The sequence below is a fragment of the Klebsiella sp. PK18 genome (genome assembly GCF_057784655.1).
Genome location: NZ_CM173493.1, coordinates 3859104 through 3916774, shown reverse-complemented (window position 1 = coordinate 3916774; position 57671 = coordinate 3859104). Strand labels below are relative to the sequence as shown.

Sequence of the window (57671 nt, the reverse complement as noted above, 5' to 3'; positions counted from 1 at the left end):
CGAGGATCACTTCGCAGTCAGAGCCGGTCTGGAACTGATAGCGATCGCCATACTCCGCGCGCAGCGCCTGATGGTTGTAGATCTCGCCGTTAACGGCCAGCGCATGGGTTTTTTCGGCGTTGTACAGCGGCTGGGCACCGGCGTTGACGTCGACAATAGACAGGCGCTCGTGCGCCAGAATCGCTTTGTCGCTGGCATACACGCCAGACCAGTCCGGACCGCGATGGCGCATCAGGCGGGAAAGCTCCAGCGCCTTTTTACGCAGTTCGCCTGCGTCAGTTTTAATATCCAGTACGCCAAAAATAGAACACATAGCCTTCTCCATTACCCTGTCGTGTTTGATGTTGTGCTGGCTTCGTCTCGTGGCGAAGCCTGAGTGCGTGCTTAAGAAAATGCCGTAAAGGGGGCGCTGGCGCAAGGGTTTTGCGGCCTGAAAAAGAAAAAACGCAACTGTGATTATTGAACAGTAAAAAAAGAGTATCTTTTGAGCGACTTTATTGAGGAATACGCATTTATAGGCCGTTTTTATTAGATGGATGACTTTTGGCAGGCGCTATAAATGAAAAACCACGTCCTGCGACGTGGTTGGCATCAGAAAATATCGATTTCCGCGACGGAAGGGTAAATCCACGACGGGCGAAACGGCATGCTGTCGATGTCATCGAGGGTGGAGACGCCGGAGAGCACCAGAATAGTCTCCAGCCCCGCCTGGAAGCCGGCCAGAATGTCAGTGCGCAGGTTATCGCCGACGATCACTGTCTGCTCGGAGTGAGCCTGCATTTTGTTCAGCGCTGAACGGATGATCCACGGGCTGGGTTTACCGACGTAAAACGGCTTACGGCCGGAGATCTTCTCGATCCCGGCGCACAGCGCGCCACAGGCCGGATAGTAGCCGCGACCGTGCGTATCCGGGTTGGTGGCAATGAAGCGGGCGCCGTTGGCAACGAAGAAGGCGGCCTTATGCATCATCTCCCAGTTGAATGAACGGGTTTCCCCGACGATGACAAAATCCGGGTTCACATCGGTGATGGTAAAGCCGGCTTTGTACAGTTCGTGGATCAGCGCCCCTTCACCCACCACATAGGCTTTCTTGCCTTCCTGGCGGCGCAGGAAATCGGCGGTGGCCATCGCCGAGGTGTAAAACGCGGTATCCGGCACGTCGATGCCGGCGGTGGCGAAACGGTTGGCCAAATCCTGGCCGGTTTGCGACGGGTAGTTGGTCAGCATTACCAGCGGCATGCCTTTATCGAGGATGCGTTTGATAAACTCGGCAGCGCCAGGAACGGCGACGTTATCGTGCATCAGCACGCCGTCAATATCACAAATTATGTTTTGAATGGTCATGGTGGGTCCAGAATCATTAACAAAGACGAAACTATACTCGTCATCGATGAGGTTTCACATCGCTGGTGGACCATACCCACCAGCGACAGGGTGATGCGGATCGTTTCGCGCTATCAATAAAGAGGCGATTAGCTCTCAAGCAAGCGCTGCAGCAGCGTGCCATTGAGCATAGCGCGTTTGACCAGCGCGAAGGCGCCAATCGCTGAGCGATGGTCGAGGGTAGAACGCACCACCGGCAGGTTCTTGCGAAACGCTTTCAGCGCCTGGGCGTTAATGCAGCCTTCGATGGCCGGAAGAAGGACCTTTTCAGCTTCCACTATTTCGCCGGCGACAACGATTTTTTGTGGGTTGAACAGGTTAATCGCGATGGCGATCGTTTTCCCGAGGTGACGCCCCACGTACTCAATCACCTCGCAGGCCAGGGCATCGCCCTTGTTGGCCGCTTTGCAGATAGTTTTGATCGTGCAGTCATCCGGCGTCAGACGGCTCTGGTAGCCCTGCTCAAGCAGGTGGCGAACCCGCTGTTCGATGGCGGCATTGGCCGCGACGGTCTCCAGACAGCCGAAGTTGCCGCAGTGGCAGCGCTCGCCCAGCGGATCGACCTGAATGTGGCCAATTTCGCCGACGTTGCCGTTCCGGCCAATAAAAATGCGCCCGTTAGAGATGATGCCCGCGCCGGTACCGCGGTGCACGCGCACCAGGATGGAGTCTTCGCAGTCCTGACTTGCACCGAAATAGTGCTCGGCCAGCGCCAGGCTGCGGATGTCGTGCCCGACATAGCAGGTGACGTTGAAGCGTTTTTCCAGCGCTCCGACCAGGCCCCAGTTTTCCACCGCAATATGCGGCATATAGCGGATCACGCCGCTTTCCGGGTCGACGAGGCCTGGCAGGATCACCGAGATGGCGATCAGCTCGCGAATTTTGCGCTGACAGTTTTCGATAAAGGTGGCGATGATATTCAGCAGGGCGTGTTCCAGCGTTTCCTGGGTGCGCTCGGGCAGGGGAAAATGTTCCTCTTCCAGGGTCTTGCTGCTTAAATCATACAGGGTCAGAGTGGCGTCATAGCGGCCAAGCCGCACGCCGATGGCGTTGAAGTTGCGGGTTTCAGCGATGATAGAGATAGCGCGGCGGCCTCCGGTGGAGGCCTGCTGATCGACTTCTTTGATCAGGCCGCGCTCAATAAGCTGACGCGTGATTTTGGTCACGCTGGCAGGGGCAAGCTGGCTTTGTTCGGCTATCTGAATGCGCGAGATAGGCCCATGCTGGTCAATCAGGCGGTACACGGCCGCGCTGTTCAGTTGTTTTACGAGGTCAACGTTACCAATTTGAGCTTGTCCGCCTGCTGTCATACTTTTACTTACTCAGTGACGACCTCGTTACCATTAACGATGGTCTTGGTGATTTTATAATCGCGTGTAAAGGCGGTCAGGTTAGCGACCATGCCCGGCGCAATGCTGCCGAGCTGCTTGTCCACACCGATAGCGCGCGCGGGATAGAGCGTCGCCATCCGCAATACTTCGTCCAGTGCCACGCCGCAATGCTCCACCAGATTACGCACCCCTTCAATCATGGTCAGGGAGGAGCCGCTGAGCGTGCCGTTTTCATCTACGCACAGTCCATTGCGGTAGTATATTGTTTTCCCGGCAAAAATGAACTGGTCAATATTCGCCCCCGCCGGCGCGGTGGCGTCGGTGACCAGGCACAGTTTGTCGCCTTTCAGGCGCTTGGCGTTACGTACGTTGGCATAATCGACATGCATCCCGTCGACAATAATACCGCAGTAGACGTCCGGCTCGTCAAAAATCGCCCCGGCCAGACCCGGTTCGCGTCCGGTAATATACGGCATCGCGTTATACAGGTGAGTGGCGAAGGTAATGCCGGCGCGGAAGCCGACTTTCGCCTCTTTCAGCGTGGCGTTGGAGTGGCCGGCGGAGACGACGATCCCGGCGGCAACCAGCTTGCGGATCACTTCCGGCTCAACGCGCTCAGGGGCGAGGGTCACCTTGGTGATCACATCGGCGTTATCGCAGAGGAAATCGACCAGCGCGGCGTCCGGTTTACGCACGTAGTCCGGGTTGTGGGTGCCTTTCTTGACGATATTCAGCCACGGCCCTTCAAGATGCAGACCCAGCGCCTGATTCGGGTGTTTTTGCAGGTATTCGCGCATGACGCGGATACCTTGCTTCATCAGATCGTCACTGGAGGTAATCAGCGTCGGCAGGAAGCTGGTGCAGCCTGAACGTTCGTTCGCCTTCTGCATGATCTCCAGCGTTTCAACGGTGACCGCCTCTGGGCTGTCGTTAAACTGCACGCCGCCGCAGCCATTGAGCTGAACGTCGATAAAACCGGGGGCAATTATTGCGCCGTTGACCGAGCGCTGCTCCATGTCAGACGGCAAATCCGCCAGCGGACAGAGACGTTCGATTAGGCCATCGGCGATAACAACCGCATGGTCATCGAGAATTTCATGACCGGTATAAACCCGGCCCTGGGTTAATGCATACATTACGACCCCCGGTATATACGCCCCATCAGGTCAGCGATCGTTCGTTTGCCGCCGGCATGATGATGCATACAAAGAAAAAGAGGGTCCCGCGCAAGTGGCGGGACACGACTACATTACAGACCTTTAATATTTTCAGCTTCTAATTCGTTGAAATATTTCAGGGTTTTCACTTTCAGCTCCATGGTGGACGGCTCGTCGCAGACAATCACCGCCTTCGGATGCAGCTGCAGGCAGGTAATGGTCCACATATGGTTGACGTTACCTTCTACCGCCGCCTGCAGCGCCAGCGCTTTCTGATGACCCAGCACCAGAATCATCACTTCTTCTGCATCCAGCAGGGTGCCTACGCCCACGGTCAACGCGTATTTCGGCACCAGATCCACATCACCATCGAAGAAGCGGGAGTTCGCCACACGGGTGTCATGGGTCAGGGTCTTAATACGGGTGCGGGACGCCAGAGAAGAGGCCGGTTCGTTGAACGCGATGTGACCATCGTTGCCTACACCGCCCATGAACAGGTGGATTTTACCGTAGGAACGAATTTTTTCTTCATAGCGACGGCATTCCGCATCGATGTCCGGCGCGTTACCATTCAGCAGGTTGATATTTTCTGCCGGAATATCAACGTGGTCAAAGAAATTACGGTGCATGAAGCTATGATAGCTTTCCGGATGCTCTTTTGGCAGGCCGACATATTCATCCATATTAAAGGTGACGACGTGTTTGAAGCTAACCTGGCCTGCTTTATGCATTTCAACCAGCGCTTTGTAGGCGGTCAGCGGAGTGCCACCGGTAGGCAGACCCAGCACGAACGGGCGGTCCGCGGTCGGTTTGAATGCATTAATACGGTTAACGATGTGGCGGGCAGCCCATTTACCGACCTGCTCAGCGGTTACCAGGGGGATCAGTCTCATTCTTCACCTCTATAGTTAAAGTAGATTCTGGCGGATTGGCGCCAGCACTCTGAGGAGAGTATTGCAGCAACTGCGCCGACCGGGGTCAATCCGTGTTGATTTTTTGAATGATAAAATAAGTTTTCGATGTTAGCCAGTGAAAGGGAGGGGGGAATACGATATTTGGTGATAATTATCACAAAAAATACCCGTTTAATTTGCGATACGAATTAATTTTTCACACACTTTGCCGGTAAGTGATAAAACCGACCTTGTTACACAATAAAAAAGTGGCTTTGAAAATGAGCCTCATCGGGGTCTCATAGGGGGAATAAGATGAATATTTTAGGTTTCTTTCAGCGACTGGGTAGGGCGTTGCAGCTCCCTATCGCAGTGCTGCCGGTCGCGGCATTGCTGCTGCGTTTCGGGCAACCAGACCTGTTGAATGTACCCTTCATCGCGCAAGCGGGTGGGGCGATCTTCGATAATCTGGCGCTGATCTTCGCAATTGGTGTGGCATCAAGCTGGTCCAAGGATAACGCGGGTTCTGCGGCGCTGGCCGGCGCAGTAGGGTATTTCGTGATGACCAAAGCGATGGTCACCATCAACCCGGAAATTAACATGGGCGTGCTGGCCGGTATCATTACCGGTCTGGTGGCAGGGGCGGTGTACAACCGCTGGGCCGGCATCAAGCTGCCGGACTTCCTGAGTTTCTTCGGCGGCAAACGCTTCGTGCCGATCGCCACCGGCTTCTTCTGTCTGATCCTCGCCGCGATCTTCGGCTACGTCTGGCCGCCGGTGCAACACGCTATCCACTCTGGTGGCGAATGGATCGTCTCCGCAGGGGCGCTCGGTTCCGGTATCTTTGGTTTCATCAACCGTCTGCTGATCCCAACCGGTCTGCATCAGGTGCTGAACACCATCGCCTGGTTCCAGATTGGTGAGTTCACTAACGCCGCTGGCGCTGTGTTCCACGGCGACATCAACCGCTTCTACGCCGGCGACGGCACCGCGGGGATGTTCATGTCCGGCTTCTTCCCGATCATGATGTTTGGTCTGCCGGGTGCGGCGCTGGCGATGTATCTGGCGGCGCCGAAAGCGCGTCGTCCGATGGTCGGCGGTATGCTGCTGTCCGTAGCCATCACCGCGTTCCTGACCGGGGTAACCGAGCCGCTGGAATTCCTGTTCATGTTCCTGGCTCCGCTGCTGTACCTCCTGCATGCGGTGCTGACCGGTATCAGCCTGTTCATCGCAACGGCGCTGGGTATCCATGCGGGCTTCTCCTTCTCCGCAGGTGCAATTGACTATGTGCTGATGTACAGCCTGCCAGCGGCCAGCAAAAACGTCTGGATGCTGCTGGTGATGGGCGTGGTGTTCTTCTTCGTCTACTTCCTGCTGTTCAGCGCGGTGATCCGCATGTTCAACCTGAAAACGCCGGGTCGTGAAGACAAAGCCGCTGACGTGGTAACGGAAGAAGCCAACAGCAATACTGAAGAGGGCCTGACCCAGCTGGCGACCAGCTATATCGCCGCGGTGGGCGGAACGGACAACCTGAAAGCCATTGACGCCTGTATCACCCGTCTGCGTCTGACTGTGGGCGATTCGGCGAAAGTGAACGACGCGGCCTGTAAACGTCTCGGCGCGTCCGGGGTGGTGAAACTGAATAAGCAAACCATCCAGGTTATCGTCGGTGCAAAAGCAGAATCTATCGGCGATGAGATGAAAAAAGTGGTTACCCGCGGCCCGGTAGCGGCAGCAGCAGCCGCACCGGCTGGCAATGTCGCCACCGCAGCGCCAGCGGCTAAACCGCAGGCGGTAGCGAATGCGAAGACCGTTGAGTCGCTGGTTTCGCCGATTACCGGTGACGTGGTGGCGCTCGAACAGGTGCCGGACGAAGCCTTCGCCAGCAAAGCCGTCGGCGACGGTATCGCGGTGAAACCGACCAGCAACATCGTTGTCGCGCCAGCGGCGGGTACTGTGGTGAAAATTTTCAACACTAACCACGCGTTCTGCCTCGAAACCAACAACGGCGCGGAAATCGTCGTCCACATGGGTATCGACACCGTGGCGCTGGAAGGCAAGGGCTTCAAACGTTTGGTTGAAGAGGGCACGGACGTGAAGGCCGGTGAGCCGATCCTGGAAATGGATCTGGACTTCCTCAACGCCAACGCGCGCTCAATGATCAGTCCGGTCGTCTGCAGCAACAGCGATGACTACAGCGCGCTGGTGATACTGGCGAGCGGTAAGGTCGTTGCCGGCCAGACGCCGCTGTATGAGATTAAAGGCAAGTAAGGCTCCTGAGTCGAGTTTATGCCTCAGCGGCGAAGGGAAACCTTCGCCGCTTTTTTTTCCAGCAATCGGCCCCATAATCCTCTTCTGATACCTATTTTACGTAACTAATAGTTGTCACTACGTCCTGCTTGTAAGATCATGTGCCGTTATACGTTGTTTACGCTTTGAGGAACCCGTGATGAGTGAGGCAGAAGCCCGCCCGACTAACTTTATCCGTCAGATCATTGATGAAGATCTGGCTACCGGTAAACATACCACCGTTCACACTCGCTTCCCGCCGGAGCCGAACGGTTATCTGCACATTGGCCATGCGAAATCCATCTGCCTGAACTTCGGCATCGCGCAGGATTATCAGGGTCAATGCAACCTGCGTTTCGATGACACCAACCCGGTGAAAGAAGATATCGAATACGTGGAGTCGATTAAAAACGACGTGCAGTGGTTAGGTTTCCACTGGTCCGGGGACGTTTGCTACTCGTCTGATTACTTTGATCAGCTGCATCAGTATGCGGTTGAGCTGATCAACAAAGGTCTGGCCTATGTTGATGAACTCTCTCCTGATGAAATTCGCGAATACCGCGGCACCCTGAAAGCGCCGGGTAAAAACAGCCCGTATCGCGACCGCAGCGTGGAAGAAAACCTGGCGCTGTTTGAAAAAATGCGCAGCGGCGGCTTCGAAGAGGGTAAAGCCTGCCTGCGCGCGAAGATCGATATGGCATCGCCGTTCATCGTGATGCGCGATCCGGTGCTGTACCGCATTAAGTTCGCTGAGCATCATCAGACCGGCAACAAGTGGTGCATCTACCCGATGTATGACTTCACCCACTGCATCAGCGATGCGCTGGAAGGCATCACCCACTCGCTGTGTACCCTGGAGTTCCAGGACAACCGCCGCCTGTACGACTGGGTGCTCGACAACATCAGCATTCCGGTTCACCCGCGTCAGTATGAATTCTCGCGCCTGAATCTCGAATACACCGTGATGTCCAAGCGTAAGCTGAACCAGCTGGTGACCGAGAAGCACGTGGAAGGCTGGGATGACCCGCGTATGCCGACCATCTCTGGTCTGCGTCGCCGTGGCTACACCGCTGAATCCATCCGCGAGTTCTGCAAGCGCATCGGCGTGACCAAGCAGGACAACACCATCGAGATGGCATCGCTGGAGTCCTGCATTCGTGAAGATCTCAACGAAAACGCCCCGCGCGCGATGGCGGTGATCGATCCGGTGAAACTGGTTATCGAGAACTATCCGCAGGGCGAAAGCGAAATGGTGGCGATGCCGAACCATCCGAACAAGCCGGAAATGGGCAGTCGTGAAGTGCCGTTCAGCGCCGAAATCTGGATCGATCGCGCTGACTTCCGTGAAGAAGCCAACAAACAGTACAAGCGTCTGGTGCTGGGTAAAGAAGTGCGTCTGCGCAATGCCTACGTGATCAAAGCAGAACGCGTGGAGAAAGATGCCGAAGGCAATATCACCACTATTTTCTGCACCTACGATGCCGATACCCTGAGTAAAGATCCGGCCGACGGTCGCAAGGTCAAAGGCGTGATCCACTGGGTGAGTGCGGCGCATGCGCTGCCGGTGGAGATCCGTCTCTACGATCGCCTGTTCAGCGTACCAAACCCGGGGGCGGAGGAAGATTTCCTCGCGGTAATCAACCCGGATTCGCTGGTGATTAAGCAGGGATATGCGGAGCCGAGCCTGGCGCAGGCCGAAGCAGGCAAAGCTTACCAGTTTGAGCGTGAAGGTTACTTCTGCCTCGACAGTCGCTATGCAAACGCCTCCAGTCTGGTGTTCAACCGCACTGTCGGGCTGCGTGATACCTGGGCGAAAGTCGGCGAATAAATTTCCCTCCCGTAAAAGCGTCGCACCTTGCGGCGCTTTTTTTTGTTTCAGAATCAGCCAATTAAACTTTTCATTTTCGCGATGCGAATTAATCCTGTTACTGCGCGGTAATAAATAGCGCTTCTGATGTTTCCTGTTATATACAAAAAACCAATGTAATCGCTTTCAGTTCTTCTATTTTTCCCTGATTTTGCAATGACTTCCATGACAAAATTATCAGGGATAAGGCTGTAACAAAAAGACATAAATTATGTGCGCTTTGTCATAATCTTAAGCTTTGCCTCACGAAAAACATTGATAATTCGCGTCACGAAAAATAGTCTATCTACAGTGGTTTCGCGGCCTTTTTCACCGCCCCACATTTTGCAGTTTTATTTATTTTTTTAGCGAATGACCGTTGGTCTTCGCCTTTTAAAACGTCAAAGAGGATATGCACATGCGTACGTTTAGTGGCAAACGTAGTACGCTGGCGCTGGCTATTGCCGCCGTCACCGCGATGTCGGGCTGGGTTGTGGTTCCGCAGGCCAGCGCAGCAGGCTTTATCGATGATTCAACCTTAACCGGCGGTATCTATTACTGGCAGCGTGAGCGTGACCGTAAAGATGTCACCGACGGCGACAAATATAAAACCAACCTTTCCCACTCCACCTGGAACGCTAACCTGGACTTCCAGTCCGGCTATGCTGCCGATATGTTTGGCCTTGATATTGCTGCATTTACCGCGATTGAAATGGCCGAGAACGGCGATAGCGGCCACCCGAACGAAATTGCCTTCTCATCGCGCAACAAAGCCTATGACGAAGACTACTCCGGCGATAAGAGCGGTATCAGCCTGTATAAAGCCGCCGCGAAATTCAAATACGGTCCGGCGTGGGCACGTGCGGGCTATATCCAGCCAACCGGCCAGACTCTGCTGGCCCCGCACTGGAGCTTTATGCCAGGTACCTATCAGGGGGCGGAGGCCGGGGCTAACTTCGACTATGGCACGGCGGGCGCGTTAAGTTTTTCCTATATGTGGACGAACGAGTATAAAGCGCCATGGCATATCGAGATGGACGATTTCTATCAGAACGACAAGAAAACCAAAGTTGATTATCTCCACTCCGTCGGCGCCAAATATGATTTCAAAAACGACCTGGTGCTGGAGGCGGCATTTGGTCAGGCTCAGGGCTATATCGATCAGTACTTTGCTAAAGCCAGCTACAAGTTTGACGTCGCCGGCGCGCCGCTGAGCACCAGCTACCAGTTCTACGGCACCCGCGATAAGGTCAGCAACGGCGGGGTCAATGACATCTATGACGGCACCGCATGGCTGCAGGCGTTAACCTTCGGCTATAAAGTGGCGGATGTGCTGGACCTGCGTCTGGAAGGCACCTGGGTGAAGGCCGATGGCCAGCAGGGCTACTTCCTGCAGCGTATGACGCCGACCTATGCCTCTTCCAACGGTCGGCTCGATATCTGGTGGGATAACCGCTCCGACTTTAACGCCAACGGCGAAAAAGCGGTCTTCTTCGGCGCGATGTATGACATGAAAAACTGGGATATGCCTGGCTGGGCGTTTGGCGCGTCTTATGTCTACGCCTGGGATGCGAAGCCGGGAAGAATGTCCTCTCCGGATGCGTACTATGACCCTGACTATCGCCTGAAAGAATCGGCTTACAGCCTGGATGCGTTGTATACCGTGCAGGAAGGTCGGGCGAAGGGCACCCTGTTCAAACTGCACTTTACCCAGTACGACAACCATTCCGATATTCCGAGCTGGAGCGGCGGCTACGGCAACATCTTCCAGGATGAGCGCGACGTGAAGTTCATGGTTATCGCCCCGTTCACTATTTTCTGATGCCTGCGCGGCGGGCGTGAGCCTGCCGCACCTCTGGGAGAACGACAATGAAAAAAATGCTGCTTATTGCCATGATGGCCTCGGGTCTGGTGGCCTGCGCCACGTCGCCGGCACCGAAAGAAGACACCAAACTGAAAGATGCCTATAGCGCCTGTATTAATACGGCGGAGGGGAATCCGGACAAGATTGAAGCCTGTCAGAGCGTACTGAATGTACTGAAAGAGGATAAACAGCACCAGCAATTTGCCAATCAGGAGAGCGTTCGCGTCCTGGATTACCAACAGTGTATTCAGGCCACCCGCACCGGCAACGATCAGGCGGTGAAAGCGCGCTGCGACCAGATCTGGAAGGAGATCCGCAGCAATAATACGACCCATTAAATCAGACGTTAGCGGCAAACGGGCGGAGCATACCTCCGCCCGTTTGTTTTTTTAGCGCTGACTCTCCGCCGGCTGATAGCCTCGGCTCAGCCGCACGAACAGCAGCGCGGTGGCAATGAACCCGCACAGCGCAGCGCACATTAGCCACCAGCCCGGCGCGCTTTTATCGCCGGTGAGCTCGACCAGGGCGGTAGAGATAGCCGGCGTCAGGCCGCCGAAAATGGCAGTAGCGAGACTAAAGGCCAGAGAGAAGCCTACAGTGCGGACGTACACCGGCATCACTTCGGTGAGCGCCGCCACCATCGCGCCGTTATACATCCCAAAGAAGAACGAGAACCACAGCAGGACCAGCGTCATACGGGTGAAATCGGGCGCGGCGGTGAGCCAGTGCATCACCGGCCAGGTGGTGAGCAGCGCCAGCAGGGTAATGCCCATCAGCACCGGACGACGACCGATCCGGTCAGAGATCGCCCCGCCAATCGGTAACCAGATAAAGTTGGAGATGCCCACCAGCATGGTCACCAGCAGGCTGTCGCGAGCGCTGAGGTGCAGCACCGCTCTGCCGTAGGTCGGCGTATAGACGGTGATAAAATAAAAGGTGGTGGTGGTCATCGCCACCAGCAACGTCCCGGCGGTAATAATGCGCCAGTTCCTGGCGATAGTGGTCAGGATCTCTTTAGTATCCGGGCGATGTTTACGCTGCAGGAACTCCTCAGTCTCCTGCAGCGAGCGGCGCAGCACGAAAATCAGCGGAATAATCAGACAGCCAATGAAGAAGGGAATGCGCCAGCCCCAGTCGGCGATCTCCTCATGCTCCAGCGTGGCGTTTAGCGCGTAGCCAATCAGCGCCGCCATGACGATAGCCACCTGCTGGCTGGCGGATTGCCAGCTGGTATAGAAGCCTTTATTGCCCGGCGTGGCGATTTCCGACAGATAAACCGACACCCCGCCAAGCTCGACGCCCGCGGAAAACCCCTGCAGCAAGCGGCCCACTAACACGAGGATCGGCGCCAGCACGCCGATGGTCTGATAGCCAGGTACCAGGGCGATGAGTAGCGTCCCGCAGCCCATGATCGCCAGGGTGACCATCAGCCCTTTGCGGCGCCCGATTCTGTCGATATAGGCGCCGAGGACCACCGCGCCGATGGGGCGCATCAGGAAGCCCGAACCAAACACCGCAAAGGTCAGCATCAGCGCTGCGAACTCGCTCTCCGCCGGAAAGAAGGTGCGGGCGATATAGGTGGCATAAAAGCCAAACAGGAAAAAGTCGAACTGTTCGAGAAAATTACCGCTGGTCACGCGGAGGATAGCGCCGACGGTGCCGGCGCGCGTGGATTGTTGCGTCATAGGGTGTGCTCTCCATTGTCTTTATCTTGTTTTTATAGAGGTAAGAGGGAGCGGGTTAGTCGCCTGCGACTGCCGCCTGTTTTCCGCGCCGCTTCTCAATTGCCCACTTGAGTAGCGCCGCACAGCGATAAAATCCGTGGGCAAATTTTCCGTAGGGAAGGGTTAAGAACAGGGCCATTACCACCCCGAGGTGAACAGCGAGCAAAATACCCATCCATGAGGTATCCCGTCCCGCCAGCAGCGCCAGGCCGGTGAAGCTGGTCAGCAGCAGTAGCAGGATAAAGCCGCGGTCCATCGGTTTTTGTCGTGCATCGCCGTGCAACGGCGACCGGCGCAGGTTTAGCCACAGCAGGCCAGCCGGCCCCACCAGCAGGCCGATGCCGCCAAGGGTCCCGAGGATCACGGGGACGCTGAAGAACGGGTAGGGGGCTTCCTGGCCGGCGAAATAGTGATAGCCCGTGGCCACCACGGTGGCGGCGAAGCAGAGCATAAAGCCGTAGAAGGTGAAGTGGTGGAAACGGCGGCGCAGCAGGGTGAAGGCGTCATCGGCTTCGTTGCAACCTTTGCCATGCCCGCCATCGAGATATTTCAGCGTCAACGCATCCTGTGAGGCCTTGGCGATATCAACCGCGTGCGGCTGGCCCGGGGAGATCTCGCGCCAGAAGCGGATCACCCCGGTCATCAGCAAGCCAAAGGCCAGCACGAAGACCGAGCCAAACATCCACGCCAGCAGGTTATGCGGGAATATCTGATAGAAATCGCCGGCCAGAGGAGAGTGAAGCAGCGAGCCTTTAAGCCCCATCGCCAGCAGCAGAAAGAAAATCAGTCCGCCGACCAGCGCCAGTACGGTGGTCACGCCAGCCCGGCGGTACAGGCTGCCAAAGGCGGCGGGCTGGGCGTAATGCTGATAAGTTTCCAGCCGAACTTCGGCCATCGCCTTCGGCACGTTAATCGCGAATTCGTGCGGCGGCGCGTACTGACAGGCGTGCAGGCAGGCGCCGCAGTTATGACACAGGTTAGCCAGATAGTTAATATCTGCTTTGCCAAAGGCCAGGCGCTGGGTCATCGCCGGGAATACGGCGCAAAACCCTTCGCAGTAGCGGCAGGCGTTACATACCTGCATCACCCTTTCCACTTCCGCCTCCGGCTCGGTGATGATCTGCGCCTCAATGATCAGCTTCTCAAGCGACTTCATGGTGTTTCTCCTGCTGTGCCGCCCGGGCGGCTTGCTGGCCGGCAATGCGGCCGAAGGTGGTGCCGATCGACATCCCGACGCCGGCGGTATAGCCTTTGCCCAGCACGTTGCCAGCCATCATTTCCCCGGCGACAAACAGGTTGCGGCTGGGTTTACCGGCGAAGTGGACGGCGGCGGTGTCGTCGACGTAGAGCCCGAGGTAGGTGAAGGTGATCCCCGGACGTAAGGCATAGCCGTAGTAAGGCGGCGTATCGATAGGCCGCGCCCAGTGGGTCTTTGGCGGCGTCAGGCCGGCGGTGGCGCAGTTATCCAGGCGGGTATGATCGAACTGGCCTGGCGCGCAGGCGGCATTATAGTCGGCGATGGTTTGCGTAAAGCGTTCGCTGTCCAGGCCGAGCTGGCGGGCCAGCTCGGGAAGGGTGTTGGCCTGAGCGCCGGGAAAGACGGGCGGCATAAAGTGGCCGATGGCTTTGCTGTCGATGATCGAGTAGCCGATTTGCCCGGGCTGGTGGGCGACCAGCCGGCCCCAGATGGCATAGCGTTTGGGCCAGAAATCTTCTCCTTCATCGTAAAAACGGTCGGCATCGCGGTTGACCACTACCCCCAGCGACACGCAGTCGACGCGGGTACAGATCCCGCCATCGTAGAGCGGCGCCCGGGCGTCAATGGCGACGCAGTGGGACTGCGAGGGATCGCCGATAATATCGGCCCCGGCGTCGATCATAAACTTGAGCAGCACTCCCTGGTTGAAGCGGGTGCCGCGGATGAGAAAGTTATCGGCGGGCCATTCACCGCGGTCATTTTGCCCCCAGGCCTCGCGCAGCCATTCGCGGTTGGATTCAAATCCGCCGGCGGCGAGGACGCAGCTTTTCGCCACAATCCGTTCCTCGCCCGCCAGCGCGGCGACAAATTCGCCGTTGCGCAGCTCGAGAGCCTGCACCGGTGTGTTGTAGCGGATCTGCACCCCCATTTGCTCCGCGCTGCGGTAATAGGCATTGACCAGCGCTTTGCCGCCGCCCATAAAAAAGGCGTTGGTGCGGGCCACGTGCAGGGCGCCGGAGAGCGGCGGCTGAAAGTTAACTCCGTGCTGGCGCATCCAGTCCCGGCATTGTGACGAGGTGCGGATCACCAGTCGGGCCAGCGCTTCGTTGGTATTCCCCTCGGTGACGCGCAGCAGATCCTGCCAGTACTCTTCTTCCGGGTAGCTGTCGACCAGCACGTCCTGCGGCGCATCGTGCATACAGCGCAGGTTACGCGTGTGCTGCGAGTTGCCGCCGCGCCACTCCCGCGGCGCCGCCTCCAGCAGCAGCACCGAGGCGCCGGCCTCCCGGGCGGTTAAGGCGGCGCATAGCGCGGCATTGCCGCCGCCAATCACCAGTACATCCACCATTATCGGCTCCATTACAATTTAATTAATTGTTAAATTTGTAATGGGAATGTAGGTGGTAACAGCGGTGAGGCGCTATGGTGTAATGCTAAAGAGGGGTTTAGTGAGCGTAAAGGGTAGCACCCGGCCAGCGGTCAGACTCCACCAGCTGGCGCATGACTTTGCTGAGTATCACTCGAGCCGCAAGGCCTGCCGGAGTGAGTTCATCATCAGACAGACTGACCAGAAAGTTGGGGCGACTGAGTATCGGGTTGACGACGTCGATCACCCTCAGCGCCTGATGGTCGAGGTGGGAGATGGCGGCCCCGGGCTGCAGGGTGGCCCCCAGTCCGCTGCGCACGGCCTGCATCAGCAGGGCCAGACCGTCAATGTCCGCCACCACCTCAACGCTGAGATGATGCTGCTGGCAAACTGCCTCCAGCCTGCCGCGCAGGCCATGGCCATGGCCCTGGCTTGGCATAATCAACGGCAGGGAGGTGAGCTGGTCAGGGGAGATGTGGTCCTCCTGCAGGGGGGCCAACAGCGCATGGGTGCCAATCAGGAACAGGCGTTCTTCCAGCACCGGTCTGGCGCTCCAGCGCAGGATCTTTTCCTGCTGGAAAACGATAGCTAAATCGAGCTGGCGGGTGTTGATCATCCGCTCCAGATTACCGGAGAGGCTTTCCACCAAATGCAGGCGCACGTCGGGATAGCTTTCGCGCATCGCATTGATGAACGGGACGCCGAGAACGGAGGCGGTGCTGGGGGCCATGCCGACGCTAACGTGGCCTGACAGGCGCGCCTCGCGGGCGGCGAGGATGGCATCATCGGCATGGCGCAGCGCCAGCTGTGCCTGCGAGTAGAAAGCGAGACCCGCGCTGGTGGGCGTGACCCCGCGGGAGGTCCGCTGCAGCAGGCGAATGGCCAGTTCGTTTTCCAGGCGTGCGATCTGCTGGCTGAGCGCCGAGACGCCGATATTAAGATCAAGCGCGGCGCGCCCCATGCTGCCGGTTTCAACAATGCGCACAAAATAGCGTAGCTGGCGAAGTTCCATATCAACTCTCCGGACAAAACGGGGACGCGGGAAGGTCACCTGTGGGACGAGAGCGGTAAGGGCAGCAGAGGCGCCCATAAAAAAGCCAACCGGCAGGTTGGCTTTTCAGTCTCAGCGAAGCGGGGAATTATTTTTCCACCGCGTCGTGGGCGTGTTCGTCCTCGCGGCAATCACCTTCCGCACAATGACCGTACAGATACAGACTGTGGTTGGTCAGGCGGATGCCGTGGCGGGAGGCAATTTCACGCTGGCGTAATTCGATCGAGTCATCGCTGAATTCGATCACTTTGCCGCAGTCGAGGCAAATCAGGTGATCGTGGTGATGCTGCTGGGTCAGTTCGAAAACGGATTTACCGCCTTCAAAATTATGACGAGTCACGATACCGGCATCATCAAACTGGTTGAGTACGCGGTAAACGGTCGCCAGACCGATCTCTTCGCCCATGTCGATCAGGCGTTTATATAAGTCTTCCGCACTGACATGATGGTTATCCGGTTCCTGCAGCACTTCAAGGATTTTCAGTCGAGGAAGTGTGACTTTCAGGCCAGCCTTCTTTAATGCGGTATTGTTGTCAGTCATGCGGAATCTGTCCTGTTGCTAAACGATCTACTTCCTTCAACGGAAGTCATACAGAAATTAACCCGACGTAATGCGTCTCATTATAGAACTGCCACTGGTAAATGAAAACTGCAAGCATCAGGCCTGGTTTGCTGTCAAAAACGAGGCACCAGCTACAAACTGCGTCACGTGCCTCGTAGAATCAGAGGACATTGTACAGATATGTGATTAAAAGTTAAAAACTTGTAGCTATTAGTTTGATTGCTTTTGTCTATTAATGCGACGCAACTCAATGATTGCGCCGCTTAATCATCAGGCGTTTTTGATTTCTTCGAGGTGCAGCTCTTCGGCAACCTGCTTCACCCATTTCTCAACGCGCTCGTTGGTCAGCTCCGGCTGGCGGTCTTCATCAATGGCGAGGCCGACGAAGTGGTCGTCATCTGCCAGGCCTTTGGAGGCCTCAAAATGATACCCGGCTGTCGGCCAGTGACCGACGATGGTCGCGCCGCGCGGCTCAATGATGTCGCGGATGGTGCCCAGCGCGTCGCAGAAGTATTCTGCGTAGTCTTCCTGGTCGCCACAGCCGAACAGCGCCACCAGTTTACCATTGAAGTCGATCTCTTCCAGCGTCGGGAAGAAGTCGTCCCAGTCACACTGCGCTTCGCCGTAGTACCAGGTCGGGATACCGAGCAGCAGAATGTCGTGGGCTTCCAGGTCTTCTTTGCTGCTTTTGGCAATGTCGTGAACATCAGCAACATCTTTACCAAGCTGCTTTTGAATCATTTTTGCAATATTTTCGGTGTTGCCGGTGTCGCTGCCAAAAAAGATGCCGATGATTGCCATGAGTAAAATAACCTCTTGAAACTTAAATGATGTGGTAGGGACGCGATGCCCATAGATAACGGCAATCATAGCAGAACAGGCAAGGGCGCGGAAACAGCAATCACGCCCGACTGCACACTCTGCTACACGAATGCGGATTTTTCGCGGAAAGTTAGACTTTTCCCTGGCTGTGCAGGGCGCGCAATTGGGTCATCAGCATCTCTTCAATGAGATCGCTGCGGCTCATATTACGCGCTTCCGCCAGTTCATTGAGCGCATCGACCGCGTCGGCGTTGAGTTTTAACTCGACGCGCTTCAGCCCGCGAACCTTATCGCGTTTCAGCTGGTTACGTTTGTTGATGCGCAGTTGTTCATCGCGCGACAGCGGATTGGTTTTCGGTCTTCCCGGGCGACGCTCGTTTGCGAACAAATCTAATGTCGTACGGTCCGTTTGTTCTTTTGCCATGATTCTGAGTGACTTCGGGGAAACAAGCTGCCGGGCTCTAGCCGGCGCAGATAGCGCGCCATCATACATCAGGCGAACGGCTGCGCCAACGACCGCGGGCATTCTGCGGCGCGGTCGGGCATATTTTAGCCAATCAGGCGGCGATGCTCGTCAGATAGCGGCGGATGGCGCGTAACACCGCCTCGGGTTTCTCGGCATGCACCCAGTGTCCGGCGCCGGCGATGACGTGCGCCCGGGCCTGCGGGAACTGCGCCAGCAGCGCGTCGCGGTAGGCGTCGGTCACATAGGGCGAGTTGCCGCCGGGAATAAACTGCGTCGGGTGCGGCCAGGCCGGAATGGTTTCCCAGCCGACGATATGCGGGTACTGGTCCCACAGCACCGGCACGTTAAAGCGCCATTCGCCGTCGACAAAAGATTTCAGCAGGAACTGAATCACGCCCTCTTCCCGCAGATGCTCACGCATCACCTGCGCCGCCTGCTGGCGGCTGCTGGCGGAGGATTCGCTGACGGCGCGGATAGCGGCGAAGATCTCATCATGGCGGCGCACATGATAATCCACCGGCGCGATATCGATCGCCACCAGTCCGCTGATGCGTTCCGGCGCCAGGGCGGTCAACGCCATCACCGCTTTCCCGCCCATCGAATGGCCGATAAAGGTGGCGCGCTCGATCTGGTGCGCGTCGAGCGTATCAAGCAGATCCTGCGCCATGGCGGGGTAGGTCATCTCTGGCGATCGCGGCGACAAACCGTGGTTGCGCATATCGACCTGCACAATATCGTGGTCGGCGATCAGGTCGCGGGCGAGGATGCCCAGGTTGTCCAGGCTGCCAAACAGACCGTGGACCAGCACGATCGGGGAGTGGTTGTGCGGATTCTGTGCAGATTGCGCTCGGCTATTTAATTTCATGGCAAAGTTCTTTTTTTCGCTCCGTCGGGTTAGGGTATTATGTTGGACATTCTGCCATCCGGCTGCAAGACCCAGAAGTTTTCTGAGTTTTACCGCCATCCTGGTTTGACGCTATCCGCGGTTGGGATTTGTACTTATAATCCCAACGATTTGTATTCAGAAAAGATATCGCACTGGATTAAGATGAAAACAATTGAAGTTGATGATGAACTCTATCGCTATATTGCCAGCCACACTCTGCATATCGGCGAGAGCGCATCCGACATTTTACGGCGCATGCTGAAATTTTCCGCCGTTTCCCAACCGGCTACACCGGTCAGCAAAGCCGCGCCGGCACTGGCGCCAGCGCCTGCCGTGGAGGTGAAACCCGCTAACCCGGCGAAAGATAAAGTCCGCGCCATGCGCGAGCTGTTGTTATCTGATGAATACGCCGAGCAGAAGCGTGCGGTGAACCGTTTCATGCTGGTGTTGACGACCCTCTATTCTCTGGACAATAAAGCATTTGCCGAGGCGACTGAGTCTCTGCATGGCCGCACGCGCGTCTACTTCGCAGAAGATGCGCGTACGCTGCTGAAAAGCGGTAATCAGACCAAACCAAAACAGGTTCCTGGTACACCGTGGTGGGTTATCACTAATACCAATACCGGCCGTAAATGCAGCATGATTGAGCACATCATGCAGTCGATGCAGTTCCCTGCGGAGCTGATTGAAAAGGTTTGCGGCACGATCTAGCTTTTTAACATTTGCACCAGAAGGATCAGGCAATGGCAATCGATAAACGTGCGGGGCAGCCTGCGCAACAGAGTGATTTGATTAACGTCGCCCAACTGACTGCTCAGTACTACGTGCTGAAGCCTGAAGTCGGTAATGCGGAGCATGCGGTAAAATTCGGCACCTCTGGCCATCGCGGTAGCGCGGCGCGCCACAACTTCAACGAACCGCATATCCTGGCCATCGCCCAGGCCATTGCGGAAGATCGTGCGAAGAACGGGATCACCGGTCCGTGCTATGTCGGCAAAGATACCCACGCCCTTTCCGAGCCGGCGTTTATTTCGGTGCTGGAAGTGTTAACCGCCAACGGCGTTGACGTGATCGTGCAGGAAAACAACGGCTTCACTCCGACGCCGGCGGTCTCCAATGCGATTCTGGTGCATAACAAAAAAGGCGGTCCGCTGGCAGACGGCATTGTGATCACCCCGTCACACAACCCGCCGGAAGATGGTGGTATCAAGTACAACCCGCCAAACGGCGGCCCGGCTGATACCAACGTCACCAAAGTGGTGGAAAACCGCGCCAACGAACTGCTGGCCGCCGGCCTGCAGGGCGTGAAACGCATTTCTCTGGACGCGGCGCTGGCTTCTGGTCACGTTAAAGAACAGGATCTGGTGCAGCCGTTCATTGAAGGGCTGGCGGACATCGTCGACATGGCGGCGATCCAGAAAGCGGGCCTGACGCTGGGCGTCGATCCGCTGGGCGGGTCCGGTATCGAATACTGGAAACGTATTGGCGAACACTACAAGCTCAATCTGACCATTGTGAACGATCAGGTTGACCAGACCTTCCGCTTTATGCACCTCGATAAAGACGGCGCCATCCGTATGGACTGCTCCTCAGAGTGTGCGATGGCAGGCCTGCTGGCGCTGCGCGATAAGTTCGATCTGGCGTTTGCTAACGATCCGGATTACGACCGCCACGGGATTGTCACCCCAGCCGGGTTGATGAACCCGAACCACTACCTGGCGGTAGCGATCAACTACCTGTTCCAGCATCGTCCGCAGTGGGGCAAAGAGGTGGCGGTGGGTAAAACGCTGGTCTCCTCAGCGATGATTGACCGCGTGGTGAACGATCTGGGCCGCAAGCTGGTGGAAGTGCCGGTGGGCTTTAAATGGTTTGTCGACGGCCTGTTCGACGGCAGCTTCGGCTTCGGCGGCGAAGAGAGCGCCGGGGCCTCCTTCCTGCGCTTTGACGGCACGCCATGGTCCACCGATAAAGACGGCATCATCATGTGCCTGCTGGCGGCGGAAATCACCGCGGTGACCGGGAAAAACCCGCAGGAGCATTACAACGAACTGGCGGAACGCTTTGGTGCGCCGAGCTACAACCGCCTGCAGGCTTCCGCGACCTCCGCGCAAAAAGCTGCGCTGTCCAAGCTCTCTCCGGAAATGGTCAGCGCTGACACCCTGGCGGGCGATCCGATCACTGCTCGTCTGACCGCGGCGCCGGGCAACGGGGCGGCGATTGGCGGCCTGAAGGTGATGACCGACAACGGCTGGTTCGCGGCGCGTCCGTCAGGCACCGAAGACGCCTACAAGATCTACTGCGAAAGCTTCCTCGGCGAAGAGCATCGCAAGCTGATTGAAAAAGAAGCGGTAGAGATTGTCAGCGAAGTGCTGAAGAACGCGTAACCGCAGCCAAACATCAGGCCCCTTGTGGGCCTGATTTTTTTCGCAAGGATAGCGATGAAAATACAACGGAAGTCCCTGTTTTTATTCTGGGCGTGGATGGATCTCTTTTTCGTCCTGCAATTCTTATGGTGGAATATTGCCCACCGCCGCCTCCCTTTTTACGACGACCTGCTGGCTTATCTCCAGCTGCTGCATACTTACGGCTCTGGGGCGGTCTGGCTGTATCCGCTGAATGTTCTGCTGATTATCAGCATCCCACTGTCGATGATCCTTTTTTTCCGTCAGAGCCGCTATGCGCTGTGGCTGGCCTGGGGGCAGGCGCCGCTCAGACTGGTGTTTATGCAGCCTTCGCTGTCGCTGGGTCTGTGGCTGATTCAGGCTGCCGGCGTCATGCATGTAGCGATCCTGGCCGGTTTTCTGCTGCTCTCTGAAGGGCTGAAAATCGCCAGCCTCTGGTACTGCAGAGGCGGGGCTCAGGGCATAAAGCGATAGCCAATGCCGGTTTCAGTCAGCAAATGCTGCGGCCGTGCCGGATCGGCCTCCAGCTTTTGTCGCAAATGACCCATATAGATCCGCAGATAGTGGCTGTGCTCCACGGCGTTAGGCCCCCACACCTGATTCAGCAACTGGCGCTGGGTAAGCACTTTGCCGGGATTATTCAACAGCGCCGCCAGCAGGCGAAACTCGATGGGCGTCAGGTGGATCTCTTCGCTGCCGCGCAGGATGCGGCGGGCGGGGATATTGACCTCCAGGTCAGCGAAGCGCACCACTGGCTCATCGGCCTGCGCCGCGCCGTGGCGACGCAGCGCGACGCGCAGGCGAGCCTGTAGCTCGCCGATGCCAAAGGGTTTACTTAAGTAGTCATCGGCGCCGGCATCCAGGGCGGCAATTTTGTCATGCTCTTCGCTACGCGCTGACAGGACGATAATCGGCATCTGGCTCCACTGACGCAGGTCGCGAATAAAATCAATGCCGTCACCATCCGGCAGGCCCAGATCGAGGATCGCGAGGTCGGGCTTGCGGGTGGCGGCTTCAATCAGCCCACGCTGCAGGGTTTCCGCTTCAAATACGCGCATGCCGTCGGCTTCCAGCGCGGTGCGCAGAAAGCGTCGGATAGCGTGTTCGTCTTCGATAATCAGAACGTTAATCACAATTCCTCAGGTAGCTCTTCCAGTTCAGGGGGCGTTTCTCCCGGCAGTGTAACACGGAATGAGGCACCGCCCTCGGGCCGGTTGCTGGCGGAGATGGTCCCGCCGTGAACGTCGACGATGGCCTGACAGATGGCAAGGCCCAGCCCGACGCCAGGGATCGCCGACTCTTTGTTGCCGCGGGCGAATTTATCAAAGATAGCCTGTTCCTGGCCTGCCGGGATCCCCGGACCGTTATCCCATACCTCCAGCGACAGCTGCCGGGCGTCCGCCTCGGCGCGGATGCCGATGTTCGCCCGGGCGCCGGCATACTTATGGGCATTTTCCAGCAGGTTGATCAGCACCCGCTCGAACAGCGGCCCGTCGACATGCACCAGCTGGAGGGGATCGGGGAGATCCAACTGAATGTGCTGGCCGCCGAGGCTCGGTTCGAGCATGCGCAGCGCGCTGCCGACCACTTCCTCCAGCGTCAGCCACTCCTTATGCAGATTAAAGCCGCCGGACTGGATCCGCGCCATATCCAGCAGGTTGTTCACCAGACGGGTGGTGTTGAGCACATGCTGGCGAATTTCATTGGCCTGAGGAGCATGCTTTGAACCTTCGCTGGCCAGATCGAGGGTCAGAATTTCCGCCTGGCCAAACAGCACGGTTAGCGGAGTACGCAGATCGTGCGACAGGGCGGCGAGCAGCGAGTTACGCAGGCTTTCCCGCTCGCTGGTCAGCCGGGCCTGCTCTTCGCTGGCGGTCAGGGTGAGGCGCTCCAGGGCGCTGGCCACCAGCAGGGTAAAGGTCTCCAGCAGCCGCTGCTGCTCCGGGATCATCAGCTGGCGCAAATTCTCCGGTTCCACCACCAGTAGTCCCCAGGTGCGGGCGGCGCTCTTCAGCGGTAAAATTTGGTACGGCACGCCGGGCAGGGTATCGGTGCCGGCGCCGGCAGGCTGCCCCTTATCAAAGCTCCAGCGGGCGATGGCGTCATCCCATGGGGTCAGCCCTGGCTGGTGGGTTAAGGGCAGCAGTTTTCCCTGGGCGTCCGGCAGCAGCAACTGGCTGCGGGCCTGAAAGGTGGAGGCGATGAAGCGCTCGCTGGTGGTGGCGATATCCTGCTGGCTACGACCCACCGCCAGCGCTTTAGACATCTCATACAGGTGGCGGGTACGGCGTTCACGGTAGCGCGCCACCCGCGCCTGGTAGCGTACGCCAGCGGTGAGGTTACCGATAAGCAGGCCCACAGTGAGCATCACGCCGAAGGTGAGCAGATACTGGACATCTGACACCGCCAGCGTCCCGCGCGGGGCGACAAAAAACAGATCGAAGCTGATAACGTTGATCACCGTCGCCAGCACCGACGGCCAGCGGCCATAGACCAGGGCGATGATCACCACCCCCAGCAGATAGAGCATCACCAGGTTGGCGGCTTCGAAGGCCATCAACCACTGCATGGCCACCAGGGTGATGATGGCGCATAGCGCCACCGCCACCGCGCAGCCCTGCAGCTGCAGGCGCCACTTTTCCAGCGCCGTACGGCTGTCGTTGGCCCGGGCAGGGAGAGGGGACGGTTTTTCATCGAGGGCGATCACCACCAGATCGAGGTCCGGCGCATGGCGAGCCAGACGGTCGGCGAAGCCGCTGCGATCCCACCAGCGGCGTTTGCGCTGGCGGCCGATGACGATTTTGCCGAGGTTATGCTCGCGGGCGTAATGGAGGACCGCTTTCTCTTCCGACGGGTCGGAGAGGGTGGCGGTTTCGGCGCCCAGCTCCTGGGCCAGACGCAGCGCGGCGAGAATAGCCCGCCGCCGGGCTTCCGGCAGGCGGTGCAGGGAAGGGGTCTCGACATACACTGCATGCCAGACGCTGCCCAGGCGGGCGGCGAGCCGGGCGGCGGCGCGCACCAGCTTTTCGCTGCCGGTGTTGTGCCCGATACAGAGCAGGATCGCATCGCGGGTGTGCCAGACTTTCTCCTGGCCCTGGCGGTCGCGCCAGGCGCGCATCTGTTCATCGACGCGGTCGGCGGTGCGGCGCAGAGCCAGCTCGCGCAGCGCAATCAGATTGCCCTTGCGGAAAAAGTTTTCGATGGCGCGCTCGGCCTGGCCGCCGATATAGACTTTGCCCTCATTGAGCCGCTGGCGCAGATCGTCAGGGGGGAGGTCCACCAGCACCACGTCGTCCGCGGCGTCAAAGAAGGGGTCGGGAACGGTCTCCCGCACCTGCACGCCGGTGATCCCGCTGACGACGTCGTTCAGGCTTTCCAGATGCTGGACGTTGACGGTGGTAAAGACATCAATTCCGGCCTCCAGCAGTTCATCCACATCCTGCCAGCGCTTCGGATGGCGGGAGCCGGGCGCATTGCTGTGCGCCAGCTCATCCACCAGAATCAGCGCCGGACGGCGGGCGAGGGCGGCGTCGAGATCGAACTCATACACGTACCGCCCGCGATGAGCGAGCCGCCGCGGCGGCAGGGTGCTCAGGCCCTCCAGCATCGCAGCGGTCTCTTTTCGGCCGTGGGTCTCCGCCACGCCAATCAGAATATCCAGCCCCTGGGCGCGCAGCCGCTGCGCTTCCGCCAGCATCGCCCAGGTTTTCCCCACCCCGGCGCAGGCGCCGAAGAACACTTTCAGTTTGCCGCGATGCGGGGCGGCGGTGTGCTGCAGCAGGCGGTCAGGGTCCGGGCGCAGCGGCTCGTCACTCATTTACTTATCCTTCAGGGCATCCAGCGCCATATTGAGTTGCAGTATATTGACCACCGGCTGACCAAGGAAGCTCAGCAGCGGGGTTTGTGTGGCCTGGTTCACCAGCTGGCTTACCTGCTCAACGCTCAGCTGGCGCGCTTTAGCCACCCGGGGGACCTGCCACAGCGCGGCGGCCGGGGTCAGGTTGTTATCGAGACCGCTCGCCGAGGTGGTGACCAGCTCGACCGGTACCCGCGGGTCGGCGTCCGGGTTCGCGGCGCGCAGGGCCTGTACGCGCTCGCTCACCGCTTTATCCAGCGCCGGGTTGCTGGCGGCAAGGTTGCTGCCGCCTGACGCCATGGGATTATCCGCCGTCTCAGCGGTGGCCGACGGGCGGCCCTGGAAATAGCCTGCGGCAGTATAGTTCTGGCCAATCAGTCCGGAGCCGCGCACTTCACCGTTCAGGCGGATCAGCGAGCCGTTGGCCTGTGAGTTAAACCACCATTGTCCCAGGCTGGTGGTCAGCAGAGGATAGACGCCGCCGGTGAGCAGCGTTAACAGAATAAATAGCACAAGTGCTGGACGAATCAATGACATAGTTTTTTCCTCACACCAGACCGCTCAGGGTCAGCAGCAGGTCGATGGCTTTAATACCGATAAAGGGCACCAGCAGACCGCCGAGGCCGTAGATCCACAGGTTGCGGCGCAGCATCGCCGAGGCGGAGAGTGGGCGATAGCTCACGCCTTTCAGGGCCAGCGGGATCAGGAAGACGATGATCAGCGCGTTAAAGATAACGGCGCTGAGGATCGCTGACGACGGTGAATGCAGGCCCATCACGTTCAGCATGGCCAGCTGGGGATAGACCGCGGCAAATGCCGCCGGAATAATGGCGAAATATTTCGCCACGTCGTTGGCAATACTGAAGGTAGTCAGCGAGCCGCGCGTCATTAACATCTGTTTGCCGATATGGACCACCTCAATCAGCTTGGTGGGGTTGGAATCCAGGTCGACCATGTTGCCTGCTTCCTTCGCCGCCTGGGTGCCGGAGTTCATGGCCACCGCCACGTCGGCCTGAGCCAGCGCGGGCGCATCGTTGGTGCCGTCGCCGGTCATCGCCACCAGCCGACCTTCCGACTGATACTGGCGGATCAACGCCAGCTTGGCTTCCGGCGTCGCTTCGGCGAGGAAATCATCGACCCCGGCCTCGGCGGCGATCGCCGCGGCGGTCAGGCGGTTATCGCCGGTGATCATCACCGTTTTAATGCCCATTTTGCGCAGCTGGGCGAAACGTTCTTTGATACCGCCTTTAACGATATCTTTGAGCGAAATAATCCCCAGCACCTTTTCCCCTTCGGCGACCACCAGCGGCGTGGCCCCCTTGCGGGCGACCTCTTCCACCTGCTTATCGACATCGGCAGGGAAGTGGCCGCCGTTGGCCTCCACGTGGCGGCGAATGGCGTCCACCGACCCTTTGCGGATCATGCGTTGATCAATATTGATGCCGCTCATCCGCGTTTGCGCGGTAAAGGGGACAAAGGTGGCGTGCAGCGACTGCAGATCGCGTTCGCGCAGGTTAAAGCGCTGTTTCGCCAGCACCACGATGCTGCGCCCCTCAGGGGTTTCATCCGCCAGCGAGGAGAGCTGGGCGGCGTCGGCGAGGGTTCGCTCTTCCACGCCGCGCGCCGGCAGGAAGGCGGAAGCCTGACGGTTGCCGAGGGTAATGGTCCCGGTTTTATCCAGCAGCAGGACATCGACGTCGCCAGCGGCCTCCACCGCGCGGCCGCTGGTGGCGATCACGTTGGCGCCGAGCATACGACTCATCCCGGCGACGCCGATGGCCGACAGCAGCCCGCCGATGGTGGTCGGGATCAGGCACACCAGCAGGGCGACCAGCACGGTAACGCTGACCGCATTGCCGCTCCACGCCGAGAACGGCCAGATGGTGGCGGTGGCCAGCAGGAACACCAGCGTCAGGGCGATCAGCAGGATCGTCAGGGCGATCTCGTTCGGCGTTTTACGGCGCTGGGCGCCTTCCACCATGGCGATCATCCGGTCGAGGAAGGTTTCTCCCGGGTTCACGCTGCAGCGGATCACCAGCCAGTCGGAGAGAATGCGTGTCCCGCCGGTCACCGAGGCAAAATCGCCACCGGATTCACGGATCACCGGGGCAGACTCGCCGGTAATGGCGCTTTCGTCGACCGAGGCGCCGCCTTCGATGACTTCGCCATCGCAGGGGATAATATCCCCGGCTTCCACCAGCACCACGTCGCCTTTGCGCAGGTCTTCCGCTGGCACGTGGTCGACCGTCGCGTCATGCTGCGGGGCGCGCAGTTTGCGGGCGAAGGCCGTTTTTTTCACCCCTTTCAGGCTGTTGGCCTGGGCTTTGCTGCGGCCTTCCGCCATCGCTTCGGCAAAGTTAGCGAACAGCACGGTAAACCACAGCCAGATGCTGACGGCGGCGGTAAATGTGGCGCTACCGGTCAGGGCGCCGCCAGCCATGGCGATCGCCAGCAGGGTGGTTAACAGACTGCCCACCCAGACGATAAACATCACCGGATTGCGCCATTGCACCATCGGGCTGAGTTTTTTCACGGCATCCAGCAGCGCCTGGCGCACCAGCGTCGGCTCCAGCAGGGCTAATTGTTTGCGACTCATAACAGGGTGCTCCGCATCGCTCAAAGTAAGGAAAAGTGTTCAGCCAGCGGGCCAAGCGCCAGCGCAGGAATAAAGGTCAGGGCGCCCACCAGCAGCACGGTGCCGATCAGTAAACCGATAAACAGGGCGTCGTGGGTGGCCAGGGTGCCGGGGCTGGCCGGTTGAATTTTCTTCGCCACCAGCGAGCCGGCGATGGCCATCACCGGAATGATGACGGCGAAGCGGCCGACCAGCATGCAGAACGCCAGCAGCAGGTTCCAGAACGGCGTCGCCGCACCCAGGCCAGCGAAGGCGCTGCCGTTGTTATTGGCCGCCGAGGTGACGGCGTACAGCACTTCGCTAAAGCCGTGCGGTCCAGGGTTGAACATCCCGGCGCGGCCGGCGTCGGTCATCATCGCCAGCGCCGTGCCAAGCAGCACCAGCGTCGGGGTGACCAGAATGGCGAGGGCGATCATTTTCATTTCCCGGACATCGATTTTCTTCCCGAGATACTCCGGAGTGCGGCCGACCATCAGCCCGGCGATAAATACCGCCAGCATAACGAACAGCAGCATGCCGTACAGGCCCGAACCGACGCCGCCGAACACCACTTCGCCAATCTGCATCAGCCACATCGGCACCATGCCGCCCAGCGCGGTGAAGGAGTCATGCATGGCATTGACCGCGCCGCAGGAGGCGGCAGTGGTGATCACCGCGAACAGACTGCTGGCGAGAATACCGAAGCGACTCTCTTTACCTTCCATATTCAGGCTACTGTCAGCGCCCAGCGTCAGCAGGTGGGGGTTGCCGCGAGTTTCCGCCCACATCACCACGGCGACGCAGAGGATAAAGATCAGCGTCATTGCCCACAGGATGGCGCGCCCCTGGCGGCGATCGCTCACTACCTCGCCGAAGGCGAAGCACAGTGCTGCCGGGATCAGGAAGATTGCCAGCATCTGCACGAGATTGGTCAGCGCGGTCGGGTTTTCAAACGGGTGAGCGGAGTTGGCGTTAAAGAAACCGCCGCCGTTGGTGCCCAGCAGCTTAATCGCTTCCTGCGAGGCGACAGGCCCCATCGGCAACAGCTGGTGCGCCCCTTCGAGGGTGGTAAAGGGCTGGTAGGCCAGCAGATTCTGCGGCACACCCTGCTGAATAAAGAACAGGGCCACCAGCAGGGAGAGCGGCAGCAGCAGCCACAGGGTAATGCGCGTCAGGTCGACCCAGGCATTGCCAAGGGCGGACATTTTCTGCCGGGCGAAGGCGCGGGTCAGGGCGAATACCACGGCGATCCCGGTGGCGGCAGAGAGGAAATTCTGCACCGTCAGGCCGACCATCTGGCTGAGATAGCTCATGGTGCTTTCGCCGGCGTAAGCCTGCCAGTTGGTATTGCTGACAAAGCTGACCGCCGTGTTGAGCGCCAGATCCCATGACAATCCCGGCAGATGCTGCGGGTTAAACGGCAACACGCCCTGGAGCATCAGCAGGGCAAACAGGGCCAGGCCGCCGAGGGCGTTAAACAGCAGGATCGCCAGCAAATACTGCAGCCAGCCCATCTCCTCGGCGCGGATCCCGGCCACGCGCCACAGGACGCGCTCGACGCCGGCCAGGCCGGGAAGCGGGATATCGTTCATCATCCTCGCCAGACACGTCCCCAGCGGACGCGCCAGCACCAGCAACACCAGCAGGTAGCTGGCTAATAATAAAAATCCCTGGGCAGCCATCAGAATGCCTCCGCGTGTATCAAGGCATAAACCAGATAAGCCAGTAACAGGAACACCAGCCCAACGCCAGTGAGTACGCCTGCAGTCACAATCCACCTCCGGGTGTCTTTTTTGATTTACCGGGAGAATAGAAATTACGGCGCAAAGATTTCGCAAAAATCGGCGGGCGCGGTGTAAAAAAAGTATAAAAATGACAAAGGCACAATTTAACTGATGGTTAGTATTAATTTAACTTTTTTGTAACTAATTTACGTGGTGAATGTAAATTAAGTATAAATACGTGCTTTTTAGTGGTCGGATGAGTAGTAAAATTACAACCAGAGCGGTATCATTTTGCTCAGACAAACATGATTAATTTTACCGGCGCTGCTTGCCGGCCTGACAAAGGGGAGAGAAATGATGGCGTTGTACAAAGCTTATCCTGCTCATATTATTTTACTGCGTCGTGCTTTCGCCGTCGTGGCTGGCGTCGCGGCGCTGCCGGTGATGCTGTTCTGGAAAGATCGCGCCCGCTATTACAGCTGGCTGCACCGGGTGTGGTCGAAAACCAGCGAGCAGCCGGTGTGGATGGCGCAGGCGGAAAAAGCCGCTCACGATTTCTATTAATCCGTCCTGCTGCGACGAAGACAAGAAAACCGCCGGTTGCCCCCGGCGGTTTTTTTTCGTCGCTTGTCTACACTCGTTTTCATGCACCGCAGTGGAATTGGCAGGTGCTTATTTTGCCGGAGCGCGCTATTTTTTCCGGCTTATATCATGAGATGAGTTTTGCTGACGGATATCGAGGAGTTATATGGCCACCCATCTGGTCTGGTTACGCACGGATTTACGCATTCACGATAACCTGGCGCTGGCTGCCGCCTGCCGGGATCCGCAGGCGCAGGTGCTGGCGCTGTATATCGCCACCCCGGGGCAGTGGCGTGAGCATCACCTGGCGCCGCGGCAGGCCGCGTTTATCGCCAGCCATTTGCACAGTCTGCACGCCGCGCTGGCGGAACGGGGCATACCGCTGTGGGTCGAAGAGGCGGACGATTTTACCGCCAGCGTCGAACGGCTGGCCCATTTCTGCCAGCAGCACCAGGTCAGCCACCTGTTCTACAACTATCAGTACGAATTCAATGAACGTCAGCGCGATGCCGCCGTTGAGAACACCTTGCGCGATGTCATTTGCCAGGGCTTTGACGACAGCGTCCTGTTGCCGCCCGGCAGCGTCATGACCGGCAGCGGCGAAATGTATAAAGTTTTCACGCCGTTTAAGAATGCGTTTATTCGCCGTCTGCGGGACGGGCTCCCGGCGTGCGTGGCGGCGCCGAAGCCGCGCCAGGCGCCTGCCCGCCAGGCGCCGCCGCTGCCTGAGCTCAACTACCCGCAAACGCCGTTCGATGGGCTGCTGTTTGCCGCGGATGAAAAAACGGCGCTGGCGCGGCTGCGCGCGTTTTGTCAGCAACCGGCGGCGGAGTATGAGGGGCAGCGTGACTTCCCCGCCGTGGAAGGGACCAGTCGCCTGTCGCCCTGCCTGGCCACCGGGGTGTTGTCACCGCGCCAGTGCCTGCATCGTCTGCTGACGGAACACCCCGCCGCGCTGGACGGCGGGGCAGGCGCAACCTGGCTTAATGAGCTGATCTGGCGCGAGTTTTACCGCCATCTGATGGTCTACTATCCGAAACTCTGTAAAGGACGCCCGTTTATCGCATGGACTGATAAGGTCGCCTGGCGTGAAGATGACGCCGCCCTGCAGGCCTGGCAGCGCGGGGAGACCGGCTTTCCGATAGTCGATGCCGCGATGCGCCAGCTTAACGCCACCGGCTGGATGCATAACCGGTTGCGCATGATTGTCGCCAGCTTCCTGACGAAAGATCTGCGCCTCGACTGGCGGGCAGGGGAGCGCTACTTCATGAGTCAACTGATTGATGGCGACCTGGCGGCGAACAACGGCGGCTGGCAGTGGGCGGCCTCGACAGGCACCGACGCCGCGCCCTATTTCCGCATATTTAACCCCACCACCCAGGGCGAGAAGTTTGATAAGCAGGGGGTGTTTATGCGTCGCTGGCTGCCTGAGCTGGCAAAGGTGCCGGAGAAGGCGCTGCATCAGCCGTGGGCGTGGGCGGATAAACAGGGGATCAAACTGGATTATCCGCGCCCGATAGTCGATCACAAACAGGCGCGGCAGGAGACGCTGGCGGCCTGGGAGGCCGCCAGAAAAGGAATTACTCCACCGCCAGACGGCGGGTCCTGACCTTCAGCGAGTGATACAGCCAGATGACCAGCACCACGCCGACACAGGCCAGCGCGCCCCAGGTGATCTGGCTGAAGACCTTGATGTAGGCGTCAATGGAGTAGTTCACCGCCCCGGCAGCGTCGAAGGACGCCTGCGAGGTCTGGTCGGCGATGACGCCGGCCAGATAGTTGGCGATGGCCCCGGAGAGCAGCATATAGATACCGGTCAGCACCCCGGTGACCCCCGGAATCTCAATGCGGGTGATTTGCGACATGGCGACCGGGTCGATAAACAGTTCGGCAAAACCCATCACCGCCAGCCCCAGCACCATCAGCGGCATGGACGACTGGCCATAGGCCGCGGACCAGCGGGCGCTGAGGGTCAGGATGCAGAACCCGGCGCTCATCAGGCCCAGACCGAGGGCAAATTTCCCCCAGATGCGCACGGTGCGATTGCCACCGACGCTCTCTTTCACCAGCCACGCCAGCACCATCCCGCAGAGCATCACCGCGAAGGCGTTGACCGACTGGAACATGGCGGTAGGGACTTCGTAGCTCATGATATGGCGATTAACGAAGCGGTCAATATACAGGCTGATGGAGCTCCCGCCCTGCTGGGCGAAGGCCCAGAACAGCAGGCTAAACGCGGTGAGGACGACGATCAGGCGCAGATCCTTACGCTGTTTATCGGTTTCAGCGCGCAGGTAGATCCGCGCCAGCACCGCCAGGCCGATAACGGTGGCCACGATCAGGGCATACACCGACCACTCCTGCCAGAACAGCACGGCGATCAGCAGCGGGGCGGTAACCAGCAGCACCAGCAGCCAGCCCCAGTTCGGCAGCAGGAAGCGGCGCGCGCACAGCGCCTGGCGGTTGACGCCGGCAGTATGCTGGAAGTGACGGTTGCCGCAGAGAAAAATCACCAGTCCCGCCACCATGCCGATGGCCGCCAGGGCAAAGCCCATCGCCCAGCTATACTCCTCCTGTACGTAGCCGCAGGCGATCGGCGCGATAATCGAGCCGATATTGCCCGCGGCATACATCAGCGAGAAGCCGCCGTCGCGACGCGGATCGGCAGGTTCGTAGAGTTCGCCCAGCAGACAGCTGACGTTGGATTTAAACAACCCGTAGCCGCAGACGATGATCGCCAGCGACAGGTAGAGGAAGACTGGGGCGGTTTCGCTGGCTCCGAGCACCAGATGGCCAATGGCCATCAGCAGCGCGCCGAGCATGACCGCCATCCGGTTGCCTAACAGCTTATCGGCCAGATAGCCGCCGAGGATCGGCGTGACATAGACCAGCGAACAGTAGGCGCTGAACAGGGCATAGGCGTGGTTATCGTCATATTTGAGCTGATTGGTGAGATAGAGGATCAGCAGGGCGCGCATGCCGTAGAAGCTAAAATATTCCCAGATTTGCAGCGCCACGACGTAGTAAATCGCCCGCGGTTGCGATGATGTTGTCTTCATGAGAAGTGTGGTTTCCTGGCGTAAAGCGAAAGTCGATCGTTCTGCATGAATAGCGCTTTATTAGTCATATTCATGGCTTGAGGGGCTTTCTGTTTATTTAATATGCTTTATTAATGCATAAATATACACGAATGCGCGATGGGGTGGGTAGACAAAATGCGGGATTAACAAAAAAGTCATGGTCGGTGCCGGTTGTGGACTATCGACGGCCCGAATGGATCTGGTTATGTTATGCCTTTGTATACCCTGATTATCTGCTGGAGTGGCGATGAAAAATAGCGAACTGGAACAACTGATAAACGACAAGCTCAATAGTGCGGCCATCAGTGATTTCGCCCCTAACGGTCTGCAGGTGGAAGGACGTGATACGGTGCAAACGATCGTCACCGGGGTGACGGCCAGCCAGGCGCTGCTGGATGAAGCCGTTCGGCTGCAGGCGGATGCGGTGATCGTCCATCATGGCTATTTCTGGAAAAACGAGTCGCCAGTGATCCGCGGCATGAAGCGCCGCCGCCTGAAGACTCTGCTGGCCAACGATATCAATCTCTACGGCTGGCACCTGCCGCTGGATGCCCACCCGGAGCTGGGCAACAACGCGCAACTGGCGCATCTGCTGGGGATTAACGTGCTGGGTGAAATCGAACCGCTGGTGCCTTGGGGCGAACTGTCGATGCCGGTTTCCGGCCTCGAACTGGCCTCGTGGATCGAAGCGCGGCTGGGGCGCAAGCCGTTATGGTGCGGCGATACCGGGCCGGACACCGTCAGCCGCGTCGCCTGGTGTACCGGCGGCGGCCAGAGCTTTATCGACGCCGCGGCGCGCTTTGGGGTGGATGCGTTTATTACCGGCGAGGTGTCGGAACAAACTATTCACTCTGCCCGCGAACAGGGGCTGCATTTTTATGCCGCCGGCCACCACGCCACCGAGCGGGGCGGCATTCGCGCCCTCAGTGAATGGCTGACGGAAACGACCGACCTGGATGTCACCTTTATTGATATTCCTAACCCTGCCTGACGGGAGAGAGAAAAGTGCAGCGAGCGCGTTGTTATCTGTTAGGAGAAACGGCCGTCGTGCTGGAGCTGGAGCCGCCGGTCACGCTCGAGAGCCAGCAACGGATCTGGGGATTGGCCCAGCGTCTGTCTCACCATGAAGAGGTGGTTGACGCCATTCCCGGCATGAACAATATCACCGTGGTGCTCCGCCGCCCGCAGGAGATGGCGTGGGAGGCGATAGACCGTCTGCAGCGCTGGTGGGAGGAGAGTCTTGCGCTGGAGCCGGAGTCGAGGTCATTAACCATCCCGGTCGTGTACGGCGGCGAGGCCGGGCCGGATCTCGGGGTGGTGGCGCAACACAGCGGCCTGAGTGAAAAACAGGTTGTGGAGCTGCATGCCTCGGTGGAATACCTGGTCTGGTTTATTGGTTTTCAGCCGGGATTCCCCTACCTGGGCGGGCTGCCGCCGGCGCTGGCGACCCCGCGTCGCGCCGAACCGCGCGTGCGGGTCCCGGCCGGATCGGTGGGCATTGGCGGCGCGCAAACCGGCATCTATCCGCTGGCGACGCCCGGCGGCTGGCAGCTGCTGGGGCGGACCGCGTTGACGCTGTTTGACCCGGCGCGTAAGGAGCCTGCGCTGTTGCGCGTGGGCGATAAAATTCGCTTTGTGCCGCAAAAGGAGGGGGTATGTTAACCCTGATCCGCGCCGGTCTGTACACCTCGGTACAGGACGGTGGACGAGAAGGCCTGCGCCAGTCTGGCATCAGCCGCTGCGGCGCTCTGGATTATCCCTCGCTGGTGATTGCCAATCTGCTGGTTGGCAACGAGGCGAACGCCGCCGGGCTGGAGATTACCCTCGGTCAGGTGGAGATCGAATTTGCCCGCAGCGGCTGGTTCGCGCTGACCGGCGCCGCCTGCGAAGCGACGCTGGACGGCAAAGCGGTCTGGGTGGGTTGGCGCACCGCCTACCGGGCCGGGCAACGGTTGGTGCTGAAAACGCCGCAGCATGGCATCCGCAGCTATCTGGCGGTGGCGGGCGGGGTCGCGGTCCCGGTGGTGCTTGGCTCGCGCAGCACGGATCTTAAGGCGGGGATTGGCGGTCTGGAAGGACGCCGCCTGCAGGATGGCGATCAGCTGAAGCTCGGGAAAGCCGCTCGGCGCTTTACCACCTCGCGCGGTGTCAAGCAGCTGCCGCTGGGCAACCGCATTCGCGCGCTGCCGGGCCCGGAGTATCATGAGTTTGATGCGGCCTCGCAGGCGTCGTTCTGGCGCTCCCCCTGGCAGCTCAGTCCGCAGAGCAATCGCATGGGCTACCGCCTGCAGGGGCAGCCGTTGAAACGGATCACCGATCGCGAGATGCTGTCGCACGGTCTGCTGCCGGGCGTAGTGCAGGTGCCGCATAACGGCCAGCCCATCGTCCTGATGAACGATGCGCAAACCACCGGCGGCTATCCGCGCATCGCCTGCATTATTGAGGCTGATATGTACCAGCTGGCGCAGATCCCGCTGGGGCAGCCGATCCACTTTGTCGCCTGCTCGCTGGAGGATGCCTTAAAAGCACGGGCCGATCGCCAGCGTTATCTTGAACAACTGGCCTGGAGACTCCACGATGATGATTGATCTCAATGCCGATCTCGGGGAAGGGGGCGCGAACGATAGCGCGCTGCTCCAGCTGGTCTCTTCGGCGAATATCGCCTGCGGCTTTCATGCCGGCGACGCCGGACTGATGGTGCAGAGCGTACGCGAGGCGCTGAAGTACGGCGTGGCGGTGGGCGCCCATCCGGGATATCCCGACCGGGAAAATTTTGGCCGTACGGCGATGGATCTGCCGCCGGAAACGGTCTATGCCCAGATGCTGTATCAGATTGGCGCCCTGGCGGCGATCGTTCAGGCGCAGGGCGGCGAGCTACAGCATGTGAAGCCGCACGGCATGCTTTATAACCAGGCGGCCAAGTCGCCGCCGCTGGCGGACGCGATCGCCCGCGCGATCCGTGATGTTAACCCGAAGCTGGTGCTGGTGGGGCTGGCGGGCAGCGAACTGATCCGCGCCGGGCAGCACTATGGTCTGACGACGCGCCAGGAGGTGTTTGCCGACCGCGGCTACCTGGCCGACGGTAGCCTGGTGCCGCGCAGCCAGCCCGGCGCGCTGATCGACAGCGAAGAGCAGGCCCTGGCGCAAACCCTCGAGATGGTGCAGCACCACCGGGTGCGCAGTATCAGCGGCGAGTGGGCGAACGTGGTGGCGCAGACGGTGTGTCTGCACGGCGATGGCCCGCACGCGCTGGATTTTGCCCGCCGTCTGCGGGCGGCCTTTGCCGGGCGCCATATTCTGGTCAGCGCGCAACTGGACGCTGAAGCGTGACAACCTGAATGACCGCGAAGGAGAGGATGATGGCGGGAGTATTGCTCACCGGTTTTGAACCCTTTGATGGCGAAACGGTTAACCCTTCATGGGAAGTGGTGAAGCAGCTGGACGGGACGATGATTGCCGGGCAGCCGGTGATCGCCCGCCAGCTCCCCTGTGTGTTTGGCGAGGCGCTGTCGGTGCTTTACGCGGCGATAGAAGACCTGCAGCCGAGGCTGGTCATTGCCGTTGGGCAGGCTGGTGGTCGCGTCGATATCAGCGTTGAACGTGTGGCTATCAACGTCGATGATGCGCGCATTCCCGATAACAAAGGCCAGCAGCCTGTCGACACGCCGATCGTCGACGGGGGGCCGGCGGCGTGGTTCAGTACCTTACCGATCAAAGCGATCGTCAGCGCGTTGCGCGATCGCGGGATCCCGGCTTCGGTCTCCCAAACCGCCGGCACCTTCGTCTGCAATCACGTGATGTATGGTTTGCTACATAAGCTGCAGGAGCAGGCTGGCGTCAGGGGCGGCTTTATCCATATTCCATGGCTACCGGCGCAGGCGGCGGCCCATCCCGGCGAGCCGAGTATGGCGACCGCCACCGTGCGGGAAGCGCTGGAAACGGCCATTGCCGTGGCGCTGCGCCAGTCGGTGGATAGTAAACTGGGCGGCGGCGCCACCCATTAACAGAAGGATGACAGTATGCCGGAAGGTCCGGAGATCCGCCGCGCGGCGGATAAACTGGAGGCGGCAATCAAAGGCCAACCCTTAACCGATGCCTGGTTCGCCTTTCCGCAGTTGCAACCCTATCAAAGCCTGTTGATTGGCCAGCGGGTGACCCATATCGCCACCCGCGGTAAGGCCCTGTTAACACACTTCTCCGGCGGGCTGACCCTGTACAGCCATAATCAGCTGTACGGTGTCTGGCGCGTGGTTGACGCCGGGGAACAGCCCGCCTCTAACCGGGTGCTGCGCGTCAGGCTGCAGACCGCCCGCAAGGCGATTTTGCTCTATAGCGCCTCGGACATCGAGATGCTCACGGCGGAGCAGGTTGCCCATCACCCGTTTTTACTGCGCGTGGGGCCAGATGTGCTGGATATGACGTTAACCGTGGAGGAGGTGAAAGCGCGGCTGCTGTCGGCCAAATTCCGCCATCGTCAGTTTTCCGGCCTGCTGCTGGATCAGGCTTTTCTGGCCGGGCTCGGTAACTATCTGCGGGTGGAGATCCTCTGGCAGGTGGGATTAAGCGGAAAGCGTAAAGCCGCTGAACTGAGCGATAGTCAGCTGGATGCGCTGGCGCACGCGCTGCTGGCTATTCCGCGGTTGTCGTATCACACCCGCGGCCAGGCCGATGACAACAAGCATCACGGCGCGCTGTTTCGCTTTAAGGTCTTCCATCGCGACGGGGAAAGGTGCGAGCGCTGTGGGGGTGTGATTGAGAAGACGACACTCTCCTCGCGGCCGTTTTACTGGTGTCCCGGATGCCAGCATTAAGCCCGGCAGTCAGGCAGATAAAAAAACGCGCCAGGCGGCGCGTTTTTTTTCATCCGGACGGCAAGATTAGCGCTTAATGTCGGACTGGTAATCGCGTTTGGTGTAGCCAGTGTACAGCTGACGCGGACGGGCGATCTTCATGCCATCGCTGTGCATTTCGTTCCAGTGCGCAATCCAGCCCACGGTACGCGCCATGGCGAAGATAACGGTAAACATGGAGGACGGAATACCCATCGCTTTCAGGATGATACCGGAGTAGAAGTCGACGTTCGGGTAGAGTTTCTTCTCGATGAAGTACGGGTCGTTCAGCGCGATATGCTCCAGCTCCATGGCTACCTGCAGCAGATCGTCTTTGGTGCCCAGCTCTTTCAGCACTTCATGGCAGGTTTCACGCATCACGGTGGCGCGCGGGTCGTAGTTTTTGTAAACACGATGGCCGAAGCCCATCAGGCGGAAAGAGTCATTCTTGTCTTTCGCACGACGAACAAATTCCGGAATGTGCTCAACGGAGCTGATCTCTTCCAGCATCTTCAGCGCCGCTTCGTTGGCGCCGCCGTGCGCCGGTCCCCACAGGGAGGCGATGCCAGCAGCGATACAGGCGAACGGGTTAGCGCCGGAGGAGCCGGCGGTACGTACCGTCGAGGTCGACGCGTTCTGCTCGTGATCGGCGTGCAGGATCAGAATACGATCCATCGCGCGTTCAAGCACCGGATTGACTTCATACTCTTCGCACGGTGTCGCGAACATCATGCGCAGGAAGTTGCCGGCGTAGGAGAGGTCGTTGCGCGGATAAACAAACGGCTGGCCGATAGAATACTTGTAACACATGGCTGCCATGGTTGGCATTTTGGACAGCAGACGGTAGGCAGCAATCTCGCGGTGACGTGGGTTATTCACGTCGAGGGAGTCATGATAGAACGCCGCCAGGGCGCCGGTGATCCCGCACATCACGGCCATCGGGTGGGAGTCGCGACGGAATGCATGGAACAGACGCGTGATCTGCTCATGAATCATGGTGTGGCGGGTGACGGTGGTTTTGAATTCGTCATATTCGGCCTGAGTCGGTTTTTCACCGTACAGCAGAATATAACATACTTCGAGATAGTTAGATTCGGTCGCTAACTGGTCGATCGGGAAGCCGCGGTGCAGCAGGATCCCCTCGTCACCATCGATAAACGTAATTTTAGATTCACAAGAAGCGGTGGATGTGAAACCTGGGTCAAAAGTAAATACGCCTTTTGAACCAAGACTACGAATATCAATAACATCCTGACCGAGCGTGCCTTTTAGCACATCCAGTTCAATAGCAGTGTCACCACCCAGGGTGATTTTTGCTTTAGCATCAGACATTTATGGTCTCCTTAGCGCCTTTATTGCTTAAGACTGCCGGGTGGTGGATTTGCTTTCGGCCCGCGCCTGCATACGTTACCAGTTTGTTATGTTGCACACAGCTCTGCGTCAGCGAAAAGGGCAGGGTACAGAGCAACGGCGCTTGATGGTACGTCCTTCAGGGCTGCGGTGAAACAACAGCAAATCAGCGTTTTAGCAGTCCGAATATTAAAACCTGTATACCACTAATAACTGTCCTGATTACATCGGTCAATACTGACACACTGTTACATAACTTATTCTCAGGTGAAAGAGTGACCCCATAACTTTTGAGCATTATTGCATTTAACTGGTAATGGTTGTAACAAGAATGTTTAATATTTGTCAAATCAGGTGATTAAAAATTAAAAAAATGTTGTTATCGTGACCTTGATCACTGTTCCGGAGAAAACCCAACAAACTATATGTAGGTTAATTGTAATGATTTTGTGAACGGCCTATACTGCGGCCAGGTCTCCGGAACACCCTGCAATCCCGAGCCACCCAGCGTTGTTTAGTGATGTTTTAATGCCTGAAAAGACGTTTTAACATGACTTCTGGTTATAGAAAGGACGCTGTCTGACCCGCAAGCAGACCGGAGGAAGGAAACAATAAGAACAGCATGTGGGCGTTATTCATGGTAAGAAATGTGAAAAAACAAAGACCTGTCAATCTGGATCTACAAACGATACGGTTCCCAATCACGGCGATAGCGTCCATTCTCCATCGCGTTTCCGGTGTCATCACCTTCGTGGCGGTCGGAATTCTGCTTTGGTTGCTGGGCACCAGCCTTTCCTCCCCTGAAGGTTTTCTGACGGCGGCCTCGATCATGGATAGCTTCTTTGTGAAGTTCATCATGTGGGGCATTCTCACCGCACTGGCCTATCATGTCGTTGTCGGTATCCGCCATCTGATGATGGACTTTGGCTACCTGGACGAAACCCTCGAAGCAGGGAAACGTTCCGCCAAAATCTCTTTTGTTATTACTGTCGTGCTTTCACTTCTCGCAGGAGTCCTCGTATGGTAAGCAACGCCTCAGCACTGGGACGCAACGGCGTACATGACTTTATTCTGGTCCGTGCTACCGCCATCGTTCTGACCCTCTACATCATCTACATGGTTGGCTTCTTCGCCACCACCGGTGAAATCTCATGGGAAGTGTGGACCGGATTCTTTGCCTCCGGCTTCACTAAAGTCTTCACTCTACTGGCTCTCGTCTCCATTCTCATCCATGCCTGGATCGGGATGTGGCAGGTGTTAACGGACTACGTTAAACCACTGGCTCTGCGCCTGGTTCTGCAACTGGCTATCGTTGTGGCGCTGGTGGCTTACGTTCTTTATGGATTTGTTGTGGTGTGGGGTGTGTAATGAAATTGCCAGTCAGAGAGTTTGATGCTGTTGTTATCGGTGCCGGCGGCGCAGGTATGCGCGCGGCGCTGCAAATTTCCCAGAGCGGACAGACCTGTGCACTGCTCTCCAAAGTGTTCCCTACCCGTTCCCATACCGTATCCGCGCAGGGTGGCATCACCGTCGCGCTCGGTAACTCCCATGAAGATAACTGGGAATGGCATATGTACGACACCGTAAAAGGGTCGGACTATATTGGCGACCAGGACGCCATCGAATATATGTGTAAGACCGGCCCGGAAGCGATTCTTGAGCTGGAACATATGGGCCTGCCGTTCTCCCGTCTTGACGACGGCCGTATTTATCAGCGCCCGTTCGGCGGCCAGTCGAAAAACTTCGGCGGCGAGCAAGCGGCACGCACCGCGGCGGCGGCTGACCGTACCGGCCACGCGCTGTTGCACACCCTGTATCAACAGAACCTGAAAAACCACACCACTATCTTCTCCGAATGGTATGCCCTCGATCTGGTGAAAAACCAGGACGGCGCGGTGGTCGGTTGTACCGCCCTGTGCATCGAGACCGGCGAAGTGGTCTACTTTAAAGCCCGCGCCACCGTGCTGGCGACCGGCGGCGCAGGCCGTATTTATCAGTCCACCACCAACGCCCACATCAACACCGGTGACGGCGTCGGGATGGCCATCCGCGCCGGCGTTCCGGTGCAGGATATGGAAATGTGGCAGTTCCACCCGACCGGCATCGCCGGTGCAGGGGTGCTGGTCACCGAAGGTTGCCGCGGCGAAGGCGGTTACCTGCTGAACAAACACGGCGAGCGCTTTATGGAGCGTTATGCCCCGAACGCCAAAGACCTGGCGGGTCGTGACGTGGTGGCGCGTTCCATCATGATCGAAATCCGCGAAGGCCGCGGCTGCGATGGTCCGTGGGGCCCGCATGCGAAACTGAAACTGGATCACCTGGGTAAAGAGGTTCTGGAATCTCGTCTGCCAGGTATCCTTGAGCTGTCCCGTACCTTTGCTCACGTCGATCCGGTGAAAGAGCCGATCCCGGTTATCCCAACCTGCCACTACATGATGGGCGGTATCCCGACCAAAGTCACCGGTCAGGCGCTGACCGTGAATGAGAAGGGCGAAGACGTGGTGATCCCGGGCCTGTTCGCGGTAGGCGAAATTGCCTGCGTATCGGTCCACGGCGCCAACCGTCTGGGCGGCAACTCGCTGCTCGACCTGGTGGTCTTCGGCCGCGCGGCGGGCCTGCATCTGCAGGAGTCCATCGCCGAGCAGGGCACGCTGCGCGACGCCAGCGAATCGGATGTCGAAGGCTCGCTGGACCGCCTCAATCGCTGGAACAATACCCGCTCCGGCGAAGACCCGGTGGAAATCCGCAAAGCACTGCAGGAATGTATGCAGCACAACTTCTCGGTGTTCCGCGAAGGCGATGCGATGCACAAAGGTCTGGAGCAACTGAAAGTGATCCGCGAACGCCTGAAAAACGCGCGTCTCGACGATACTTCCAGCGAGTTCAACACCCAGCGCGTCGAGTGCCTGGAGTTGGACAATCTGATGGAGACCGCGTTTGCGACCGCCGTGTCCGCTAACTTCCGTACTGAAAGCCGTGGCGCCCATAGCCGCTTCGATTTCCCGGATCGTGATGATGAAAACTGGCTGTGCCATTCCCTGTATCTGCCAGAGTCGGAATCCATGACGCGTCGTAGCGTCAACATGGAACCGAAACTGCGTCCGGCATTCCCGCCGAAGATTCGTACTTACTAATGCGGAGACAGGAAAATGAAACTCGAGTTTTCAATTTATCGCTATAACCCGGATGTTGACGACGCTCCGCATATGCAGGATTACACCCTCGAAGCGGAAGAAGGTCGTGACATGATGCTGCTGGATGCGCTGATCCAGCTGAAAGAAAAAGATCCGTCGCTGTCGTTCCGCCGCTCCTGCCGTGAAGGGGTTTGCGGTTCCGATGGTCTGAACATGAACGGGAAAAACGGTCTGGCGTGCATCACGCCAATCTCCGCGCTGAATCAGCCGGGCAAGAAGATTGTTATCCGTCCGCTGCCAGGATTACCGGTTATCCGTGATTTGGTGGTGGACATGGGGCAATTCTATGCACAATATGAGAAGATTAAGCCTTACTTGTTGAATAATGGGCAAAATCCTCCGGCTCGCGAGCATCTGCAGATGCCTGAGCAGCGTGAGAAACTCGATGGTCTGTACGAGTGTATTCTGTGCGCATGTTGTTCAACCTCGTGCCCGTCGTTCTGGTGGAACCCGGACAAGTTCATCGGCCCGGCTGGCCTGCTGGCCGCGTATCGCTTCCTGATCGACAGTCGCGATACCGAAACCAGCGAGCGCCTGGAAGGCCTGAGCGATGCTTTCAGCGTATTCCGCTGTCACAGCATTATGAACTGCGTCAGTGTGTGTCCTAAAGGGCTTAACCCGACGCGCGCCATCGGCCATATTAAGTCGATGCTGCTGCAGCGCAGCGCGTAAGCAACACGGTCTGTCCCGGATGGCGCTTGCGCTTATCCGGGCTACCAAAGCAGTAACCCCGGTAGCGTTTGTGCCACCGGGAAATGAATACCCTAAATAATTCGAGTTACAGGAAGGCGGCGACGCAGCGAATCCCCAGGAGCTTACTCAAGTAAGTGACTGGGGTGAGTGAGGAAAGCCAACGCACATGTAACTTGAAGTATGAAGGGGATAGCAGGAAATCTTTAAAAACCGCCACAAGATGTACCAGTAATCGAGGCGTTCAGTGCGAGGTAAGGCGGCAACTGAGCGCATCCCCGGGAGCATAGTGAACTATGTGACCGGGGTAAGCGAAGGCAGCCAACGCAACCGCAGCCTGAACGCTGAAGATTAATGGCAGTTTTTAAAGGTTCCTTAGCGGATAGAAACCACAACTCGTCCGCAACAAGTGAACCCCGGCACGTGCACTCGGTGTGCGTGGTAGTTTCTACGGCGAAATAAGCATAAAAGTGCTTAAGGGATCACGATGCAGAACGGCGCAATGAAAGCCTGGCTGGACTCTTCTTTCCTCTCTGGTTCGAACCAGAGCTGGATAGAACAGCTCTATGAAGACTTCTTAACCGATCCTGACTCTGTTGACGCCAACTGGCGTTCGATGTTCCAGCAGTTACCTGGCACCGGAGTTAAACCGGATCAATTCCATTCCAAAACACGTGATTATTTCCGTCGACTGGCGAAGGATGCCTCACGTTACACTTCTTCGATTTCCGACCCTGACACCAATGTGAAGCAGGTTAAAGTCCTGCAGCTCATCAACGCATACCGTTTCCGTGGCCACCAGCATGCGAATCTCGATCCGCTGGGACTGTGGAAGCAAGAGAGAGTGGCGGATCTTGATCCGGCCTACCACGATCTGACCGAGGCCGATTTCCAGGATAGCTATAACGTAGGTTCATTCGCCATCGGTAAAGACACGATGAAGCTGGGCGACCTGATTGCCGCCCTCAAGCAAACCTACTGCGGCTCCATCGGCGCGGAATACATGCATATCACCTCTACTGAGGAAAAACGCTGGATCCAGCAGCGTATTGAATCGGTAGCCGGTAAAGCGAGCTTCACCGCGGCAGAGAAAAAGCGCTTCCTCAGTGAACTGACCGCTGCAGAAGGGCTGGAACGCTACCTCGGCGCCAAATTCCCGGGGGCGAAACGCTTCTCGCTGGAAGGGGGTGATGCCCTGATCCCGATGCTCAAAGAGATGATCCGCCATGCAGGCAAAAGCGGCACCCGCGAAGTGGTGCTGGGCATGGCGCACCGTGGCCGTCTGAACGTGCTGGTCAACGTGCTGGGTAAAAAACCGCAGGACCTGTTCGACGAGTTCGCGGGCAAACATAAAGAACACCTCGGCACCGGCGACGTGAAGTACCACATGGGCTTCTCTTCCGATATGGAAACCGAAGGCGGTCTGGTCCACCTGGCGCTGGCGTTTAACCCGTCGCACCTGGAGATCGTTAGCCCGGTGGTTATCGGTTCCGTACGCGCCCGTCTGGATCGTCTGGACGAGCCAAGCAGCAACAAAGTTCTGCCTATTACCATCCACGGCGACGCCGCCGTTACCGGCCAGGGCGTGGTTCAGGAAACCCTGAACATGTCGAAAGCCCGCGGTTACGAAGTCGGCGGTACCGTGCGTATCGTTATCAACAACCAGGTTGGCTTTACCACCTCCAACCCGCTGGATGCGCGTTCTACGCCATACTGTACCGATATCGGTAAGATGGTTCAGGCGCCGATTTTCCACGTTAACGCGGATGACCCGGAAGCCGTTGCTTTCGTTACCCGTCTGGCGCTGGATTTCCGTAATACCTTCAAACGCGATGTCTTTATCGACCTGGTGTGCTACCGCCGTCACGGCCATAACGAAGCCGACGAGCCGAGCGCAACCCAGCCGCTGATGTATCAGAAAATCAAAAAGCATCCGACCCCGCGCAAAATCTATGCTGACAAGCTGGAGCAGGAGAAAGTTGCGACGCTGGAAGACGCGACTGAGCAGGTTAACCTTTACCGCGATGCGCTGGATGCCGGCGAATGCGTGGTAGAGGAGTGGCGTCCGATGAATATGCACTCCTTTACCTGGTCTCCCTACCTCAACCACGAGTGGGACGAGAGCTATCCGGATAAAGTGGATCCGAAACGTCTGCAAGAGCTGGCTAAACGCATCAGTACGGTGCCGGAAGGTATCGAAATGCAGTCCCGTGTAGCGAAAATCTACGGCGATCGCCAACTGATGGCCGCCGGCGAGAAGCTGTTCGATTGGGGCGGCGCTGAAAACCTGGCTTATGCCACCCTGGTTGACGAAGGCATTCCGGTGCGCCTGTCCGGTGAAGACTCCGGTCGCGGCACCTTCTTCCACCGTCACGCGGTTATCCATAACCAGAGCAACGGTTCTACCTATACCCCGCTGCAGCATGTGCACAACGGCCAGGGCCAGTTCCGCGTCTGGGACTCGGTGCTGTCTGAAGAAGCCGTGCTGGCGTTCGAATACGGTTACGCCACCGCAGAGCCGCGTACGCTGACCATCTGGGAAGCGCAGTTCGGCGACTTCGCCAACGGCGCGCAGGTGGTGATTGATCAGTTCATCTCCTCTGGCGAACAGAAATGGGGCCGGATGTGCGGTCTGGTGATGTTGCTGCCGCACGGCTACGAAGGGCAGGGCCCGGAGCACTCCTCCGCGCGTCTGGAACGCTATCTGCAGCTGTGCGCTGAGCAGAACATGCAGGTTTGCGTACCGTCCACCCCGGCACAGGTTTACCATATGCTGCGTCGTCAGGCGCTGCGCGGTATGCGCCGTCCGCTGGTGGTGATGTCGCCGAAGTCTCTGCTGCGCCACCCGCTGGCGGTCTCCAGCATGGACGAACTGGCGAACGGCACCTTTATGCCGGCCATCGGCGAAATCGACGAACTCGATCCGCAAGCCGTGAAGCGCGTCGTACTGTGCTCTGGTAAGGTTTACTACGACCTGCTGGAACAGCGCCGCAAAAACGAGCAAAAAGATGTCGCCATTGTGCGTATCGAACAGCTCTACCCGTTCCCGCATCAGGCGGTGCAGGAAGCGCTGAAAGCTTACTCGCACGTACATGATTTTGTCTGGTGCCAGGAAGAGCCGCTCAACCAGGGCGCATGGTACTGCAGCCAGCACCACCTTCGTGAAGTAGTTCCATTTGGGGCCTCTCTGCGTTATGCAGGCCGCCCGGCCTCCGCCTCTCCGGCGGTAGGGTACATGTCCGTTCACCAGAAACAGCAACAAGATCTGGTCAATGACGCGCTGAACGTCGATTAATTAAAGGATACACAATGAGTAGCGTAGATATTCTGGTTCCCGACCTGCCTGAGTCCGTAGCTGACGCAACCGTCGCCACCTGGCATAAAAAACCGGGCGACGCGGTCGTCCGTGACGAAGTTCTGGTCGAAATCGAAACTGACAAAGTGGTACTGGAAGTACCGGCATCAGCGGACGGCATTCTGGATGCAGTGCTGGAAGACGAGGGCGCTACCGTCCTGTCTCGCCAGATCCTTGGCCGCCTGCGTGAAGGCAACAGCGCAGGTAAAGAAACCAGCGAAAAAGCGGATGCGAAAGCGTCCACCCCGGCGCAGCGCCAGCAGGCTTCTCTGGAAGAGCAGAACAACGATGCGCTCAGCCCGGCGATCCGTCGTCTGCTGGCGGAGCACAACCTCGACGCCGCTGCCATCAAAGGTACCGGCGTGGGTGGCCGTCTGACGCGTGAAGACGTCGAGAAACATCTGGCGAAAGCCCCGGCGGCGGCTGAAGCCAAAGCGCCAGCGGCTACCGCGGCAGCGACACCAGCGCCGCAGCTGGGTCACCGTTCAGAAAAACGCGTCCCGATGACCCGTCTGCGTAAACGCGTGGCCGAGCGTCTGCTGGAAGCGAAAAATTCCACCGCCATGCTGACGACCTTTAACGAAGTCAACATGAAGCCGATTATGGATCTGCGTAAGCAGTACGGCGATGCCTTCGAAAAACGTCACGGTATCCGTCTGGGCTTCATGTCCTTCTACGTGAAAGCGGTGGTTGAAGCGCTGAAACGCTATCCGGAAGTGAACGCTTCCATCGATGGCGACGACGTGGTTTACCACAACTACTTTGACGTCAGCATGGCAGTGTCCACTCCGCGCGGCCTGGTAACCCCGGTTCTGCGTGACGTTGACCTGCTGGGCATGGCGGACATCGAAAAGAATATCAAAGAGCTGGCGGTGAAAGGCCGTGACGGCAAGCTGACTGTAGATGACCTGACCGGCGGTAACTTCACCATTACCAACGGCGGCGTTTTCGGTTCCCTGATGTCCACGCCGATCATCAACCCACCGCAGAGCGCCATCCTGGGTATGCATGCCATTAAAGACCGTCCGATGGCGGTGAATGGCAAGGTAGAGATCCTGCCGATGATGTACCTGGCGCTTTCCTATGACCACCGTCTGATCGATGGGCGTGAATCGGTTGGCTTCCTGGTGGCGATTAAAGAGCTGCTGGAAGATCCGACTCGTCTGCTGCTGGACGTGTAGTCAGTAAGAGTATGACTTACCGTAGGCCGGATAAGGCATTTTTGCCGCCATCCGGCGTTGATGAGATGCCTGATGGCGACGCTAGCGCGTCTTATCAGGCCTACAGGTTTAAAGATAATTACACCCTGAAGGATGGACTGAACACATGAACTTACATGAATATCAGGCAAAACAACTTTTTGCCCGCTATGGCTTACCGGCGCCGGTGGGTTATGCCTGTACTACTCCGCGTGAAGCAGAAGAAGCCGCTTCAAAAATCGGCGCGGGTCCGTGGGTAGTGAAATGTCAGGTTCACGCTGGTGGCCGCGGTAAAGCGGGCGGTGTGAAAGTAGTTAAGAGCAAAGAAGAGATCCGCGCTTTTGCTGAGCATTGGCTGGGCAAACGCCTGGTGACTTACCAAACCGATGCTAACGGCCAGCCGGTCAACCAGATTCTGGTGGAAGCAGCGACCGATATCGATAAAGAGCTGTATCTGGGCGCGGTCGTTGATCGTAGCTCCCGTCGCGTGGTGTTCATGGCGTCGACTGAAGGCGGCGTGGAAATCGAAAAAGTCGCGGAAGAAACCCCGCACCTGATCCACAAGATCGCCATCGATCCGCTGGCGGGCCCGATGCCTTATCAGGGGCGTGAACTGGCGTTCAAACTGGGTCTGGAAGGTAAGCAGGTTCAGCAGTTCACCAAGATTTTCATGGGTCTGGCGACCATTTTCCTTGAGCGCGACCTGGCGCTGATCGAAATCAACCCGTTGGTTATCACTAAGCAGGGCGACCTGATCTGCCTCGACGGCAAACTGGGCGCTGACGGCAACGCGCTGTTCCGCCAGCCGGATCTGCGCGAAATGCGCGACCAGTCTCAGGAAGATCCGCGCGAAGCGCAGGCGGCGCAGTGGGAACTGAACTACGTTGCGCTCGACGGCAACATCGGTTGCATGGTTAACGGCGCAGGCCTGGCGATGGGCACCATGGACATCGTTAAGCTGCACGGCGGCGAACCGGCTAACTTCCTCGACGTTGGCGGCGGCGCGACCAAAGAGCGCGTGACCGAAGCGTTCAAAATCATCCTTTCTGATGACAATGTGAAAGCAGTGCTGGTTAACATCTTCGGCGGCATCGTGCGTTGCGACCTGATCGCTGACGGCATCATCGGCGCGGTAGCGGAAGTTGGGGTTAACGTTCCGGTCGTGGTTCGTCTGGAAGGTAACAACGCCGAACTGGGCGCGAAAAAACTGGCTGACAGCGGCCTGAATATTATTGCAGCGAAAAGTCTGACGGACGCAGCACAGCAGGTTGTTGCCGCAGTGGAGGGGAAATAATGTCAGTTTTAATTAATAAAGATACCAAGGTTATCTGCCAGGGCTTCACCGGTAGCCAGGGGACCTTCCACTCTGAACAAGCGATCGCTTACGGTACGCAAATGGTTGGCGGCGTGACGCCAGGCAAAGGCGGCACCACCCACCTGGGCCTGCCGGTATTTAATACCGTGCGCGAAGCTGTTGAAGCGACCGGCGCGACCGCGACCGTTATCTACGTTCCGGCGCCGTTCTGCAAAGACTCCATTCTGGAAGCAATCGACGCGGGCATTAAGCTGATTATCACCATCACCGAAGGTATCCCGACGCTGGATATGCTGACCGTGAAAGTGAAGCTGGACGAAGCGGGCGTGCGCATGATTGGCCCGAACTGCCCAGGCGTTATCACCCCGGGCGAATGCAAAATCGGCATCATGCCGGGTCACATTCACAAGCCGGGTAAAGTGGGCATCGTTTCCCGTTCCGGTACCCTGACCTATGAAGCGGTTAAGCAGACCACCGACTACGGCTTCGGCCAGTCTACCTGCGTCGGTATCGGCGGCGACCCGATCCCGGGCTCCAACTTCATCGATATCCTGAAGCTGTTCCAGGAAGATCCGCAGACCGAAGCGATCGTGATGATCGGTGAGATCGGCGGCAGCGCGGAAGAAGAAGCGGCAGCCTACATCAAAGAGCACGTGACCAAGCCGGTTGTCGGCTACATCGCGGGCGTGACCGCGCCGAAAGGCAAGCGTATGGGCCACGCGGGCGCCATCATCGCTGGCGGTAAAGGTACTGCTGATGAGAAATTCGCCGCCCTGGAAGCCGCTGGTGTGAAAACCGTTCGCAGCCTGGCCGATATCGGCGAAGCGCTGAAAGCTATCATCAAGTAAACCCTCTCTGCTTCTCCGAAGCAGAAATCTGTCCGATTTCGACATGGTTGGCCACCGTCAGGTGGCCTTTTTTATGGGCGTTATCCATCTCGCCAGAACATCCGCTGAACCGGCGGAATGCCTGCTCCGTGAAAAACCTTATCTATCATATTGATTTTATGAATTATTTCATGAATATAATCCCGGCAGCGTGGTTGCTGAAGGAAATATTTCCGCAATTCGCGACAGGCAAGGGTTTTAGATAGTGAAAAAACAGAAGAGAAGGGCATAAGAAAACAGGAAAAATACTGTGAGCAGTCTAGCATTATTAGGATCGGCGCATTTTTTTCATTTTTCCCCGCGGCGTTAAATAATATTACCTATGATTCTCATATCTCTCTTTTCAGTAACCAAGCAAGCCATACTTTAAACACAACATTAACATTAAGTTCACCAATATTCTTTATTGAGCTACATAATTAACACGTAGAGTAAAAATTGATTTATATCAATGCTTAATGCTTGGAAAAATTCTTCAAAAAACGTTAAATTGTCGCAAGTCAAATTGGCCTAAACAGGCTATCTTCGCTATATATTGATCACCGTCGAAAAATGTAAAACTGGAACAATAAAAACATATTTATTGTAAGGTTATTGCGGCGTAATATATTGGGGAATCAATTGGGTTTTCGTTAACGTATTTGTAACCTTGACGTGGCGTGGCTTCACTTTCAGGTGAAACGCGCTGCGGACGGGCCAACAAATAACTTTTGTATTGGGGCATGCGTATGAGCCAGAGCTTCTCGGTTCATTTTCGGAGTCTTCATGCGATGAGCAAGGAGTCATGATGTTAGATATAGTCGAACTGTCGCGCTTACAGTTTGCCTTGACCGCGATGTACCACTTCCTTTTTGTGCCGCTAACGCTCGGTATGGCGTTCCTGCTGGCCATCATGGAAACGGTTTACGTCCTTTCCGGCAAACAGATTTATAAAGATATGACCAAATTCTGGGGCAAGTTGTTTGGTATCAACTTCGCGCTGGGTGTGGCGACCGGTCTGACCATGGAGTTCCAGTTCGGGACTAACTGGTCGTATTACTCACACTACGTGGGCGATATCTTCGGTGCGCCGCTGGCCATTGAAGGTCTGATGGCCTTCTTCCTCGAATCCACCTTTGTAGGTCTGTTCTTCTTCGGTTGGGATCGTCTGGGTAAAGTTCAGCACATGGCGGTCACCTGGCTGGTTGCGCTGGGCTCCAACCTCTCCGCGCTGTGGATCCTCGTCGCCAACGGCTGGATGCAGAACCCTATCGCATCGGACTTCAACTTCGAAACCATGCGTATGGAGATGGTCAGCTTCTCTGAACTGGTGCTCAACCCGGTCGCCCAGGTGAAGTTCGTTCACACCGTGGCGTCTGGCTATGTCACCGGCGCGATGTTCATCCTGGCTATCAGCTCCTGGTATATGCTGAAAGGCCGCGACTTTGCCTTTGCTAAGCGCTCCTTTGCCATCGCAGCCAGCTTCGGTATGGCGGCGATCCTCTCCGTTATTGTGCTGGGTGACGAATCCGGTTACGAAATGGGTGACGTGCAGAAAACCAAACTGGCGGCTATCGAAGCTGAGTGGGAAACCCAGCCGGCGCCGGCTGCCTTTACTCTGTTTGGTATTCCCGATCAGAATGCGCAGACCAACCACTTCGCGATCCAGATCCCTTACGCGCTGGGCATCATCGCCACCCGCTCGGTGGATAAGCCGGTTATCGGCCTGAAAGATCTGATGGTTCAGCACGAAGAGCGTATCCGTAACGGGATGAAAGCGTACGCGCTACTGGAGCAGCTGCGCGCCGGTTCGACCGACCAGGCCGTGCGTGACCAGTTCAATAGCGTGAAGAAAGACCTCGGCTATGGCCTGTTGCTGAAGCGCTATACCCCGAACGTCGCTGACGCCACGGAAGAGCAGATCGCCAAAGCGACCAAAGACTCTATTCCAAGCGTCGCCCCGCTGTACTTCGCCTTCCGTATCATGGTGGCGTGCGGCATCCTGATGCTGTTGATTATCGGCGCCTCCTTCTGGAGCGTGATTCGTAACCGCATTGGCGAGAAAAAATGGCTGCTGCGCGCCGCGTTCTTTGGCCTGCCGCTGCCGTGGATTGCCGTGGAGTCAGGCTGGTTTGTTGCCGAGTATGGCCGTCAGCCGTGGGCGATTGGTGAGGTCCTGCCGACCGCGGTGGCCAACTCGTCGCTGACCGCAGGCGATCTGATCTTCTCAATGTTGCTGATCTGCGGTCTGTACACGCTGTTCCTGGTGGCTGAACTGTTCCTGATGTTCAAGTTTGCCCGCAAAGGACCTAGCAGCCTGAAAACCGGCCGCTATCACTTTGAACAGTCCTCTGCGGCTATTCAGTCGGCACGCTAAGACAGGAGTCGTCAAATGATCGATTATGAAGTATTGCGTTTTATCTGGTGGCTGCTGATTGGCATTCTGCTGATTGGCTTCGCTGTCGCCGACGGGTTCGACATGGGGGTGGGCATGCTCACCCGTTTCCTCGGCCGTAACGACACCGAGCGTCGGATTATGATCAACGCCATCGCTCCGCACTGGGACGGTAACCAGGTGTGGCTGATCACCGCCGGCGGCGCGCTGTTCGCGGCCTGGCCGATGGTTTACGCCGCAGCGTTCTCTGGCTTCTATGTGGCGATGATTCTGGTGCTGGCTTCGCTGTTCTTCCGTCCGGTCGGTTTTGACTACCGTTCCAAGATCGAGGACACCCGCTGGCGCAACATGTGGGACTGGGGCATCTTCATCGGTAGCTTCGTACCGCCGCTGGTGATTGGTGTGGCCTTCGGCAACCTGTTGCAGGGCGTGCCGTTCCACGTCGATGAATACCTGCGTCTGTTCTATACCGGAAACTTCTTCCAGCTGCTGAACCCGTTTGGTCTGCTGGCCGGTATCGTCAGCGTGGCGATGATCCTGACTCAGGGTGCCACCTACCTGCAGATGCGTACCGTAGGCGAACTGCACCTGCGTACCCGCACCGTTTCCACGGTGGCGGCGCTGGTGACGCTGGTCTGCTTCGCGCTGGCGGGTGTGTGGGTCTACTACGGCATCGACGGCTATGTGGTGAAATCAGTAATGGATCATAGCGGCCCGTCTAACCCGCTGACTAAAGAAGTCGTGCGTGAGGCCGGTGCATGGATGGTGAACTTTAATAACATGCCAGCGCTGTGGGCCGTTCCTGCCCTGGGCGTGGTGCTGCCGCTGCTGACCGTCGTCTCGACTAAAGCGGATAAAGGCGCGTGGGCATTCCTGTTCTCCTCGCTGACCCTGGCCTGCATCATTCTGACCGCCGGTATTGCGATGTTCCCGTTCATCATGCCGTCCAGCACCATGCTGAACGCCAGCCTGACGATGTGGGACGCGACCTCCAGTCAGCGGACGCTGAACCTGATGACCTACGTGGCGATTGTCTTCGTGCCGATCATTCTGGCCTACACCAGCTGGTGTTACTGGAAGATGTTCGGCCGCATTACGCGCGAAGACATCGAAAAGAACACCCACTCGCTGTACTAAGGTAAGGAGCTATATATGTGGTACTTCGCATGGATTTTGGGAACGCTTCTTGCCTGTGCCTTTGGGGTGATTACCGCGCTGGCGCTTGAGCACGTGGAAGCCACCAAAGCAGGTAAAGAAGAACACTGATGAGTATTATCGTGATGCGATATACGAAATCATTCGGATTGCATCGAGGCGGCAAGTCTGTGAATCCCCAGGAGCTTACACCAGTAAGTGACTGGGGTAAGCAGACGTAGCCAACAAAGAGGCGACGTGAATGATAAAGTATATGTATGCGATAATGGACAAGCGCCCGTTAAGGGCGCTTTCCTTATTGATGGCGCTGCTGCTGGCCGGCTGCATCTTCTGGGATCCGTCGCGCTTTGCGGCGAAGACCAGCGAGCTGGAAATCTGGCATGGTTTCTTGCTGATGTGGGCGGTTTGCAGCGGCGTTATTCACGGCGTGGGCTTCCGTCCGCGTGCCGTTCACTGGCAGGGGATTTTTTGTCCGCTTATCGCTGATATCGTGCTCGCTTTGGGTCTCTTCTTTTTCTTCTTTTGAATAAGAGATCTCTGTTAATGGTATGGGCTTGCATAAGCCCATAAAAATTTACGCCCCGTTTACTTTCCCCCATTCCAAACCACCTTTCCCGCGCGTATAGTAGCGAAGTTTGAAAGCTCTAACCTTTTTTTGCATTACCGGGATGTAAAGTGAATACAACGCTGTTTCGATGGCCGGTTCGGGTCTACTACGAAGATACCGACGCCGGTGGTGTGGTTTACCACGCCAGTTACGTCGCTTTTTATGAAAGAGCACGCACAGAGATGCTGCGCCACCATCACTTTAGTCAACAGGTGCTGTTGGCTGAACGCGTTGCCTTCGTGGTTCGCAAAATGACGCTGGAGTATTTTGCCCCCGCCAGACTCGACGACATGCTCGAAGTCCAGACGGAAATTACCTCGATGCGCGGCACCTCTTTGGTTTTCACGCAGCGAATCGTCAACGCCGAGAATACAGTGTTAAACGAAGCTGAGGTTCTCATTGTGTGCGTTGATCCACTCTTAATGAAGCCACGTGCGCTTCCCAAGTCTATTGTCGCGGAGTTTAAGCAGTGACTGACATGAATATCCTTGATTTGTTCCTGAAGGCGAGCCTTCTGGTTAAACTTATCATGTTGATTTTGATTGGTTTTTCTATCGCTTCCTGGGCTATCATTATTCAGAGAACGCGTATCCTTAACTCGGCCGCGCGTGAAGCTGAAGCGTTCGAGGACAAATTCTGGTCCGGGATCGAGCTGTCCCGTTTGTACCAGGAGAGCCAGGGGCGTCGCGATAACCTGACCGGTTCGGAACAAATCTTCTACAGCGGTTTCAAAGAATTTGCGCGCCTGCATCGGGCCAACAGCCATGCGCCGGAAGCGATTGTCGAAGGGGCATCGCGCGCGATGCGTATTTCGATGAACCGCGAGCTGGAAACGCTGGAAACCCATATCCCGTTCCTCGGCACCGTAGGCTCCATCAGCCCGTATATCGGTCTGTTCGGTACTGTCTGGGGGATTATGCATGCCTTTATCGCCCTTGGCGCGGTGAAGCAGGCCACCCTGCAGATGGTGGCGCCAGGTATCGCCGAAGCGCTGATCGCCACCGCGATCGGTCTGTTCGCCGCGATCCCGGCGGTCATGGCGTACAACCGCCTGAACCAGCGCGTGAACAAGCTTGAACTGAACTACGACAACTTTATGGAAGAGTTCACCGCTATTCTGCACCGTCAGGCCTTTACCACCAGCGAAAGCAATAAGGGGTAAGCCATGGCCAGAGCACGTGGACGCGGACGTCGCGAACTGAAGTCCGAGATCAACATCGTTCCGCTGCTGGATGTCCTGCTGGTACTGCTGCTGATCTTTATGGCAACGGCGCCTATCATTACGCAGAGCGTGGAAGTCGATCTGCCGGACGCCACGGAATCGCAAGCGGTGAAAAGCAATGACGATCCGCCGGTGATTGTGGAAGTCTCCGGGGTAGGGCAGTACAGCGTGAAAGTGGGGCAGGAGACGCTGTCCCAGCTGCCGCCGGAGCAGGTGATTGCCGAAGCGAAGCGTCGTCTTGAAGCCAATGAGAAAACGGTATTCCTGATCGGCGGTGCGAAAGACGTCCCTTACGATGAAATTATTAAAGCGCTGAACCTGTTGCATAGTGCAGGGGTTAAATCGGTCGGCTTGATGACCAAACCTATTTAATCGCTTCAGGTATGTGCGTCCGCGTGGCGTCCGATGGTGAGTATCGCTCGCCGTCGGCGTGCATCGCGGGTACAGGCGAACAGTTTTTGGGAACCGATAGTGTCAAAGGCAACCGAACAAAACGACAAGCTTAAACGAGCGATCATCATTTCAGTCGCGCTGCACATCATTCTGATCGCGCTGCTGATCTGGAGTTCGTTTGACGAGCATCTGGATGCCTCTGCCGGCGGCGGCGGGGGATCGTCCATTGATGCCGTCATGGTCGATCCGGGGGCGGTGGTAAATAACTATAACCGTCAGCAACAGCAGCAGGCCAGCGCACGTCGCGCCGCTGAGCAGCGTGAAAAACAGGCGCAGCAGCAGGCGGAAGAGTTACGTGAGAAACAGGCAGCGGAACAGGAACGGCTGAAACAGCTCGAACAGGAACGGCTGCAGGCGCAGGAAGCGGCGAAAGAAGCGAAGGAACAGCAGAAGCAGGCTGAGGAAGCGGCTGCCAAGGCTGCCGCGGCGGCGAAAGCCAAAGCGGATGCGCAGGCTAAAGAAGCGCAGGAAGCGGCTGCCAAAGCGGCTGCCGACGCAAAAGCGAAGGCGGATGCCCAGGCAAAAGCGGCTGAGCTGGCAGCGGCTAAAGCCGCCGCTGACGCGAAGAAACAGGCCGATGCCGCCGCCGCAAAAGCGGCAGCCGATGCGAAGAAACAGGCGGAAGCCGAAGCGGCGAAAGCCGCAGCAGAAGCGCAGAAGAAAGCGGAAGCGGCAGCGGCGAAGAAAGCGCAGCAGGAAGCAGAGAAGAAGGCCCAGCAGGAAGCGGCTAAGCAAGCTGCGGCTGAAAAAGCGGCAGCAGAAAAAGCCGCCGAAAAAGCCGCTGAGAAAGCTGCCGCCCAAAAAGCGGCCGCAGAGAAGGCCGCCGCCGAAAAAGCCGCCGCAGCTGAAAAAGCGGCGGCAGCCAAAGCGGCTGCGGCTGAGAAGGCAGCGGCCGATAAAGCGGCCAAAGCGGCAGCAGCAAAAGCGGCGGCAGCGAAGAAAGCGGCTGCCGCGAAAGAAGCGGACGGCGTTGACGACCTGCTTGGCGATCTGAGTTCGGGTAAGAATGCGCCTAAAACAGGCGGAGGAGCCAAAGGAAACAATGCCTCTGCTGCCGGGAGTGGTAATACTAAAAACAGTGCCTCGGGGGCTGATATCAATAACTATGCCGGGCAGATAAAGTCGGCGATTGAAAGTAAGTTTTATGACGCATCGTCCTATGCAGGCAAAACATGTACCTTGCGTATCAAACTTGCTCCTGACGGCCTGTTGTTAAATATACAGTCCGAAGGTGGTGATCCTGCTCTGTGCCAGGCCGCTCTTGCCGCAGCCCGGCAGGCTAAGTTCCCGAAACCACCTAGCCAGGCAGTATATGAAGTCTTCAAAAATGCGCCACTGGACTTCAAACCTCAGTGATATTTTTCCCCGTGCAAACGGGGAAAAACAATCTATGGTAGTCACAGGGTTTTGGTAGTTTTGTATATTTGAGTTTGTTAACATTCTGCTAAATTATCGTGGGCTTTCCGCCCGGATAAGGGAGATATGATGAAGCAGGCATTACGAGTAGCATTTGGTTTTTTAATGCTGTGGGCGGCGGTGCTGCACGCAGAAGTACGTATCGAGATCACCCAGGGGGTGGACTCGGCACGCCCTATCGGCGTGGTACCGTTCCAGTGGGCCGGCCAGGGCGCTGCGCCTGAAGATGTTGGCGGTATCGTGGCAGCTGACCTGCGCAACAGTGGTAAATTCAACCCGCTGGATCGCTCGCGTCTGCCGCAGCAGCCGACCAGTGCCCAGGAAGTGCAGCCTGCTGCCTGGTCTGCGCTGGGTATCGACGCCGTGGTCGTCGGTCAGGTCACGTCAAACCCGGATGGTTCTTATCAGGTAGCATATCAGCTGGTGGATACCGGCGGTGCGCCGGGTACAACGCTGGCGCAAGGCTCTTTTAAAGTCACTAAACAGTACCTGCGCTACGCAGCGCACGCTGCCAGCGACGCGGTATTTG

General features: G+C 57.8%; 54 protein-coding genes (2 of these 54 cut by a window edge). 32 read left to right on the top strand and 22 right to left on the bottom strand.

The window, feature by feature from the left end:
* From asnB to nagB, 5 genes are all read right to left on the bottom strand, one after another.
* A protein-coding gene (asnB, locus tag AC3EMD_RS19125) for an asparagine synthase B (protein ID WP_008805652.1) crosses the window boundary here: on the bottom strand, positions 1-313 show its start. Its footprint begins 1352 nt before the window's first position; the window shows 313 of its 1665 coding nt (coding positions 1-313); its start codon is at positions 311-313; its stop codon lies beyond the left edge, outside the window.
* A gap of 278 nt (positions 314-591) precedes the next feature.
* Positions 592-1344, bottom strand: a complete 753-nt coding sequence (locus AC3EMD_RS19120; protein ID WP_008805653.1) for an HAD-IIA family hydrolase — start codon at positions 1342-1344, stop codon at positions 592-594.
* Between the two features lie 128 nt (positions 1345-1472).
* The gene (gene nagC, locus AC3EMD_RS19115; RefSeq protein WP_008805654.1) at positions 1473-2693 is read right to left on the bottom strand and encodes a DNA-binding transcriptional regulator NagC; all 1221 of its coding nucleotides are present in this window, start codon (positions 2691-2693) and stop codon (positions 1473-1475) included.
* A gap of 8 nt (positions 2694-2701) precedes the next feature.
* A complete protein-coding gene (nagA, locus tag AC3EMD_RS19110) occupies positions 2702-3850 on the bottom strand; it encodes an N-acetylglucosamine-6-phosphate deacetylase (protein WP_012542447.1) in 1149 nt (382 codons plus the stop codon).
* 113 nt (positions 3851-3963) lie between these two features.
* Complete coding sequence (nagB, locus tag AC3EMD_RS19105; RefSeq protein ID WP_012542446.1) at positions 3964-4764, bottom strand: glucosamine-6-phosphate deaminase; 801 nt, start codon at positions 4762-4764, stop codon at positions 3964-3966.
* Positions 4765-5079: 315 nt separating this feature from the next.
* On the opposite strand from nagB, the gene nagE reads away from it, so the two are divergent.
* The 4 genes from nagE to AC3EMD_RS19085 all read left to right on the top strand — a co-directional run bounded on the left by nagE (position 5080) and on the right by AC3EMD_RS19085 (position 11101).
* Entirely contained in the window at positions 5080-7035 is a 1956-nt protein-coding gene (gene nagE, locus AC3EMD_RS19100; RefSeq protein WP_004147599.1) for a PTS N-acetyl glucosamine transporter subunit IIABC, read from the top strand.
* A gap of 178 nt (positions 7036-7213) precedes the next feature.
* The gene (gene glnS, locus AC3EMD_RS19095; protein ID WP_012542445.1) at positions 7214-8881 is read left to right on the top strand and encodes a glutamine--tRNA ligase; all 1668 of its coding nucleotides are present in this window, start codon (positions 7214-7216) and stop codon (positions 8879-8881) included.
* A 436-nt stretch (positions 8882-9317) separates the two neighbouring features.
* A complete protein-coding gene (gene chiP, locus AC3EMD_RS19090) occupies positions 9318-10721 on the top strand; it encodes a chitoporin ChiP (protein WP_008805658.1) in 1404 nt (467 codons plus the stop codon).
* Between the two features lie 47 nt (positions 10722-10768).
* Complete coding sequence (locus AC3EMD_RS19085; RefSeq protein ID WP_008805659.1) at positions 10769-11101, top strand: ChiQ/YbfN family lipoprotein; 333 nt, start codon at positions 10769-10771, stop codon at positions 11099-11101.
* 51 nt (positions 11102-11152) lie between these two features.
* On the opposite strand, the gene tcuC is transcribed toward AC3EMD_RS19085, so the two are convergent.
* The 8 genes from tcuC to ybfF all read right to left on the bottom strand — a co-directional run bounded on the left by tcuC (position 11153) and on the right by ybfF (position 18817).
* Complete coding sequence (gene tcuC, locus AC3EMD_RS19080; RefSeq protein ID WP_012968692.1) at positions 11153-12448, bottom strand: MFS transporter; 1296 nt, start codon at positions 12446-12448, stop codon at positions 11153-11155.
* Positions 12449-12503: 55 nt separating this feature from the next.
* Positions 12504-13643, bottom strand: coding sequence for a tricarballylate utilization 4Fe-4S protein TcuB (gene tcuB / locus AC3EMD_RS19075; RefSeq protein WP_047666128.1), 1140 nt, complete (start codon positions 13641-13643; stop codon positions 12504-12506).
* Positions 13630-15033 (bottom strand): FAD-dependent tricarballylate dehydrogenase TcuA, encoded by a 1404-nt coding sequence (gene tcuA, locus AC3EMD_RS19070; protein WP_008805662.1) that lies wholly within the window; start codon positions 15031-15033, stop codon positions 13630-13632. Before tcuA ends, tcuB begins: the two co-directional genes overlap by 14 nt.
* A 97-nt stretch (positions 15034-15130) precedes the next feature.
* Positions 15131-16063, bottom strand: coding sequence for a tricarballylate utilization LysR family transcriptional regulator TcuR (gene tcuR / locus AC3EMD_RS19065; RefSeq protein WP_302073641.1), 933 nt, complete (start codon positions 16061-16063; stop codon positions 15131-15133).
* 127 nt (positions 16064-16190) lie between these two features.
* Positions 16191-16643, bottom strand: a complete 453-nt coding sequence (fur, locus tag AC3EMD_RS19060; RefSeq protein ID WP_002894761.1) for a ferric iron uptake transcriptional regulator — start codon at positions 16641-16643, stop codon at positions 16191-16193.
* A gap of 291 nt (positions 16644-16934) precedes the next feature.
* Entirely contained in the window at positions 16935-17465 is a 531-nt protein-coding gene (gene fldA, locus AC3EMD_RS19055; RefSeq protein ID WP_002894765.1) for a flavodoxin FldA, read from the bottom strand.
* Positions 17466-17616: 151 nt separating this feature from the next.
* A complete protein-coding gene (gene ybfE, locus AC3EMD_RS19050; protein ID WP_012542441.1) occupies positions 17617-17910 on the bottom strand; it encodes a LexA regulated protein in 294 nt (97 codons plus the stop codon).
* Between the two features lie 133 nt (positions 17911-18043).
* Positions 18044-18817, bottom strand: coding sequence for an esterase (gene ybfF / locus AC3EMD_RS19045; RefSeq protein ID WP_012542440.1), 774 nt, complete (start codon positions 18815-18817; stop codon positions 18044-18046).
* 183 nt (positions 18818-19000) lie between these two features.
* On the opposite strand from ybfF, the gene seqA reads away from it, so the two are divergent.
* From seqA to AC3EMD_RS19030, 3 genes are read left to right on the top strand one after another with little or no spacing between them, the layout of a single operon-like run.
* On the top strand, positions 19001-19549 hold the full coding sequence (seqA, locus tag AC3EMD_RS19040; protein ID WP_012542439.1) for a replication initiation negative regulator SeqA: 549 nt from the start codon (positions 19001-19003) through the stop codon (positions 19547-19549).
* Between the two features lie 32 nt (positions 19550-19581).
* Entirely contained in the window at positions 19582-21222 is a 1641-nt protein-coding gene (gene pgm, locus AC3EMD_RS19035) for a phosphoglucomutase (alpha-D-glucose-1,6-bisphosphate-dependent) (RefSeq protein ID WP_002894773.1), read from the top strand.
* A gap of 54 nt (positions 21223-21276) precedes the next feature.
* Entirely contained in the window at positions 21277-21714 is a 438-nt protein-coding gene (locus tag AC3EMD_RS19030) for a hypothetical protein (RefSeq protein WP_032734978.1), read from the top strand.
* Here AC3EMD_RS19030 and kdpE read toward each other — a convergent pair.
* The 6 genes from kdpE to kdpF are packed head-to-tail and all read right to left on the bottom strand — an operon-like array spanning position 21696 to position 29481.
* Positions 21696-22373, bottom strand: a complete 678-nt coding sequence (gene kdpE, locus AC3EMD_RS19025) for a two-component system response regulator KdpE (protein ID WP_002894776.1) — start codon at positions 22371-22373, stop codon at positions 21696-21698. The two genes, AC3EMD_RS19030 and kdpE, sit on opposite strands and share 19 nt — an antisense overlap.
* Positions 22370-25057 (bottom strand): two-component system sensor histidine kinase KdpD, encoded by a 2688-nt coding sequence (gene kdpD / locus AC3EMD_RS19020; protein ID WP_012542437.1) that lies wholly within the window; start codon positions 25055-25057, stop codon positions 22370-22372. The genes kdpE and kdpD overlap by 4 nt, the downstream gene beginning before the upstream one ends.
* Positions 25058-25633, bottom strand: a complete 576-nt coding sequence (gene kdpC, locus AC3EMD_RS19015) for a potassium-transporting ATPase subunit KdpC (protein WP_012542436.1) — start codon at positions 25631-25633, stop codon at positions 25058-25060.
* A gap of 10 nt (positions 25634-25643) precedes the next feature.
* Positions 25644-27692, bottom strand: coding sequence for a potassium-transporting ATPase subunit KdpB (gene kdpB / locus AC3EMD_RS19010; protein WP_110216313.1), 2049 nt, complete (start codon positions 27690-27692; stop codon positions 25644-25646).
* A 20-nt stretch (positions 27693-27712) separates the two neighbouring features.
* On the bottom strand, positions 27713-29392 hold the full coding sequence (kdpA, locus tag AC3EMD_RS19005) for a potassium-transporting ATPase subunit KdpA (protein WP_012542435.1): 1680 nt from the start codon (positions 29390-29392) through the stop codon (positions 27713-27715).
* A complete protein-coding gene (gene kdpF, locus AC3EMD_RS19000) occupies positions 29392-29481 on the bottom strand; it encodes a K(+)-transporting ATPase subunit F (protein WP_020323459.1) in 90 nt (29 codons plus the stop codon). The genes kdpA and kdpF overlap by 1 nt, the downstream gene beginning before the upstream one ends.
* Positions 29482-29788: 307 nt before the next feature.
* Here kdpF and AC3EMD_RS18995 point away from each other — a divergent pair, with 307 nt between their 5' ends.
* Both AC3EMD_RS18995 and phrB read left to right on the top strand, forming a co-directional pair.
* Positions 29789-29998 carry a DUF2517 family protein gene (locus AC3EMD_RS18995; RefSeq protein ID WP_004142243.1) on the top strand — a complete coding sequence of 70 codons (210 nt, stop codon included), beginning with the start codon at positions 29789-29791 and terminating at the stop codon, positions 29996-29998.
* 184 nt (positions 29999-30182) lie between these two features.
* Positions 30183-31625, top strand: coding sequence for a deoxyribodipyrimidine photo-lyase (phrB, locus tag AC3EMD_RS18990; protein ID WP_012542434.1), 1443 nt, complete (start codon positions 30183-30185; stop codon positions 31623-31625).
* Here the strand turns inward: phrB and AC3EMD_RS18985 are convergent.
* The gene (locus tag AC3EMD_RS18985) at positions 31597-33075 is read right to left on the bottom strand and encodes an MFS transporter (protein WP_012542433.1); all 1479 of its coding nucleotides are present in this window, start codon (positions 33073-33075) and stop codon (positions 31597-31599) included. The genes phrB and AC3EMD_RS18985 overlap by 29 nt on opposite strands.
* 268 nt (positions 33076-33343) lie before the next feature.
* Between AC3EMD_RS18985 and AC3EMD_RS18980 the strand changes: the two genes are divergently transcribed.
* From AC3EMD_RS18980 to nei, 6 genes are read left to right on the top strand one after another with little or no spacing between them, the layout of a single operon-like run.
* Positions 33344-34087 carry a type 2 GTP cyclohydrolase I gene (locus tag AC3EMD_RS18980; protein WP_008805677.1) on the top strand — a complete coding sequence of 248 codons (744 nt, stop codon included), beginning with the start codon at positions 33344-33346 and terminating at the stop codon, positions 34085-34087.
* A gap of 14 nt (positions 34088-34101) precedes the next feature.
* Positions 34102-34758 (top strand): 5-oxoprolinase subunit PxpB, encoded by a 657-nt coding sequence (pxpB, locus tag AC3EMD_RS18975; RefSeq protein WP_012542432.1) that lies wholly within the window; start codon positions 34102-34104, stop codon positions 34756-34758.
* Positions 34752-35684: a 5-oxoprolinase subunit PxpC gene (gene pxpC, locus AC3EMD_RS18970; protein ID WP_023297234.1), complete on the top strand. Its 933-nt coding sequence runs from the start codon at positions 34752-34754 to the stop codon at positions 35682-35684. Before pxpB ends, pxpC begins: the two co-directional genes overlap by 7 nt.
* Complete coding sequence (gene pxpA / locus AC3EMD_RS18965; protein ID WP_012542430.1) at positions 35674-36426, top strand: 5-oxoprolinase subunit PxpA; 753 nt, start codon at positions 35674-35676, stop codon at positions 36424-36426. The genes pxpC and pxpA overlap by 11 nt, the downstream gene beginning before the upstream one ends.
* 29 nt (positions 36427-36455) lie before the next feature.
* Entirely contained in the window at positions 36456-37100 is a 645-nt protein-coding gene (pcp, locus tag AC3EMD_RS18960) for a pyroglutamyl-peptidase I (RefSeq protein WP_012542429.1), read from the top strand.
* Positions 37101-37115: 15 nt separating this feature from the next.
* Positions 37116-37907, top strand: coding sequence for an endonuclease VIII (gene nei / locus AC3EMD_RS18955; protein ID WP_012968686.1), 792 nt, complete (start codon positions 37116-37118; stop codon positions 37905-37907).
* A gap of 66 nt (positions 37908-37973) precedes the next feature.
* Here the strand turns inward: nei and gltA are convergent, their stop codons facing one another.
* Both gltA and AC3EMD_RS18945 read right to left on the bottom strand, forming a co-directional pair.
* Positions 37974-39257 (bottom strand): citrate synthase, encoded by a 1284-nt coding sequence (gltA, locus tag AC3EMD_RS18950; protein WP_008805683.1) that lies wholly within the window; start codon positions 39255-39257, stop codon positions 37974-37976.
* Between the two features lie 184 nt (positions 39258-39441).
* Positions 39442-39573 carry a hypothetical protein gene (locus AC3EMD_RS18945; RefSeq protein WP_418268517.1) on the bottom strand — a complete coding sequence of 44 codons (132 nt, stop codon included), beginning with the start codon at positions 39571-39573 and terminating at the stop codon, positions 39442-39444.
* A gap of 324 nt (positions 39574-39897) precedes the next feature.
* Here AC3EMD_RS18945 and sdhC point away from each other — a divergent pair, with 324 nt between their 5' ends.
* The 17 genes from sdhC to tolB all read left to right on the top strand — a co-directional run.
* A complete protein-coding gene (gene sdhC, locus AC3EMD_RS18940) occupies positions 39898-40302 on the top strand; it encodes a succinate dehydrogenase cytochrome b556 subunit (protein ID WP_004142216.1) in 405 nt (134 codons plus the stop codon).
* Positions 40296-40643 (top strand): succinate dehydrogenase membrane anchor subunit, encoded by a 348-nt coding sequence (sdhD, locus tag AC3EMD_RS18935; protein ID WP_002894949.1) that lies wholly within the window; start codon positions 40296-40298, stop codon positions 40641-40643. The genes sdhC and sdhD overlap by 7 nt, the downstream gene beginning before the upstream one ends.
* Entirely contained in the window at positions 40643-42409 is a 1767-nt protein-coding gene (gene sdhA / locus AC3EMD_RS18930) for a succinate dehydrogenase flavoprotein subunit (protein WP_008805685.1), read from the top strand. Before sdhD ends, sdhA begins: the two co-directional genes overlap by 1 nt.
* 15 nt (positions 42410-42424) lie before the next feature.
* Complete coding sequence (gene sdhB / locus AC3EMD_RS18925; RefSeq protein ID WP_008805686.1) at positions 42425-43141, top strand: succinate dehydrogenase iron-sulfur subunit SdhB; 717 nt, start codon at positions 42425-42427, stop codon at positions 43139-43141.
* Between the two features lie 505 nt (positions 43142-43646).
* Complete coding sequence (gene sucA / locus AC3EMD_RS18920) at positions 43647-46454, top strand: 2-oxoglutarate dehydrogenase E1 component (RefSeq protein ID WP_008805687.1); 2808 nt, start codon at positions 43647-43649, stop codon at positions 46452-46454.
* Between the two features lie 14 nt (positions 46455-46468).
* A complete protein-coding gene (gene odhB / locus AC3EMD_RS18915; RefSeq protein ID WP_012542428.1) occupies positions 46469-47695 on the top strand; it encodes a 2-oxoglutarate dehydrogenase complex dihydrolipoyllysine-residue succinyltransferase in 1227 nt (408 codons plus the stop codon).
* A gap of 145 nt (positions 47696-47840) precedes the next feature.
* Entirely contained in the window at positions 47841-49007 is a 1167-nt protein-coding gene (gene sucC / locus AC3EMD_RS18910; protein WP_002895039.1) for an ADP-forming succinate--CoA ligase subunit beta, read from the top strand.
* A complete protein-coding gene (sucD, locus tag AC3EMD_RS18905; protein WP_004885990.1) occupies positions 49007-49876 on the top strand; it encodes a succinate--CoA ligase subunit alpha in 870 nt (289 codons plus the stop codon). Before sucC ends, sucD begins: the two co-directional genes overlap by 1 nt.
* Positions 49877-50702: 826 nt before the next feature.
* Positions 50703-52271: a cytochrome ubiquinol oxidase subunit I gene (gene cydA / locus AC3EMD_RS18900; protein WP_012542427.1), complete on the top strand. Its 1569-nt coding sequence runs from the start codon at positions 50703-50705 to the stop codon at positions 52269-52271.
* 15 nt (positions 52272-52286) lie between these two features.
* On the top strand, positions 52287-53426 hold the full coding sequence (gene cydB, locus AC3EMD_RS18895) for a cytochrome d ubiquinol oxidase subunit II (protein WP_008805690.1): 1140 nt from the start codon (positions 52287-52289) through the stop codon (positions 53424-53426).
* 15 nt (positions 53427-53441) lie between these two features.
* Positions 53442-53555: a cytochrome bd-I oxidase subunit CydX gene (gene cydX / locus AC3EMD_RS18890; protein WP_004100325.1), complete on the top strand. Its 114-nt coding sequence runs from the start codon at positions 53442-53444 to the stop codon at positions 53553-53555.
* 130 nt (positions 53556-53685) lie between these two features.
* Positions 53686-53970 (top strand): cyd operon protein YbgE, encoded by a 285-nt coding sequence (ybgE, locus tag AC3EMD_RS18885; RefSeq protein WP_008805691.1) that lies wholly within the window; start codon positions 53686-53688, stop codon positions 53968-53970.
* 149 nt (positions 53971-54119) lie between these two features.
* The gene (gene ybgC / locus AC3EMD_RS18880; RefSeq protein ID WP_002895056.1) at positions 54120-54524 is read left to right on the top strand and encodes a tol-pal system-associated acyl-CoA thioesterase; all 405 of its coding nucleotides are present in this window, start codon (positions 54120-54122) and stop codon (positions 54522-54524) included.
* Positions 54521-55213: a Tol-Pal system protein TolQ gene (tolQ, locus tag AC3EMD_RS18875; RefSeq protein ID WP_004152221.1), complete on the top strand. Its 693-nt coding sequence runs from the start codon at positions 54521-54523 to the stop codon at positions 55211-55213. The genes ybgC and tolQ overlap by 4 nt, the downstream gene beginning before the upstream one ends.
* Positions 55214-55216: 3 nt before the next feature.
* Positions 55217-55645, top strand: a complete 429-nt coding sequence (gene tolR / locus AC3EMD_RS18870; RefSeq protein WP_002895061.1) for a colicin uptake protein TolR — start codon at positions 55217-55219, stop codon at positions 55643-55645.
* Between the two features lie 99 nt (positions 55646-55744).
* Entirely contained in the window at positions 55745-57082 is a 1338-nt protein-coding gene (gene tolA, locus AC3EMD_RS18865; protein WP_023322242.1) for a cell envelope integrity protein TolA, read from the top strand.
* Between the two features lie 129 nt (positions 57083-57211).
* On the top strand, positions 57212-57671 hold the beginning of the coding sequence (gene tolB / locus AC3EMD_RS18860) for a Tol-Pal system beta propeller repeat protein TolB (RefSeq protein ID WP_008805693.1). It continues 833 nt past the right edge of the window; 460 of the gene's 1293 nt are visible here — the first part of the coding sequence; its start codon is at positions 57212-57214; the stop codon falls past the right edge of the window.

Bases quoted from the DNA above. Each gene is read 5' to 3' on its own strand.
- AC3EMD_RS19120 (WP_008805653.1), bottom strand. From the start codon at position 1,344: ATGACCATTCAAAACATAATTTGTGATATTGACGGCGTGCTGATGCAC.
- nagC (WP_008805654.1), bottom strand. From the start codon at position 2,693: ATGACAGCAGGCGGACAAGCTCAAATTGGTAACGTTGACCTCGTAAAA.
- nagA (WP_012542447.1), bottom strand. From the start codon at position 3,850: ATGTATGCATTAACCCAGGGCCGGGTTTATACCGGTCATGAAATTCTC.
- nagB (WP_012542446.1), bottom strand. From the start codon at position 4,764: ATGAGACTGATCCCCCTGGTAACCGCTGAGCAGGTCGGTAAATGGGCT.
- nagE (WP_004147599.1), top strand. From the start codon at position 5,080: ATGAATATTTTAGGTTTCTTTCAGCGACTGGGTAGGGCGTTGCAGCTC.
- glnS (WP_012542445.1), top strand. From the start codon at position 7,214: ATGAGTGAGGCAGAAGCCCGCCCGACTAACTTTATCCGTCAGATCATT.
- chiP (WP_008805658.1), top strand. From the start codon at position 9,318: ATGCGTACGTTTAGTGGCAAACGTAGTACGCTGGCGCTGGCTATTGCC.
- AC3EMD_RS19085 (WP_008805659.1), top strand. From the start codon at position 10,769: ATGAAAAAAATGCTGCTTATTGCCATGATGGCCTCGGGTCTGGTGGCC.
- tcuC (WP_012968692.1), bottom strand. From the start codon at position 12,448: ATGACGCAACAATCCACGCGCGCCGGCACCGTCGGCGCTATCCTCCGC.
- tcuB (WP_047666128.1), bottom strand. From the start codon at position 13,643: ATGAAGTCGCTTGAGAAGCTGATCATTGAGGCGCAGATCATCACCGAG.
- tcuA (WP_008805662.1), bottom strand. From the start codon at position 15,033: ATGGTGGATGTACTGGTGATTGGCGGCGGCAATGCCGCGCTATGCGCC.
- tcuR (WP_302073641.1), bottom strand. From the start codon at position 16,063: ATGGAACTTCGCCAGCTACGCTATTTTGTGCGCATTGTTGAAACCGGC.
- fur (WP_002894761.1), bottom strand. From the start codon at position 16,643: ATGACTGACAACAATACCGCATTAAAGAAGGCTGGCCTGAAAGTCACA.
- fldA (WP_002894765.1), bottom strand. From the start codon at position 17,465: ATGGCAATCATCGGCATCTTTTTTGGCAGCGACACCGGCAACACCGAA.
- ybfE (WP_012542441.1), bottom strand. From the start codon at position 17,910: ATGGCAAAAGAACAAACGGACCGTACGACATTAGATTTGTTCGCAAAC.
- ybfF (WP_012542440.1), bottom strand. From the start codon at position 18,817: ATGAAATTAAATAGCCGAGCGCAATCTGCACAGAATCCGCACAACCAC.
- seqA (WP_012542439.1), top strand. From the start codon at position 19,001: ATGAAAACAATTGAAGTTGATGATGAACTCTATCGCTATATTGCCAGC.
- pgm (WP_002894773.1), top strand. From the start codon at position 19,582: ATGGCAATCGATAAACGTGCGGGGCAGCCTGCGCAACAGAGTGATTTG.
- AC3EMD_RS19030 (WP_032734978.1), top strand. From the start codon at position 21,277: ATGAAAATACAACGGAAGTCCCTGTTTTTATTCTGGGCGTGGATGGAT.
- kdpD (WP_012542437.1), bottom strand. From the start codon at position 25,057: ATGAGTGACGAGCCGCTGCGCCCGGACCCTGACCGCCTGCTGCAGCAC.
- kdpC (WP_012542436.1), bottom strand. From the start codon at position 25,633: ATGTCATTGATTCGTCCAGCACTTGTGCTATTTATTCTGTTAACGCTG.
- kdpB (WP_110216313.1), bottom strand. From the start codon at position 27,692: ATGAGTCGCAAACAATTAGCCCTGCTGGAGCCGACGCTGGTGCGCCAG.
- kdpA (WP_012542435.1), bottom strand. From the start codon at position 29,392: ATGGCTGCCCAGGGATTTTTATTATTAGCCAGCTACCTGCTGGTGTTG.
- AC3EMD_RS18995 (WP_004142243.1), top strand. From the start codon at position 29,789: ATGATGGCGTTGTACAAAGCTTATCCTGCTCATATTATTTTACTGCGT.
- phrB (WP_012542434.1), top strand. From the start codon at position 30,183: ATGGCCACCCATCTGGTCTGGTTACGCACGGATTTACGCATTCACGAT.
- AC3EMD_RS18985 (WP_012542433.1), bottom strand. From the start codon at position 33,075: ATGAAGACAACATCATCGCAACCGCGGGCGATTTACTACGTCGTGGCG.
- AC3EMD_RS18980 (WP_008805677.1), top strand. From the start codon at position 33,344: ATGAAAAATAGCGAACTGGAACAACTGATAAACGACAAGCTCAATAGT.
- pxpC (WP_023297234.1), top strand. From the start codon at position 34,752: ATGTTAACCCTGATCCGCGCCGGTCTGTACACCTCGGTACAGGACGGT.
- pxpA (WP_012542430.1), top strand. From the start codon at position 35,674: ATGATGATTGATCTCAATGCCGATCTCGGGGAAGGGGGCGCGAACGAT.
- pcp (WP_012542429.1), top strand. From the start codon at position 36,456: ATGGCGGGAGTATTGCTCACCGGTTTTGAACCCTTTGATGGCGAAACG.
- nei (WP_012968686.1), top strand. From the start codon at position 37,116: ATGCCGGAAGGTCCGGAGATCCGCCGCGCGGCGGATAAACTGGAGGCG.
- gltA (WP_008805683.1), bottom strand. From the start codon at position 39,257: ATGTCTGATGCTAAAGCAAAAATCACCCTGGGTGGTGACACTGCTATT.
- AC3EMD_RS18945 (WP_418268517.1), bottom strand. From the start codon at position 39,573: ATGCTCAAAAGTTATGGGGTCACTCTTTCACCTGAGAATAAGTTATGT.
- sdhC (WP_004142216.1), top strand. From the start codon at position 39,898: ATGTGGGCGTTATTCATGGTAAGAAATGTGAAAAAACAAAGACCTGTC.
- sdhD (WP_002894949.1), top strand. From the start codon at position 40,296: ATGGTAAGCAACGCCTCAGCACTGGGACGCAACGGCGTACATGACTTT.
- sdhA (WP_008805685.1), top strand. From the start codon at position 40,643: ATGAAATTGCCAGTCAGAGAGTTTGATGCTGTTGTTATCGGTGCCGGC.
- sdhB (WP_008805686.1), top strand. From the start codon at position 42,425: ATGAAACTCGAGTTTTCAATTTATCGCTATAACCCGGATGTTGACGAC.
- sucA (WP_008805687.1), top strand. From the start codon at position 43,647: ATGCAGAACGGCGCAATGAAAGCCTGGCTGGACTCTTCTTTCCTCTCT.
- odhB (WP_012542428.1), top strand. From the start codon at position 46,469: ATGAGTAGCGTAGATATTCTGGTTCCCGACCTGCCTGAGTCCGTAGCT.
- sucC (WP_002895039.1), top strand. From the start codon at position 47,841: ATGAACTTACATGAATATCAGGCAAAACAACTTTTTGCCCGCTATGGC.
- sucD (WP_004885990.1), top strand. From the start codon at position 49,007: ATGTCAGTTTTAATTAATAAAGATACCAAGGTTATCTGCCAGGGCTTC.
- cydA (WP_012542427.1), top strand. From the start codon at position 50,703: ATGTTAGATATAGTCGAACTGTCGCGCTTACAGTTTGCCTTGACCGCG.
- cydB (WP_008805690.1), top strand. From the start codon at position 52,287: ATGATCGATTATGAAGTATTGCGTTTTATCTGGTGGCTGCTGATTGGC.
- cydX (WP_004100325.1), top strand. From the start codon at position 53,442: ATGTGGTACTTCGCATGGATTTTGGGAACGCTTCTTGCCTGTGCCTTT.
- ybgE (WP_008805691.1), top strand. From the start codon at position 53,686: ATGATAAAGTATATGTATGCGATAATGGACAAGCGCCCGTTAAGGGCG.
- tolR (WP_002895061.1), top strand. From the start codon at position 55,217: ATGGCCAGAGCACGTGGACGCGGACGTCGCGAACTGAAGTCCGAGATC.